Raw genomic sequence first — 49514 nt, 5'->3', positions numbered from 1 at the left:
AACCAGGGAATGATATTGGGGCAGAGTGCTTTTGTTTACAGGTTGGAAGGAGAAAATGTACTGGTTTCTAAAAACCTGGTCGGTAAGAATGAGGTTCAGCCTATTCACGTAGATGTTTCTTTAGTAAATCATTCAGATGAGCTGGATATCGAAGGCTTTAAAGAATGGCGCCCTGAATTTAAAGATGCCAAATTTTTAACCGAAAAGGACGGAGCTTATATTGTTGGTCGCGAAGTCGAAAAAATGTCGAAATCCAAATACAACGTGGTAAACCCCGATGATATTTGTGAAGACTACGGCGCTGATACTCTTAGAATGTACGAGATGTTCCTTGGTCCATTAGAGCAGGCGAAGCCCTGGAATACCGCAGGAATAACAGGGGTGCATAATTTCCTTAAAAAGCTTTGGAAATTGTACCACAACGGCGAACAGTTTGAAGTTTCCGAAGAAAAAGCTTCAGCCGAATCTTTGAAGTCTTTGCACAAAACCATTAAAAAAGTGACTGAAGATATCGAGGAATTCAGTTTTAATACTTCGGTTTCTACATTTATGATCTGTGTAAACGAACTTTCAGCACAAAAATGCAACAGCAGAGAAGTGTTGGAGCCTCTTGTTATTTTGATAGCTCCTTACGCGCCACATATCGCTGAAGAATTGTGGAACAAGTTAGGACATTCAGAATCTGTAGTGACAGCAGAATATCCGGTATATGAAGAAAAATACCTGGTAGAAAGCACCAAAAACTATCCGATTTCCTTCAATGGGAAAATGCGATTTACTATGGAATTACCGCTGGATATGCCAAAAGATGAGATTGAAAAAACGGTTTTAGCCGATGAGAGAACCCAGAAGCAATTGGACGGTCGTGCCCCGAAAAAGGTAATCGTAGTACCCGGTAAAATTGTAAATATTGTAGGCTAGAAAAATTGGAAGATTTTATAATTTGAAAATTTGAAAAATCCGTTTCCTCATCTGGGAACGGATTTTTCATTTTAGAAAGTTTCGTCACCCTGAATTTATTTCAGGGTCTAGGTTGAATTGAAGTTTATTATATTTAAAAGTGCAGAAAAGCTATATCTATATACTTTCAAATTCTACCCGGAATATGCTTTATATTGGGGTGACTTCAGATTTGCAAAAGCGAATTTCAGACCATAAAAATGGAATTGGTTCGTCATTTGCCCAGAAAAATCATCTCAAATACTTGATTTATTTTGAAGATTTTACAGCTATTACCCAAGCAATTGCAAGGGAGAAGCAATTAAAAAATTGGCATAAAGACTGGCAATGGAATTTGATTAAATCTGTAAATCCGGAGTTTAACGATCTCTATGATCAATTATGAAAAGGTTTATTACTTTACACAAGTTAGATGCTGAAACAAGTTCAGCATGACAAGTCAAGAGAAATAGTTCTCAAAGAAATAGCATCACGGCCTATCACTACCCAAGATACATCTCTACCAATCCTTCAGGAGTATTTAGATATATAGTTTTATTAGGTTTGTCTATCTTTTCGATAAACTCATCGTTCATGGGGATAAGGATCTCTTTATCGCCCTTTTGAATCTCAAATAGGGCCTGGGCAGTAGAATCGTTGATTCCTGTAATTTTACCAATATTGCCGTGCTTGGAATCGATGACCTCAAAACCAATGATCTCGTGGAAATAGAACTGATCTTCGTCGAGTTCGGGGAGCATAGTAAGAGGTAAGTAAGTGTGTGCTCCAATAAGGTCTTCCGCGTCCTGCTCGGTTTCTATGTCTTCGAATTTAACGCGAAGCAAGGTGCTTTTTTGCAGGGAACTTCTTTCAATAAAAAATGGAACCAGATTCTCATTGTATTCAATGAGAACCGATTCCATTTCTGTGTAAGCTTCAGGTTCATCGGTGTCCAGTTTGATGAGCACCTCCCCTTTAAAACTAAATTTAGCAACGATTTTTCCTAAATAGAAACATTCATCTTTAGTCATCGTCGCCTGAGAATTAGTCTTTTTTCTCTTCTGTTTTTGCTTCTTCGGCAGTTTGTGCATCTGAAGCGTCCTCAGCCTGGGCTTCTGCAGTATCTGCAGCAGCATCCGCTTCTTGTTCAGCTTCTTCGGCAGCCAGAGCTTCTTTAGCTTCAGCTTCACGTTTTGCATTGGCTTCCTTCTCAGCTTCAAGAGCCTTAGCTTTTTCAGCCTGTTGCTCTTTAGTAAGATTCTCTTTCTTGGCGTTGATCTTAGCTTCTTTTTCTTCTAACCAGGCCTGGAATTTCTTCTCAGCCTCCTCTTCAGTTAAAGCGCCTTTTTTCACTCCTCCGGCAAGGTGTCTTTTAAGCATCACCCCTTTGTAAGAAAGAATAGCACGGGCCGTATCTGTTGGTTGCGCCCCGTTTTCTAACCATTTTACCGCTCCGTCAATATCAAGTTCAATAGTTGCAGGATTGGTGTTTGGATTGTAGATTCCTAATTTATCAAGGAATTTACCATCTCTCTTTGAGCGCGCATCTGCGGCTACGATCCAGAAAAAAGGTTTCCCTTTTTTACCGTGTCTTTGTAATCTTAATTTTACTGGCATAAAAATTAATTTGTGGGGTTCCCGACCCCGATTATTAATAAGGCTGCAAAGATACTACAATTTTCTAATTTACAAGTCTTTGCAATTATATTTGTTGTTTAGGCTGAAAATCATAAATATTCTGAAGTTTTTAATGCTTTTTTTGGCGCTCTTGTTAAAAGCAGTTAATTAGTGCTAAAGCCTGTTAAACAGCTTGTTGGATATTAATAACGAATTTATATTTATAAATAAAAATCAATTTGAATTTGCTATGAAATACCCCGAAAAAATTGCCGAAAAACTCAACCGGCTTCTTGAAAAGAATATTGATGCAGAAAAGGGGTATCGTTTTGCATCTGAAAACGTTAAAGACCCTCAGTTAAAGGCTTATTTTGCCGAAAGGGCAGAAGAGCGTTACGATTTTATTCATCAGCTTAAAACTGAAATCAGGAGTTTTGGTGAAACACCTAAAGAAAAGTCCAGTCTTGCCGGGGACGCACACCGGACCTGGATGAATTTAAAAACTACTTTTTCTGCAAATAAAGCTGAGCCCAGCCTTGAGGAAGCTGTGCGAGGGGAAAAAATTGCCTTGCAGGAATATAAAGAGATCCTGGACGATCCGGAGGTGCCTGCCAGTACGGCAAATATTCTGTTGAAGCAGAAAAACGATATTGTAGCTGCCTTGAATAAAGTAAAGAGCCTGAAAATTAAGGCCTGATATCTTAAGAGCCGATATAAATCCAAATGAAAAGAATGAACCATAGCAACAAACTCAGCTTAGCTTTAAATTAAGACTGAATCGCTTGCAAGAGTATGTTTGAAAAAGTATAAATAAAGTAAAAATGTACGAGCAGATGTTTGATTGAAGTAGTAGTAGTTTTTAGTGTTCGTACAGACCTCACAGATTGCACAATGTGCTTTCTGTGAGGTTTTTTACTGAGGTGTATTATCAGGCTTTCCAAAACAGTTAATAAATCTTAAAAAGTTTCTTTTTTGCCAACATTAAATTTCCATATTTTTAGCCTTCTGATTTTTATTTGAAATTCTTATTCTGAAGGCTGTAAATCAGCTGGATGCCAAATTGTTTTCTGCCCATGTACCTGATATTTGATACCGAAACCACTGGATTACCTAAACGCTGGAATGCGCCTCTTACCGATACCGATAACTGGCCCAGGTGTATACAAATTGCCTGGCAGTTACATGACGAAATGGGGAATCTGGTTGAAAGCCAGGATTACTTGGTAAAACCAGAAGATTTCAATATTCCTTTTGATGCTGAAAAAATTCATGGGATCTCTACCGAGCTAGCCGAACAGGAGGGAATCAGCCTGGTAGAAGTACTGGAGAAATTTCAGGCGGCCCTGGATAAGACCAAATTTGTGGTGGGGCAGAATGTAGGTTTTGACCTGAATATCATGGGTGCCGAATTCTACAGAAAAAATGTAGAAAATACTTTGCAGGAGCTTCCTGTACTTGATACCTGTACCGAAATCACAGCCGATTTATGTAAAATTCCCGGAGGCCGGGGAGGAAGATTTAAACTGCCCACCCTCACCGAGCTTCATGAATATCTCTTTGACGAAGCCTTTGGAGAAGCTCATAACGCAACAGCCGATGTAGAGGCTACAACCCGCTGTTTTCTTGAGCTTATCCGTAGACGAGCCTTTACCTCCAGCCAGTTAGGAGTGCCGGCAGGATATTTCGAGCGCTTTGAAGAACATAATCCTGAGCCTTTTAAGCTTATTGGTTTAAAGCATATTAATTTAAAGAAAGCTTCAGAAAGAATAAGGAAGGAACTTCAGGAACAACAGCCTTCCGATGAAATTACCACAGAGGAGATCGAGGAGAATTTGCAAAAACTTGATGAGATTCCCTTTGCACATTTACATAATCATTCCCAGTTTTCCATCCTTCAGTCCACCATCAGCATAAAAGACCTGGTGGAAGTTGCTGCCAAAGAAAATATGCCTGCCGTAGCCCTTACCGATCATGGGAATATGATGGGCGCCTTTCATTTTGTGAAAGAGGTGGGAGATTATAATAAGTCGGTTAAAACGAAAAATGAAGAGGCGCTGGCCAATAATGAACCGCCGGTAGGCAAGGAATTAAAAGCCATTTTAGGCTGTGAATTCTTTGTTTGTGAGAATCATGCCGATAAATCCCGCAAAGACAACGGTTATCAAATTGTGATGCTTGCCAAGAATAAAAAAGGTTATCACAACCTGGCAAAAATGTCTTCAAAGGCTTATACCGATGGGTTTTATTATGTTCCGCGAATAGATAAAGAAATCATACAACAGTATAAGGAAGATATCATTGTTCTTACCGGAAACCTTTATGGGGAAGTCCCGGGCAAGGTCCTGAACGTTGGAGAAAATCAAGCTGAAGAGGCTTTGCTTTGGTGGAAAGAACAATTTGGAGATGATCTTTATATAGAGTTAATGCGTCATGGCCAGGAAGAGGAGCGCAGGGTAAATGAGGTGTTGGTTCAATTCTCGAAGAAACATCAGGTGAAGTTAGTAGCTTCAAATAATACTTATTATTGCGCTAAGGAAGATGCTAACGCCCACGATATTTTGCTCTGTGTAAAAGATGGTGAGAAACAGGCCACGCCCATTGGACGTGGTAGGGGGTACCGTTACGGTTTGCCTAATCAGGAATACTATTTCAAGAGTTCAGAAGAGATGAAGAATCTCTTCAAGGATTTGCCTGAAGCGATATCTAATATTAAGGAGGTAGTCGATAAGATCGAGCCTTTTGAGTTGGCCCGGGATGTGCTGTTGCCGGCATTTACGATTCCAGATGAATTTCTTCATTCTGAAGATAAGCTGGATGGAGGGAAACGGGGAGAAAACGCCTATCTGAAACATATTACTTACCAGGGAGCCCAAGACCGTTACGGAGAATTAACCCCGGATATTAAAGAAAGATTGGATTTTGAACTTTCGGTAATTGAAAATACAGGGTATCCCGGATATTTCCTTATCGTTGAAGACTTTATTCGCGAGGCCCGGAATATGGATGTTTCGGTTGGACCAGGCCGGGGATCGGCTGCGGGTAGTGCTGTGGCTTATTGTCTTGGAATTACCAATATAGATCCGATTAAGTACGATCTGCTTTTTGAGCGTTTCCTTAATCCGGACAGGGTGAGCATGCCCGATATCGATATTGACTTTGATGATGAAGGCCGAAGCCGGGTTATGGATTATGTGATCCAGAAATACGGAGCCAATCAGGTAGCACAGATCATCACTTACGGAACTATGGCCGCTAAATCCTCGATAAGAGACACGGCCAGGGTGCTTGATCTCCCATTAATGGATGCCGATAGAATTTCGAAGCTTATTCCTACCATGGCCAAACTGAGCAAAATTTTCGGGATGGATGAGAAAGAGCTGAAAAAGAAATTCAGAAGTGAAGAGCTTGACAAGGTAAATGAACTCCTGAATATTTCTGAAGGTGACGACCTGGAGGCGCAAACCGTTAACCAGGCGAGAATCCTTGAAGGCTCTGTGCGAAACACCGGAATTCATGCCTGCGGGGTGATTATCACTCCCAGCGATATCACCAATTATGTACCGGTTTCAGTAGCAAAGGATTCTGATCTTTATGTGACCCAGTTCGATAACTCGGTGGTGGAAAATGCCGGACTTCTAAAAATGGACTTTCTGGGTCTTAAAACCCTTACCCTGATTAAAGACACGGTGAAAATCGTGAAAGGACGCCACAATATAGATCTTAATCCAGACAACTTTCCTTTGGATGATGAGGAAACCTATAAATTGTTCCAACGCGGTGAAACGGTAGGAATATTTCAATATGAATCGCCGGGGATGCAAAAACACATGAAAGACCTGAAACCTACGGTCTTTGATGATCTTATCGCGATGAATGCCTTGTATCGTCCGGGCCCGATGGAATATATTCCAAGCTTTATCGCCCGGAAACACGGGGAGGAAGAGATTGCTTACGATTTGCCCGATATGGAGGAATACCTGCAGGAAACCTACGGAATCACCGTTTACCAGGAGCAGGTGATGTTGTTGTCACAAAAGCTTGCAGGCTTTACTAAAGGTGAAGCCGATGTACTTCGAAAAGCGATGGGGAAAAAGATCTTTGCCTTGCTGGAACAACTTAAGCCAAAGTTTCTGGATGGAGGAGAGGAAAAAGGACATCCGCGAGAAGTTTTGGAAAAGATATGGAAAGACTGGGAAGCTTTCGCGGCTTACGCTTTCAATAAATCGCATTCTACCTGCTATGCCTGGATTGCTTATCAAACAGCTTACTTAAAAGCACATTATCCGGCCGAGTATATGGCTGCGGTGCTTTCCAATAACATGAATGATATTAAGCAGGTGACCTTCTTTATGGAGGAGTGTAAGCGAATGAAACTTAAAGTACTTGGGCCCGATGTAAACGAATCTTATTACAAATTTTCGGTAAATAAAGAAAATGCGGTACGCTTTGGGATGGGAGCCATAAAAGGAGTTGGTGCCGGTGCTGTGGCTACAATAGTGGAGAACCGTAAAACTGAAGAAGGTCCCTACAAATCTATCTTTGATATGGCTAAGCGTATAGATTTGCGTGCTGCTAATAAAAAAGCTTTTGAGAACCTTGCCCTGGCAGGTGGTTTTGATGGGTTTGGGGATACTCACCGTGCTCAATATTTTCACGATGCGGGAGACGGAATAAGCTTTCTTGAGAAAGTGGTAAAATATGCGGCTAAATTCCAGGAGAATCAAAATTCTTCGCAGGTAAGTCTGTTTGGAGAAGCCAGTGAAGTGCAAATTCCCGAACCCGAAGTGCCACCTTGCGAAGAATGGGGAACCATGGAAAAACTGCGCCGGGAGAAAGAAGTGGTGGGTATTTATATTTCCGGGCATCCTCTGGATGATTTTAGGCTGGAGATGAAGTATTTCTGCAATGCTGTACTAGCCGATCTTGAAGACCTTGAGCGGTGCATTAACCGTTCTCTCAGCCTTGGGGGAGTGATTACTGATGTACAGCATCGCACCACTAAGCAGGGGCAGGGTTGGGCTATCTTTACGGTAGAAGATTATCATTCTTCTTATGAGTTCAAGTTGTTCAAGGAGGAGTACCTTAAATTCAGGCATTTTTTGGTGCCAAATTCTTTTGTGCATGTCAAGATCAATATAAAAGAAGGTTGGCATAATAAGGAAACAGGTAAGAAATTCGATCCTAAAATTCAGTTTACAGATTTTATGCTGTTACACGAAGTGATGGATACCTATGCGAAAAAACTGACGATTCAGCTTAATATTGACGATCTTAAAGAAGATAATATTCAATGGATGAAAGAAACCTTCAGAAATCATCGTGGCAACCACATCCTTAATTTTGTTGTTTATGAGATGAAAGAACAGGTAAAGTTGCATATGCCAAGCAGGAAACAGAAAATTCAGATCTCCCAGGAACTGCTTACTGCCCTGGAGGAACAACAGGTTTTATATAAGCTGAATTAGCCTATTTTACTGAAATAAAGACACCTAATATGCTCATAATGAAATACAATATTGAGTTTGTAAGGAAACCGAAAATATTTGACTAATTTTACAATTGATTTAAACGAAACACAAATACGTTATAAAAACAAATGTTATGGCAATTGAAATAACCGATGCTACTTTTGAAGAAAAAGTTTTAAAAAGTGATAAACCAGTTTTAGTAGATTTTTGGGCTGCCTGGTGTGGACCATGTAGAATGGTTGGACCTATCATTGAGGAAATAAGCCAAGAATATGATGGAAAAGCCGTGGTTGCAAAACTTGATGTTGATGCTAACCAGGAATTTGCCGCTAAGTACGGGGTGCGTAATATCCCAACCGTTCTTATTTTCCAAAATGGAGAGGTTGTTGGCCGTCAGGTTGGAGTAGCTCCAAAAAACACTTATGCTGATGCTTTAGATCAACTAGTTTAGTTTTTCTTAAGTACATATAACTTTAAAAATCCCGGTCTTTCCGGGATTTTTTTATACCTAATTCCTATCTTAGGGCAATGGACTTAAATAGGGAAATACATAGTCTTTCGGGAATTTCCAATCTGGATTTGTTGGCCCGCCAGGTGGTGGAAGGTTATATCTCTGGAATGCATAAGAGTCCGTTTCATGGTTTTTCTGCTGAGTTTGCTGAACATAAGATTTACAATGCGGGGGAAAGCACTAAGCATATAGATTGGAAGCTCTATGCAAAGACCGATAAACTTTATACCCGCCGCTATGAAGAAGAAACCAATTTGAGGTGTCACTTCATAATAGATAATTCGGCATCTATGCATTATCCCCGTGTGGAGAAATTCAGAATAGATTCTTTAAATAAGATAGGCTTTTCAGTTCTGGCGGCCGCGAGTATAATGCAAATATTAAAACGACAGCGGGACGCAATGGGATTAAGTATATATAGTGATGAATTTGAGTTTTACGCTCCGGAAAAAGGTAGCGAGAGACATTATTTTATGCTGTTGAATGCTATGGAGCAAATGCTCACTAAGCCTGCGAAAAGAAAAGCTACTGATACTTATACCTATCTCCATCAAATCGCCGAAAAACTTAAACGGCGTTCCCTGGTTTTACTGTTTACAGATATGTTTCAGGCTGATGCTGAAGAAAACGAACTGTTTGAAGCGCTAAGGCATTTAAAATATAATAGGCATGAAGTAGTACTCTTTCATGTGCTCGATAGTAAAAAAGAGCTAAGCTTTGATTTTGATAATAGCCCCCGGCGTTTTACCGACGTGGAAACAGGGGCTGAGGTAGATCTTTATTCAGAAAATATTCAGGAAAGCTACAGAAAAGCTGTGGGACAATATGTGAATGAGCTTAAATTGGAATGCGCAAAATATAAAATAAGCTATGTGCAGGCCGATATCAATAAAAATTTTGATAAAATTCTCATTGCTTATATGCTTGAGAGACAAAAGCTTGTCTGAATCTTTAAAAATAAGCTTGAAAAAAGTGAAAAAAAGGTTTGTGTAATCTAAAATGCGTGGTATATTTGCACTCGCAATAATGCAACGGTCTGGTAGTTCAGTTGGTTAGAATACCTGCCTGTCACGCAGGGGGTCGCGAGTTCGAGTCTCGTCCAGACCGCAAAGTTGCAAAGAAGCTCCTCTAATCGGGGAGCTTTTTTTGGCACTAATGATTAGTTGTGTTGTTTGTCCCGATTATTCGGGATTGTGTAGTTAGCCATTGGAATTCCTGGTTCTCTAGGATTTTATGGCCGACTGATGAGAAGCTTTTTTCCGTGTATTCGGGAAGAGGCTTTTTTGTTTTTAGGACTATTCCGTTTTAAGATTCATTTCAAGGACTTTCTGGGGATCAAGATCATTTTCTGGGTTTTAGGCAAATAATTTCTCCAACCGGTATAAAAAGAACTCCGTCTTTCTTACTCCTCTAAATTGGACTTCTGAATGCTTTTAAACGATGTGTCTATTGAGATTACCATCGAACTTTAGGGTCATTCCAGGCTTCACTATGTAAACTACGGCAAATCCTGGAAGAAAAAGTTTTGGGGGTGGAACACGAGGTCTCACTCTTAAAATTAAAGAATTTATGAACCTCCTCCTTTTAATTCTATAGGCACAGGTTTCCATTCACATTAAGATATTTCCTGTCTGAGTCTTCTATGCGCATCAATTATCGAGTTGTGTTAAAAATAAAATTTCCTCTTTAACAAAACCTTAGGAAAACCCTCTCTGGGATTATTACGTAGGTATAGATGAAAACAAATTTTATTAATTAAAACTTTTCTAATCATGAAAAAAGCTAAACACATTTTAGGAACCAGCTTACTTTTAGTTGCTGGTTTATTCTTAATCTCCGCAGATCACATTGATGCGCCAGCAGTACAAGGTGGATCAAGTGATATTACAGATTTCTATGCCTTTCAAGGAGAGAATTCAGACAACATGGTATTTGTTGCCAACCTGCAGGGTCTTTTAAGTCCTTCAGCGACTTCTGATGCTTCTTTTGATGAAAGCGTAATGATTGAGTTCAACATTGATAACGATGGTGACTTTATTGAGGACCTGGTAATCCAGGCAGTGCCCAGAAACGGTAAGATGTATATTCTGGGACCTGTAAAACCAATGGAAACCGGTTTATCCAGTACTTTAACTGGAGATGCCACTAAGGATTTTACTTCCGTAGACATTACAGCTTATGGAGAGAATGCCGAAATCATTTCTAAAAATGGAATATCTGTATTTGCAGGACCCCGTGATGATCCCTTCTTTATGGATTTTGCCCAGTATAATGCAATTATAGCAGGAGAAGCATCAGGATTTAACAACCCTGGGACCGACACTTTTGCTGGGACTAATGTTATGTCTGTGGTAGTTGAAGTACCTAAAGCCATGATAGGTGGTACAGGAACCATTAATACGTGGGTAGAATCTAAGAGAAAACAATAATATCAATTCAGAAAAAAATATAATTATGAAAATATCAATTAAGATTTTAGGAATAGCTCTAATAACAGGATTGTTAGTAAGCTGTGATAAAGAAGATATACCCAACGAGGTAATAGTAGATAATACCCCTGATTTGTCTGGAACATACATGCAGGAAGATCAAATGGGAAGGCCCGCTATAAATACAGTATTTGTATCCTCAGAGAATAAAGATCAGTTTAATGTAACAACTCCTTCCAATCAAAATGCGGCTTTTCAAACAATGTTTGAGTCTAAATTACTTGCACTAAACCCGGGATATACTACAAATGCTTTAGGGATGGATGCAGCTACCTTCACAGGTGCTTTGGCAACAGATGTTTTAAATGTATCCCTTGACGGTCCCACTACCTTTTATGACGGAACTAATGTCTTAACAGGTCGAGCTCTTACCGATGATGTTATCACCGTAGAATTACTATTGATCTTTGGAGGCCCCGATTTCTCTGAAAATCCGGAATTTTCAGATGATCATGTAGATGCTAATGACAAGGAGTTTCTAACTTCTTTTCCCTACCTGGCTTCGCCACATTAGATCACTCCAATTTAGAGCAGGTCGAAATGGCCTGCTCTAATATTTTTTCAACTAAAACTTAAAATAACAACCCATGTTCAAGAAATATTATTTAACAACTGCATTTTTAACGCTTCTTGCATTTGCAAGCTGTGATAAAGCTCCTGAACAAATAACTAATAAGAAAGATTATGAGGAATACCTTCAAAACGATACTTCCTTGACGCTGGAGCCCATTAAAAAGGATCGTAATTTCTGGAAAGAGAAACTGGAAAAAAATCCGGGACAATTTCCATATTTAGGAAAATTGGCGGCCTCTCAATCTCAATTGTTTGATGCTACCGGAGAGATTAAATATTTAATTAAGGCCGAAGAAAATTTAATAGCGGCCAATAAAAGAACCGGCTATAGTCAGGCCGGTTATCTAAGATCCCTTGCCAGGAATTATATTTCACAACATCGTTTTAGGGAATCCTTAAATCTTTTAAATGCCGCTGAGGCAATTGGTGAGAATATTAATGATACTCATAAAATGCTATTCGATGTTTATATGGAGCTTGGTAATTATGGAAAAGCCGAAACATATCTTGAAAAAATTGAAGATCGAACTGATTTTGATTTTCTTATTCGATATGCGAAATGGAGCGATCATGAAGGAGATTTGAGTACAGCCATAACTTATATGGAAAAGGCGATGGAAAAGGCCGAAGCATCTAATTTAAAGGCCTTAAAGCAATGGGCATATACCAATATCGCTGATTTTTATGGACATAATGGAGAGATTAGAAAATCATATAATCACTTTTTGAAGGCACTGGAATTAGATCCTAATAATGCCTATGCAAAAAAAGGAATTTCCTGGATCGTTTATTCCTATGAACGTAACCCTAAAGAGGCATTACGCATTTTAAACACTATTACAAAACAAAACCAGACCCCCGATTATTATTTATTAAAGGCTGAAATAGCTGAATTTATGAATACTGAATCTGCAAAAAGATTAAATCTGGCGTCTTATTGGGCTGCGGTTTCAAATGAAAATTATGGAGTCATGTATAATTCCAACAATGCCATACTTTACGCCGAAGAGTTCTCGGAACTTGAAGAAGCTATGCACCTGGCGCAAAATGAAATTGAGAACAGACCAACTCCGCAATCTTATGCGTTGTTAGCCTGGACTTACTACCACAAAGGTGAATATGAAAATGCACTGGAGATTGCAGAAAAAAATGTTGTAGATAAGACCCACGAGCCTGAAAGCCTTTTTCATATGGCGAAGATATATAAGGCCAATGGAAAAATGAGAAAAGCCAGGGTTCTTAAAGAAGAATTATTAGAAAGTGTCTATGAACTTGGACCGGTGACGGAACAGGAAATTAGAAAGATCTAATGAGATTGAAATATTTTACATACCTGTTTTTTATGTTGTATTCGGGGTCTGTCTTTTCCCAGGAGCAAATTAAAGATGTAAGTAAGGATTTCGAATTTTATCTTGAGAAGGAGATTACTCTGGGTTTTTTATATGTTTCAGAAGATTCTTATCAGTTTAATCTGATTTCTGGAAATTTCAATAACCTGGATTTTCAACTTAAAATCAGAATGGAAGAAGAACTGAGTAGTGAGGAACAATATAATTTTTTTTCAGAGGTAACATTTTTTGATATGCTCTTAACTTATCAAAAAGGTCCGGTTGGAGTGGCTTTGGGCATAATAAACATGCTAGGATTTAATAGTCCCTCCTTTGCAATTGAGGGGTCTTTCGAGAATGAAGGAGAAGTGGTTAACAATGTTCATTTTACTCATGAAGCTGACTTCATGGTGAGTACCGTGTTGATTTATAATTTTTAAATCTAATTATTAGGTCGCTGGGTAATTTTTGGTTGGTTTGTTTGTAGAGCGTTTACCGAATTTCTGGTAAGCGCTTTCTCTTATCCGAAAAGTATTTCAATAGAATCTCATATAGCGTGGAATAGCAAATCCCTCTATTTTATCTTGTTAGAGCCAAGGCTAGAAGATTTGTAATTAGGAAGCCGATTCTACTATTCCAATAGTGAAGAGCTGCTCCATAGTGGGAGTTTCACTTCCTCCGGTGGGTTCTAAAGTGATTCCAAAAGCTTCAGAATCATTTGGATTTGGTATGGTGAAGATTTTATTGTCATCTGTTTTAAAGTCATCAATAGTACCTAAACTTGTAGGAGATAATGGAGTAAGCTTTAAAGACCAAACCTGATAGACTTTGCCTCTTGGTGGCTCCGGCAGTCCCTGGGCATCTAAATAGATGTTCCCGGCTTTTTTATTCCAGTATACTTTAGCATAAGCGTCCGGTGAAACAGCCTGTCCTTCCAGGGGTACAGTGATAATATCTTTATTCCTTAAAACTGTAATTAAATTCTTTGCTTCAGCTAGATCTGAATTAGCTTTCTCTATTTGTTCTTCCATCAATTCATTGTTGGTTTCAACAACCTGTATCTGTTCTTTAAGAAGATTTATTTCATTTACAGTCCACCACAAAGTAAAGCCTATTACAAGTGCTGCAGCCCATCCCGTATAAGCTATCCAGGATGGCCGTGTTCTTTTTAGTGGAATAGTGCCGGGGTGGTTATTATCTAACCCAAGTTTTGATTTTACTGCGGAAAAAAGATGTTTAGAATCAGATGGTGAGGCGGCACTGGTGAGAGCAACTATTGAAGATTCTATTTTCAAGACTTCTTCCTGCACTTCGGGATATTGCAGCATAATTTTAAAGACCTCTTCATTTTCTTTTTCAGAAAGAGCCCCTGCAACATACAGTTCAAGTATTCCGGATTCTATGTATTTTTTTACATCCATTTATTGGACACCTAACATTTGGCGTAATTCATTTATGCAATTTCTATTCCTTGTTTTTACCGTCCCAATTGGCATATTAAGAGTTTCAGAAGTTTCTTTTTGGGTAAGCCCCTTAAAGTATAACAGCTCAATTATTTCGGTGCATTTGGTTGCAAGTTTTTTAACGAAAGATTTCACACCAATTGCATCTGTAGTACGGCTGTAATTTTCTTCGGTTTCTAATATATTTACGAAAAATTGACTGTCAAGGTTTTTCTTTGAGTTCTTAAATTCTTTGGAACGTGTCTTATCGATGGCCGCATTTCTTGCTATGTTTAATAACCAGGTGAAAAAACGTCCTTTTTTTGGAGAATAAGAATCTGCATTATGCCATGCTTTCATAAAGACGTCCTGCAAAACTTCCTGGGCAATGTCATTATCACGAACAATATTATATATAACGCCATGCATACTTTCACTGTACATCGAATACAGTGACTCAAAAGCCTTTGCATCTTTTTGTTGAAATTTTATAACGAGGGCGCTGATCTCCATAGATAGTTTTACGGAGCGTAATTTAGGAATTAAAATTAAACTTCTAACTCCCCAGCTAATCATTGGCCGGATTTTTAAATAAGGAATCTTTTATTGATACAGAAACCTCAAAATAATTCAGAATTTTTTAGACCTTGAAAATACACTTTTGTTGGCAGGTCAATAAGGTCATTTCCCATTTTGAAAAGAACTTTTTAGCTTTTAGGCTATTCTGAATTTTTCTCTTTTCCACAATATTTTTGCCAAAAACAAGGGGCTCTTTAAAAGCCCCTTTCAATTTTGATCAATAACTTAATATACTATTTCACCAATTTCTCCAATGAATCTTCAATATCTCCTGGCGTCGACATTATTTTGCTGAAGGTACCCATCGTTAAATCGGGAAAAGCAATGGCAATTCTATACCTGCCATGTAGCATGTGAACTTCATTTCCGATAACTAGTACCTCGTAAGGAAGAAAAGCGGTATGTTTAGGTTTGCCAATATCGATTATGGGAAGAAATTTAGCCTCTCCTTTTTCTCCCTTAATCCCAAAGCCATATAGGGCTATGTTTTTTCCTGGGATTTCAATTTTATAAAGCATTTCCAGGTTGATATTCTTTTCTTTGGCAGCGGTTTCAATTTTATTTGTGGCTGTTTGGTAACTATCAAAACTTTCAAGTTCTACGGTATCGTCAAAGTAAGGCATGGCAAACATATAATGATATTTCCTTAGCTCTTTTTCCGATAAACCTTCTTCAGAACCGAAGGGCAAATTTCTAAAAGACCCCGTGGCCTCCATAGCACTTTCCAGTTTGTTGGAAAGCTTTGTGTAATAAGCAGAAACCTTAGGGTAATCTTTTCTAAAGTAAGCATTTCCCCAATAAGCAGGGTTGGTATAAGATACCAGTGTTTTTCCATTTTCACGGGTGATTGCTACCCGTAAACTTGCAGCAAATCCGGTTAACTGGCCAACCTCTTTTACTGCAGATTTGAGTTCGGGTGATGTAAAAATAAGAATCCACCGGTTGGCATCATTTGCAGGTTGATATTGACCTACAATCTCAATTCCGTTTTGTTCAAGGTTTAAGGGTAATTTATCTTTTAGTTCTGATATGTTATCCGTTGTTTCTATGGCCAGCACATAAGGTTTTAAGTTTTGTGCATTTACCCAATTTAATGAGAGGGTAAGGAATAAAAGGAGATTTATTATTTTCATGTTCTTTGTGGTTTTGGGTTTGCAATTATTTGAAGCAACAGGTCAATATATTTATTTATAGTAATGAGGATTGGTGTCCTCCGATTTCTGATTCCAGTAATCCTGGGTAACCTTATGACCATCGAAAGTTTTTAGACGGCGCTCAAAGACGTAGATTGTAGGGTTAAATACCATATCTGTTACTGCTACGGTATAGAGTTGGGGTTCTTCTTCCGACTTCCGTTTTTCTTCTTCCACGATCACTTCAAAGCCGTTGTGTTCCAGTAGCTTTTTTAGGAAATCTTTTCTTTCTTCATTTATTTTTTTCTCTACGAAGCTAACCCGGGTGTCCCCAATACTGCCAAATGTATGTTTTCCTTCTAGTGCCATAACTTATTGATTAAAAGCAGCGCTTAGTTCATAAATGTAATCGTATAAGGGACTGTACATACCCAAAACAAGGATACCAATTACTGTAATACCAAGTCCTAAACGCATATATAATTTGTTGTTGAAAAATGGAATCGGGTTTTCATTCTGCCGCAGGAACATCGCCCTCACAACCAGCAAATAGTAGTATAAAGAAATAGTGACGTTCACCACTGCCAGAAATACGAGCAGGTAGTAACCTTCTCTTGCTGCTGCGGTATACAGGAAGAATTTTCCAAAGAATCCTGCCACCGGTGGAATTCCTGCGAGAGAAAATAAAGCCAGTAACATAATAAGGCTCAACTTAGGATTGGTTCGGTACAAACCATTGTAATCATCAATGTTTTCTTTACCTGTTTTTAATGAAATTGCCTGAACTACTCCAAAGGCTGCCAGATTGGAGAAGATATAGATCATCACAAAATACACAACTGAAGCTGTCCCTAGCTGTGTTCCGGTGATTAGACCCAGTAAAATAAAACCAGCCTGAGCGATAGAGGAGAATGCGAGGAAACGTTTCATATTCTGTTGCCTAAGGGCAAAAAGGTTACCCACAAACATGGTTGCTAAGGCTACCACATAGATCATATTTTCCCATACTTGCATTAAAGGCTTAAGCACTGTAAACATAAGGATCATCAGGATGAAAACCGCTGCTCCTTTAGAAATAACCGAAAGATAAGAGGCAACACTAATCGGTGCTCCTTCGTAAACATCGGCCGTCCAGAAGTGGAAAGGTACCAATGAAATTTTGAATGCTAATCCTGTAAAAAACAGTATGAATCCCAGGATAGTTAAATTGTTGGAGGTTATTACCTCAATAATGTCATTGAAATATATAGAGCCTGAAGTCGCATAAAGCAACGAAATCCCGAATAACGAAACCCCGGAAGCCAAAGCTGCCGAAAGAATAAGTTTAATCCCCGCTTCACTGGAACTTCTTTTTACCAGTTCAAAGGCTGCAAGAGCGGCCACCGGTATAGTCGATAGTTCCATCCCTATATAAAACATCAGAAAGTCGCCCGCCGAGATCATAAAATACATTCCCAAAAGAGAGAAGAAGAGTAGGATAAAGAATTCGGTACCCCGGTTTAGTTTTACGATTTTTTCCTGTATCCAGTCAGCTGATTGTAACAGAAGAATGAAAACTCCAATGTTTAGTACATTTTTAAAGAAGTGGATAAGGTTGTTGGTTCTAAACATCCCACCGAACAAACTGCTTTCTTCCAATGGGAAAAAGCCCAGCGCAGTATGTATTCCGAAGAGAAATATAGCCAGATGAACAGCACTGGATTTTTTCTGCTTCGGAATAAGTATTTCAGCAATAATAAGGATTAGGGCTATTGCCAGGAGGGCCATCTCGTGCCGCATCAGGAAAAAACTACTAAGTTCCATTTTCGTTCTTTATTTAAATTATAATACTCCCTGCAAAAAGGGTTGTAAACTTTTTAATATCATATCGCTTAACCATAATGGAGCTACGCCTATTCCCACAATAGGAAGAAGCAATAAAAGCACCCCGGTTGTTTCGTACCAGGTAGCTTTTGGAAGGCTTAAATAGCTTTCATTCTTAACAGGCCCCATCAGCATTATTCCTACTACCCGTAAGATGTATACTGCGGTAACAACAATTGCTGAAACCGAAATTATGGTGACCACCCTGTGGAACATATCTTCATTCTGAAATGCCCCTACAAAAATGTTCATTTCGGCTACAAATCCGCTGAAGCCTGGCAACCCAAGGGAAGCCAGCCCGGCGATAACATATATTACCGAAATGAATGGAATTACTTTTAAAAGTCCTCCCAGTTTTGTGATATCCCTCGTATTGGTTCTGGTATAGATCATTCCGATTAAGGCAAAGAAAAGGGCTGTCATGAAACCGTGGGATAATGATTGTAATATCGCTCCGTTCCAGGCAGTTTTATTCAGCATTAAAAGTGCAAATAACACCAGCCCCAGGTGACTAACCGAAGAGTAGGCGTTGATATATTTTAGATCGGTTTGTCTTATGGCAGCAAATGCTCCATAGATCACTCCTGTAGCCGATAAAATAATGAAGAACCAGGACCACTCCAGTGCGCCTTGAGGAAGAAGGAACATCGCCACCCTAAAGACTCCGTAGCCCCCAAGTTTCATTAAAACCCCTGCGTGTAACATGGAAACCGCAGTTGGGGCCGAGGCGTGCCCATCTGGAGACCAGGTGTGGAAAGGGAATAAAGCACCCAACACCGCAAAACCTATAAAGATTAATGGGAAGAATAGTTTCTGAGCTTCAAAAGGGATATTTACCTGTGCGATCTCAAGGATACTAAAAGTTAGTGGTCCGCCATCGGCATTTGAGTTGAAGTATATTCCCAGAATTCCCACCAGTAACAGGGCAGAAGCTCCCATTAGCATCAGGGTTAATTTCATCGCAGAATATTCTTTGGGTCCGGAACCCCAGATACCAATGAGGAGATACATAGGGATTACCGCGATTTCATAGAAAAGGAACATAGTAAACAGATCTATGGAAATAAAGAAACCGTAAACCCCTGTCGCCAAAACCAGTAATGAAACAAAGAATTCTTTAGGCAAATCGTATGTTTTCCAGGAAATAAATACCCCGGCCAAAACAATTATAGAGGTTAAAAGGATTAGTGCGACCGAGATCCCATCTACTCCAATATTATAATGAATGTTTAATTCTTCAAACCAAACGATATCCCTGGTAAACACGAATATACTATCGTTTATGCTTTGTTCCTTCAGGTAGGCGAAAAGCAGGTTTATCGCCATTCCCAGCTGAATAATACTGCCTAGCATAGCTATTTGCCGGGCCTGTTTTAATCCTTTCGTGAAAACCAATGCGATGATTACGAGTACCGGAAGAACAACAAAAAGTGATAAAATGTCCATAATGATCAATTAATTAGTCCATAGGTAAATGAAAACGATTGTCAGCACTACAATTCCGCTAATAAAGCCGAAGGCATAATCCTGAACTTTTCCAGACTGAATTCCTTTAATTTTATTGGCAACAACCAAAGTTTTATTGCCGATTCCTTCCATGGTTCCATCCACAAATTTCTTATCGAAATAGGCAATTGGAGCAGAGATCCTTTTAAAGATCAGTTTACGGGTTATGAAAAGGTATAGTTCGTCGAAATAAAATTTATTGCTGGCCCAGAGGTAGAATACTCCAAAGGCCCGGGCAAATCTTTCGGCCAGGTCGTTTTCTTTTTTATAGAATATCCACGCCAAAATGATTCCTATTAAACCTATAAGCACTGCTGTGGCCGCCAGTGGATAATTTAAATGTGCTACAAATCCCAGCTTATCGGCGGTTACGTATTCACTGAATGGAATAAATCCAACTACTACACTAAAAATCGCCAGGATGACCAACGGAATAGTCATAGAACGAGGAGATTCCTTCGGTTTATGGGCATAAGTGGTCTCTTTTCCCCAGAAGATTCCGAAGTAAAGTCGGAACATATAGAAAGCAGTTAAACCGGCTACCAAAATTCCTATAGAATAGAGAAACTGACTGTTTTCATAAGCTGCTACAAGTATCTCATCTTTACTCCAGAAACCTGCCAGAGGCGGAACTCCTGCAATTGCCAACGCAGCGATGAGAAAGGTGATATTGGTAATTGGCATATGTTTTCTAAGTCCGCCCATATCCTTAAGATAATTACTGTGAACGGCATGGATCACCGAACCTGCGCCAAGGAATAAAAGGGCCTTGAACATTGCGTGGGTAAACAGGTGGAACATAGAGGCCATATAACCGACTCCTTCGTGACCATCAAAACCTGAGACCCCAAGGGCCATCATCATATATCCTATCTGAGACATGGTTGAAAATGCCAGCACCCTTTTAATATCTGTTTGCGTTATTGCTATAATTGCAGCAAAAAGGGAGGAGAATGCTCCCACATAGGCAACTATGTTTAAGACGTAACCTTCTTCGACGAAATAATACATGGGGAAAAGCCGTGCAACGAGATAAACCCCGGCAACTACCATTGTGGCCGCATGTATCAGGGCCGAAACCGGTGTTGGTCCTTCCATCGCATCGGGAAGCCAGATGTGTAATGGGAACATAGCTGATTTCCCCGCACCTCCCATAAAGATGAGGATTAGAGCCCATGTTAATACCGATAAGCCCATAAAGGAGGTGGAAGCCCAGTTGGCTATTGCAGCACCTTCAGGGTTATTTAGAGTTTCAAAGTCCCAGGTCCCGGTGTAGAAACCTATTATCAGGATTCCGATAAGAAAGCCAAAATCGGCAAATCTGGTTACGATAAAAGCTTTTTTGGCCGCAGCCACCGCCGAGTTCTTTGTATAATAATATCCGATCAAAAGAAAAGAGGATACTCCCACCAATTCCCAGAAAATGTAAATCTGGAAAAGATTGGTAGCCAATACCAAACCGTACATAGAAAAGGTGAAAAGAGAAAGAAAAGCAAAGAATTTGGTATATCCCGGGTCTCCTTTCATATAGCCACGACTGTAGATGTGAACCATCAGGGAGATGGTAGATACTACGATGAGCATCATTATAGAAATAGGATCAATAAGGATCCCGAGATCTATATGCAGGCTATCTGTAAAGTTCAACCAGACCGTTTTTTCAGTAAATGTCTGATACGCACCATCTAATTTTCCTGTCACAAAGAAGTACTGAAAGGCACCATAAAATGAAAGTATGGTGGAGGCGGCGAGCCCTGCAACACCAATCCAGCCGGAAATTGCCGGCTTGATCTTTTTATTAAAGATTCCCAGTACCAGAAAGACAGCCAGGGGAATTAATGGAATTAAAAAGAGATAACTTATGTTCATAGCTTCCGTCTTTTAATACTTCAGAGTTTCAGTTTCTTTAACATCTACAGAACTTATTTGCTTGTAGAGATTTATGATTATTGCCACGGCCAGGGCGGTTTCTGCAGCTGCCACAGCAATTATAAATATTGAATATACCATCCCCTGTAAAAGTTCGGGATATAGGTATTTATTAATGATCACAAAATTTATCACCGTCGAATTCAGGATAATTTCGACCGAGATCAACATTGAAATAAGATTGGTTCGGGTAATGAATCCATAAATTCCAATGAAGAACAGGATAGAGGTGAGAGTGAGAATTTCCGTTATGCTAATGCCGGGTATCATGGTCTTTGTTTTTTTATTTGATTAAACAGCTACCTCGTCTTCCAGAAGTTCTTTCTTCTTTGCAACTGGTTCTTCTTGTTTTACTACAGGAGTTTCTTTAGGCTTATCCTCAGTTTCGTCTTCTCCCTTAGCGATTATAATAGCTCCTATCATTACTGCCAGCAGAAGAATACTTATCACTTCAAAAGGCAGAATAAATCCACCCGCCTCAGTACTTAAAAGAGCAAATCCAATATCGGCAGTGGTTGTGGTTGTTGCTGTAGTGGTTTCAACAAAGGGATGGGAATAAATAGTAGTTAGAAAGACTCCTAAACCAATTAGAGAGGCTAGTGCTGTGATAATTCGTTTGGATTTTTTAGCGACTTCCAGTTCCATATCGATATGATGCACCAGCAACACCGAAAAAATGATCAACACAATTATCCCTCCGGCATAGACTGTAAGTTGTATGGCGGCTAAAAAGTTATAGTCTACCATAAAATAAATTCCGGCTATACCTATTAAGACAAAAAGCAAATAAACCACCGAACGCAACATTTTGCGACTGCTCACCGATGCTATTGCCGAGACTATCATTATTAAGGCTAAAACATAAAAAATATACTTTTCCATATCTATATTATTCTACACCGGCTTTTACCTTTGATCCGGGTTTGTTTAAAACTCTGGTAAGCTGACTCCTGTCATAAACCGCATTTTCAAAATTAGGAGCCCATTTTATGGCTTCTGTAGGACAAGCATCAATACACAATCCGCACTGGGTGCACATTCCATAATGAAAAATATGTTTATCTATTAATTTTTTCTTCTTCCCGGTTTCAGGATCTACCTGGCGATCCCAGATTATTTCTATACTACCATTGGGACAGGCGATCTCACACTTCTGACAACCGGTGCAATTGTGTTCATTATTTTCATCGTGTGGCATTACTACCTCTCCCCGGAAACGTTCAAACATTTTCAGGGTGTCACGGTTGTCTGGATATTGTTGGGTGATGGCTCCTTTCCTGGAGTTCAGGAAATACTTTCCTGTTACGCCCATTCCGGTTAGCAGGGTTTTTATGCCGTTATATATGTCTGAAAAATAACTCATAATTTCTAAAATTGAATTGTGAAATTAAGCCATATTATTATTGCCATTAGCACGATGTTAAACAGGTTAATAGGCAATAGATATTTCCATTCCAGGGTGAGGAGTTGGTCTACTCTAAGTCTGGGGAAGGTCCATCTGAACCACATCATTAAAAACACCAGGGCAAAAGCTTTGAGTAGGAACCAGAATACCCCGAGCCATGGAATTGATTCTGTTATCCCAAATGGGGACAACCAGCCTCCGAAGAACACTGTAGTCCCAATAGCGGCTATGATGAACATATTGATGAATTCGGCTAAAAAGAAATAAGCGAATTTCATCCCGGAATATTCGGTATGAAAACCTGCTCCCAATTCCGATTCGGCTTCTACCATATCAAAGGGTGCCCGGTTTGTTTCTGCAGTTCCGGCGATCATATAAATCATAAAGGCAATAACTGCGGGAATATGCCCCTGGACAATGAGCCAACCGCTTTTTTGTACTTCAATTATTTCTGAAAGTTGCAGGCTACCGGTAAGCAGGATCATGGTAAGCAAAGAAAGTCCTACTGAGAGCTCATAACTTATAGTCTGAACTCCGCTACGCATAGCTCCAATTAATGCAAATTTATTGTTACTACTCCAACCGCCCAGTAATATCCCGATAACTCCAATAGAGGAGATAGCGATAAGGAAAAAGATTCCAATATTTATATCGAAGGCCTGTAGGTTTTGGGAAAATGGAAAAACAGCCAGGGCCATTAGGGAGGAAATAATCAAAAAATAGGGAGCTAAATTATATAGGAATTTATCGGCCTTATTTGTGCCGGTTAGCTCTTTAGATAATAGTTTAAGAGCATCGGCAATGGTTTGAAACATTCCGAAGAAACCAACCCGGTTTGGGCCAATCCTTAACTGGAACCAGGCGGCTACTTTTCTTTCCATTAAAACCAGAAATAAACCCAGAACTGCAAAGACCGTAAGATATGCCGTTGCAATCATTATCATTTCGGTGATATCTGTCACTGATGCCGGCATCCAGCCTAAAACCCAGCTGTGAATGTTGTTTGTTATGATAAGGGAACTATACATTGTTTCAGTTTTAACGATCAATATCTGGTACAACAATATCTATGGTCGCCATCGTGGCTACCAGATCTCCAATCTTTCCGCCCACAGTAATATGGTTTAACAGGGAAAGATTTGAAAGCCCCGGGGAACGGAATTTCATCCGGTGCGGATTCTTTCCGCCGGTACTTATTATATAAACTCCAAATTCGCCTCTTGCAGTTTCCACCTTTTGATAATACTCTCCTTTTGGAAGCTTGATCACAGCCTTGGTGGGTACCTTGAAGTCTCCTTCCGGAATGTTATCAATGAGCTGTTCGATGATGGAAATTGATTCCCACATTTCCTGGATCCTTACCAGATACCGGGCGTAAGAATCACCTTCGGTATGTAAGGCTTCGTTGAAAGTCACTTTATCCAGGGCGCTGTATGGATGATGTTTTCTCACATCGCAGGAATAGCCCGATCCTCTGGCTACAGGGCCTGAGGCTCCAAAAGCAATAGCATCTTCTTTGCTTAATACGCCTACTCCTTTAGTTCTCTTCTGAAAAATGATGTTTCCAGTAAGCAGTTTATCGTATTCCGGTAATTTGGTCTTGAAATGAGTGATGAATTCTTTCACCCTTTTAATGAAATTTGGATGGATATCCTGCATCAGCCCGCCCGGAATATTATAATTCATAGTTAGCCTGGCTCCGCAGGTTTCTTCAAAAATATCGTTGATCATTTCCCGGTCACGGAACCCATAGAAATAGGAGGTAAGTGCCCCTACATCCATTCCCATTACTCCCCACCAAAGTGTGTGAGAAGAAATACGTGTTAATTCGTCTATAATGGTCCTAATTACTTTTACCCGCTCGGGCACTTCTATTTCCAGAGCATTCTCAATGGCAAGGCAAACGGCTTCATTATTAATGTGAGAGGATAGATAATCCATCCTATCGGTAAGGTGAACGATTTGCTGATAGCTATCGCGTTCGCACATCTTTTCTATAGAACGGTGAATATATCCCAGATCTGGTTCTACCTTTTTTATGATCTCTCCATCTATGGTGAGCAATAGCCGCAATACCCCATGGGTTGCAGGGTGTTGAGGCCCCATATTGATGAAGTATTCCTCAGACTTAAAGTTGTTATTTATAGTAGCAGTTTCCATATTTCTTTATTTAACAACCATATTTACCTCATCTTCATAATCTTTTCTAAGCGGAAAGCCTTCCCAGTCTTCTGACAAAAACAAACGTTTTAAATTGGGATGACCTTTAAATTTTATTCCAAGGAGGTCAAAAGCTTCTCTTTCATGGAAGTTGGCGGTAGGCCAAATATCCTGTACTGAATCAAACCACGGATTCTCTCTATCTGAAGTCTGTACTTTTACCACCAGAATATGCCGGTGCTTTGTAGATTCCAGATGGTAAACCACTCCGAGTTCTTTTCCCCAGTCAACCCCGGTAAGGCAAAAGAGGTAATCGAAACCTGTGTGGTTATTCTCCTTTAACCTGGACATTAGTTCATGCAGGTATTCGGGATTTATGCTTACATTCAAAAACTGGGAACCTTCTTCAGTAAATTCCAGGTGGACGCTTTCAGGGCCGGAAAACCAGGTGGTGATCAATTCCTGTAATTCTTGATTTGTCATAACTACTTTTTTTAAAGACCTTCATCAAAACCTTCCACAGGATTTTTCCTGTTTTGTATACTTTCTGTACGAATTTTTTCCTGGAGCTTCAGCATTCCGTCGAGTAAAGCCTCGGGACGGGGCGGGCAGCCTGGAACATATACATCAACAGGAATTACGTGATCTGCACCTTTTACTACCGAATAGGAATTATAAAAGAATGGCCCTCCCGAAATAGCACAGGCCCCCATGGCGATCACGTATTTCGGTTCGGCCATTTGGTCGTAAAGCCTACGTAATACAGGAGCCATTTTATTCACGATAGTACCGGCAATGATAATAAGGTCGGCTTGCCTTGGGGAAGGCCTCGCTACCTCAAAGCCAAATCTCGAATAATCGTGACGGGCAGCCCCGGTTTGCATCATTTCAATGGCACAACAACTTGTTCCGAAGTATAGTGACCACAGCGAATTTGATCGTCCCCAGTTAATTATCTTATCTAATGAGGTTACAATAATATTTGCACCGTTTCCCGCAGGTAATACCTGGCCAGGAAAATCTTTTGGTACTTTTTGATTTTCTACTTCCATTTTAATGCTCCTTTTTTCCACGCATATGCCAAACCTAATCCCAGAATAGCCAGGAAGATCATGATCTCGACTAAAGCTACTGTTCCTACTTCCTCGTACACTACAGCCCAGGGAACCAGAAAGGCTATTTCTACATCAAAGATTAAGAATAGGATTGCGAATAGATAAAACCCGACTTTAAACTGAACCCAGGTGGGGCCTATAGTAGGCATCCCACTTTCGTAAGGCTCACGTTTCTGAGGGTTATCTGATTTGTGTGATATTAAATTTGAGATAAAATTCGCGCCGGCGACCAGAATGACGCCGGCGAGAAAGAAAACTATCAGTGCTTCTGAACCCATAATATAGTTCTTAATATGTTAATAAAATTAACAGTTTTCAAGGGTTTAAAAACTGATGTAAATCAGTTATGCTTTAATTTACCTGATAAGTTTCTCCTGAGAAGAATAGGTCGTCGGTTTTTCTGAAATCAGACTTTGCTTTTATCTGTTCAGTTAACTCGTCTTCCCTCTCTTCCAGGGTAACATCCTGAAAACTCCTAATAATTCCTGTAACTAATGGCTCCTCCAACCTTACCAGCATCTGGTGCATAGTAGGATCTTCGGTTTTTGCATCGTGAATAAGAATATCCTCTTCTGTAATACCGTTCTCACCTATGGTGACAGTTTCCAGTTTAAGTCCGTTTAGTACCAGCCCCTGATCTCTGTTTTTTCCGAAGATCATAGGTTTTCCATGTTCGACAAAGAGTTGTTTGTCTTCACGCACTTTCTTGTCGGTGTATTTTACGTAGCAACCATCATTGAAAATCACACAATTTTGAAGTACTTCTACTAATGAGGTGCCTTTGAATTTCTGGGCCTGAATAAAAATGTCTGTCATTTCCTTGGGCGCATTCCCTCCAATACGTGCAAAAAACCGGGCCTGAGCTCCTATTGCCAATTCCCCGGGTTGAAACGGGGGTTGGGTGTTTCCATAAGGAGAAGATTTGGTTTTCTGACCTACCAGTGAGGTTGGTGAGAACTGTCCTTTGGTTAGCCCATAGATCTCATTGTTAAACAGAATAATATTAAGGTCGATATTTCGTCTTAGCACATGTATGAAGTGGTTTCCGCCAATGGCCATGCTGTCTCCGTCTCCGGTAATAACCCAAACGCTTAGATCTGGATTTGCCAGTTTTACTCCAGATGCGATAGCGGGAGCTCTACCGTGAATGCCATGCATCCCATATGTTCCCATATAATAAGGGAAACGCGAAGAACAACCAATCCCTGAGATAAAGACTACATCTTCTTTTTTAACTCCTGTCTCAGGCAATGCTTTTTGTACCGAACGTAAAATAACATAGTCATCACAGCCCGGACACCATCTTACTTCCTGGTCATTTGCAAAATCTTTGTAAGAATATTTTTTTACAGTTGTTTCCATGATTACTCTGCTATTTGTTTAAATTTTTCGATGAGTTCGCTGTTGGCGAAAGGCAAGCCCTGAATTTTGTTAAACTGAAGGAATTTCTGTTCTTCAAAGTTCATCCTAAGCACATTTACAAACTGTCCGTTGTTAAGTTCACAAACAAGTATCTTTTTGAACTTGCTTAAAAGTTCTCCCGTATTTTTTGGAAGCGGATTGATATAATTGAAATGGGCAAAACCTATGTTCTTGTAACCTTCTTCTTCTACGATTTGCTTAACCGCTGAATGCAGTGAACCATAGGTGCCTCCCCAACCAATTACCAGCAGGTCACCCTCCTGGGCAAACTCCGGTTTGATTTCGGGAATATAATTCTCTACTTTTTTCACTTTCTCGGCCCGGGTATGGGTCATGATTTCGTGGTTCTCCGGAACGTGAGATACATCTCCTGTAATGCGGTCTTTTTCAAGTCCGCCCACGCGGTGTTCCAGACCTGGAGTTCCCGGGATCGCCCAGTTTCTTGCCAGGGTTTCTTGGTTTCTGTCATATGGATGCCAGTTTTCCTTAACCTCATTAACCAGGTTGTTTTTGATCTCCGGCATTTCTTCAAGGCTTTTTATCTTCCAGGGTGCTGAACCGTTGGCGATATACCCATCGGTGAGTAATACCACCGGGGTCATATGCTCAAGTGCAAGTCTGGAGGCTTCATAGGCGAAATTAAAGCAGTTGGCCGGGGTGCTTGCGGCGATGACAATCACCGGGCTTTCTCCGTTTCGGCCGTACATGGCCTGCATAAGATCAGATTGTTCAGTTTTGGTTGGTAAGCCTGTAGAAGGTCCACCGCGTTGAACGTTCACTACAACCAGGGGTAATTCTATCATTACTGCCAATCCCAGAGCTTCTCCTTTTAAGGCAAGTCCTGGTCCTGAGGTTGTGGTTATAGCAAGATCACCGGCGAAAGAAGCACCTATGGCAGAGCTGATCCCTGCAATCTCATCTTCAGCCTGAAAAGCTTTAACCCCAAAATGTTTATGTTTTACCAGCTCGTGTAAAATATCTGTCGCTGGAGTGATAGGGTAGGAGCCTAAAAACAACTCTCTGCCCGATTTTTCGGCTGCTGCCAGGAAGCCCCAGGCGGTAGCCGTATTTCCCATAATAATCCTGTAAGTTCCTCCCTGCATTTTTGCGGGAGAAATACTATAGGAATTTGGAATTAACTCAATGGTTTCAGCATAAAAGAAGCCGGCATTCAATACTTTGGTGTTGGCTTCAATCAGGTGAGGTTTGGTTTTGAATTTTTTCTGGAAGAATTCAATAGTATGTTCCGGATTCCGGTCATACAACCAGTAAACCATTCCCAGAGCAAACATATTCTTGCTTCGGGTAATGCTTTTGTTATCGAGACCTTCAACGTCCTTTAAAGCCTCCTTGGTTAGAGAGGTCATGGGCACCGTTACCACCCTATAGTTTTCAAGACTTCCGTCTTCCAGAGGGTTGGATTCATATTGTGCCTTTTCAAGGTTTTTCTTGGTAAAGGAGTCGCTGTCTATTATTATAGTATTACCCGGTTTTACCGCGTACAAATTGGTCTTTAGGCCTGCTGGGTTCATTGCTACCAGCAGATCCAGGTTGTCACCCGGGGTGCTAACCTCTACACTCCCAATATGCACCTGGAAACCTGAAACTCCGTATAAGCTTCCCTGGGGAGCCCGAATTTCAGAAGGATAATTAGGGAAAGTAGCCACATCATTACCAAACATGGCTGAGGTATCAGAAAACTGGGTGCCGGTTAATTGCATCCCGTCCCCTGAATCGCCAACAAAACGAATAACAACAGCATCCAGAGTTTCAGCATTGGGATTCTTTTCAAGTGTAATCATAAGCTTTAGTATTTTTTAACATCCGTTCACTTAATGATGGAACATGATCTGAACCAAATTTAAATTTACTCTTAGCTTTTAAATATGATTGACATCATAAAACTCGTATTTCATTTCTGATTTCCAATTATTTAAAAATATGATGATTGTCATAATTTGAGAGGATGATGCTCTCTAATTTTATAGAATAGTTTAACAAAATATAAATATCTATGGCACTTTTTATAACAGAGGATTGCATCAACTGTGATGCTTGTATTTCAGAATGTCCAAATCATGCAATTTATGAACCAGATCAGGAATGGTCTTATGCCGATGAAACATCTTTAAGCGGCTCCGTAACTACGCCAAGTGGCCAGGATGTAGACGCCGATGAAGAAAAAGAACCGATCTCTGATGAATTCTACTTCATCGTTTCGGATAAATGTACTGAGTGTAAGGGATTCCACGATGAGCCTCAGTGTGCATCGGTGTGTCCTGTAGATGCTTGTCTTCCGGATCCTGAGCATGAAGAAACTGATGCGCAGTTACTGGAGAAAAAGGAATGGCTACATGGGGCCTAAATTTTTAAAAAAGAGGTAAAAAATGATTGAAAAATTTCCCAAACTCATTTGTGATGCCAATGAGGCGGTTGCAAGAGTGGCGCATAAAACAAATGAAGTCTGTGCTATTTATCCTATTACCCCCGCTTCGCCTATGGGGGAGCACGTTGATATTTTTAGTTCAAAGGGCAAAAAAAATATCTGGAATAACGTTCCGCGTATCGTTGAGATGCAGAGTGAAGGAGGTGCGGCAGGTGCTGTGCATGGTTCTTTGCAGGCTGGTGCTCTCACTACCACCTTTACTGCCTCGCAGGGACTGTTACTCATGATTCCAAATATGTATAAAATAGCCGGGGAATTGCTGCCCACAGTAATTCATGTAGCAGCCAGGACGGTAGCTACCCACGCGCTATCAATTTTTGGAGATCATTCAGATGTTATGGCAGCCCGGCAAACGGGCTTTTCTATGCTCTTTGGTGGCTCGGTACAGGAAGCGATGGATTTTGCGCTTATCTCCCAGGTGGCAACTTTACGCAGTCGGGTTCCGTTTATGAATATTTTTGATGGTTTCAGGACCTCTCATGAAATATCCAAAATCGATGGAATTACCGATGATATCATTAAAAAAATGATGCCTGAAGATAAGATCATGGATCATAAAAACCGATCTCTTGATCCCGATAGCCCCGTGATACGAGGTACTTCTCAAAACCCGGATGTTTTCTTTCAGGCCAGAGAGGCTTCCAATTTACATTATGAAAAAGTACCGGGAATCGTTCAGGAGGTTATGGACGAATTTTATGCTCACACCGGTCGACGATATAATTTATATGACTATATAGGTCATCCCGAAGCTGAAAGACTCATTATTATTATGGGCTCCGGGGAAGGCGCAGTGAAGGAAACCGTGGAAACCCTTCTCAATGATGATGAAAAAGTTGGTGCTTTATTTATAAGAATGTATAGGCCTTTTTCTATCAAGGACTTTATGGATAAGATTCCTGCCAGTGTTAAAAATATTGCTGTTTTAGACAGGACCAAAGAACCTGGAAGTACTGGAGAGCCTTTATATCTTGATGTGATCACTGCTTTTGCTGAAAGCGATAGAACCATGCCAAAGATAATTGGTGGTCGTTATGGGTTGTCTTCCAAAGAATTCAATCCAGCGATGGTGAAAGGTGTTTTTGATGAGATGTTCAAAGCTGAACCTAAGAACCACTTTACTATAGGAATTAATGATGACCTTAGCTTTAAGAGCTTGCTTTATAACCCGGTTTTCAAAACCAAAAAAGCAACCTTCAACTGTATGTTCTATGGCTTAGGATCTGATGGTACGGTAGGTGCAAATAAAAACTCTATTAAGATTATAGGTGAAACTACTGATAATTACGTTCAGGGATATTTTGTTTATGACTCCAAAAAAGCCGGAGCACAAACTGTTTCCCACCTTCGTTTTGGTCCGGAACCTATCTTCTCAAGTTACCTTATTAATACTGCTGATTTCATTGCTTGCCATCAGTTTAATTTCATTGAAAAATATGATATTCTGAAAAAGGTAAAGAAAGGCGGAACTTTCCTTCTCAATGCTCCCTTCTCTAATGAAGAGATCTGGGATAAACTTCCGCAGAGAATGCAGGAGGAGATCGTGGAAAATGAGCTTCAATTCTATGTAATAGATGCTACTAAGGTGGCTCACGAAGCAAAACTGGGAAAAAGGACCAATACGGTGCTTCAAACCTGTTTTTTCGCTATTTCAGGAGTATTGCCTAAAGACGAAGCTATCCAGAAAATCAAGGATGCTATCGTTAAATCTTACTCACACAAAGGAGATAAGATCGTGAAGATGAATTTTGACGCCGTAGACAGTTCTCTCGCAAATCTTCAGAAGGTAGAATATCCGAAACAAATAACAAGTACCCGTAGCCTTAAACCTATGATGACCGGAGATGCCGATCCTTTTGTGAAAGAGGTTCTTGGCAAGATTCTGGCGGGGGAGGGAGATGGCTTACCGGTAAGTGCCTTCCCGGTAGACGGAACTTTCCCAACTGGCACCACGCAATTTGAAAAAAGTGGTATTGCCGATTTCGTTCCTGTTTGGGATGGCGAGGATCTTTGTACCCAGTGTAACAAATGTGTGGCTATCTGTCCGCACGCCGCAATAAGATCTAAGGTGGTTCCTAATGAGCAACTGGCTGATGCGCCGGGTACCTTTAAAGCAGTTCCTGCTAAGGGTCGTCCTTTTGATAGCAAAGCTGAATCCTATATTCTCCAGGTTTCTCCTGAAGACTGTACTGGCTGTGATCTTTGTGTCGCTGTTTGTCCTGCAGAAAGTAAAGAGATTGAGAATTTCAAGGCTATCAATATGCATAACAAACTCGATGTAGCTGCGGAACAGAATCAAAACTGGGATTACTTTACAGATTTACCTTACTACGAGCGTTCTGAGCTCCAGATTACAAACCTTAAAGGTTCGCAGTTCCTTGAGCCGTTGTTTGAGTTCTCGGGAGCCTGTTCAGGATGTGGTGAAACTCCATATATTAAAATGCTTACCCAGTTATATGGAGATAGTATTTTAATTGCGAATGCGACAGGATGCTCCTCAATTTATGGAGGTAACCTGCCTACCACACCTTATAAGACCAATGAGTTTGGAAGAGGTCCGGCCTGGGCTAACTCCCTTTTTGAGGATAACGCCGAATTTGGTTTAGGTATGAAGCTGGCTCTGTCCAAAAAACAGGAGATCGCAGTTGAATTGCTTAAAGAATTGGAGCCGGTAATTGGAAAAGAACTGGTAGCTTCTATTCTGGATAACACTGAAGAAGATGAAACTCAGAAGAAACAGAAACACGCTCACATAGCCGAGCTTAAATCTATCCTGGAAACAATTGATACCGATGAAGCCCGAAAACTGAACCAGCTTACTCAATACCTACGCAAAAAAGCAGTGTGGATTCTGGGTGGTGATGGTTGGGCCTATGATATTGGATATGGTGGAGTAGATCATGTCCTTGCTTCAGGAGAAGATATTAATATCCTGGTTATGGATACTGAGGTTTACTCAAATACCGGTGGACAAATGTCTAAAGCTACTCCTTTGGGAGCAAGTGCAAAATTTGCGGTTTCTGGTAAAAAATCCTCTAAGAAAAGCCTTGCCTTGCAAGCCGTATCCTATCAAAATGTGTATGTAGCGCAGGTTGCCATTGGTGCAAAAGACCTTCAGACACTGAAAGCTATTGAAGAAGCGGCAGCTTACCCTGGTCCTTCAATTATAATCGCGTACTCTCATTGTGGAGAACACGGTTATGAACTGAAACACGGGGTGACTCAACAGGAAAAAGCTGTTGAGACAGGTTACTGGCCATTGTTCAGATTTAACCCTGCACAACCAAAAGGTAAGAGGTTTAAACTGGATTCTAAGGCTCCTGCAGCTCCTTTAAGTGAGTTTATGTACAAGGAAACCCGATTTACCAGGGTTGCAAAGGAGAATGCTGAATTGGGTGCTGAACTTCTAAAACGTGCTCAGGAAGAAGTGGAAACCAAATGGGAGAAACTTCAGCTCTTTAGAGATATGTAAAAGAAAGATTGCCCTTTAGAAAGAATCAATATTTTAAAATCATATAAATGAAAGCCAATAACAACTTTTTTGATGAGGCTCAGGAAAAATTAAGTCAGGCTAACGACGAATTTTTCAGGCCAGAGGAGGATCTTGTGACCTATTCGGTATGTAAAAACGCACAATTCTCCATTGAGAACTTTCTAAAGGGTTACCTTCTTAAGCACCAGGTTGAGGTAGGGGATTGTAAAACCCTGGAGTGCCTGTATGAAAAATGCTTAGACATTAATGAGAATTTTGCACAGCTGGACTTAAGTGCTCTTGAGTGTGGTTCCCATTCTTTGAATACCCGGGATTGTAATGATGTGCCTAAAGTGAGCAACTGTTTAGCTACAGCCAATAAACTGGAAGCTCTTCTAAAAGAGGAGCAGATTATTGCTTGATCTATTGTTGCTTACCTATAAGTTTTAGTTTTTTAAGTTTAATTAATTTTATAAGGAGCTTTCTGCCTGTGCCTGGTGGGAAGCTTCTTTTTTTATATAAAAAATCCCGCCTCTAAATGAAGCGGGATTGATTATTTGCTTACAGAGGTTTAATCTGTTACATCATTCCGGGCATACCTCCGCCCATTCCACCTGGCATACCTCCGCCGCCTTTGTCATCCTCCGGGATGTCAGTAAGGGCGCACTCGGTGGTTAAGATCATTCCGGCAACTGAAGCGGCATTTTCAAGAGCTACTCTGGTTACTTTCTTAGGATCTATAATTCCGGCTTTCATCATATCTACATAGGTGTTGGTTTTGGCATCATAACCATAGTCCTTGTCACCTTCGAGTACTTTATTGATCACAACAGAACCTTCGCCTCCTGCGTTTTCTACAATTGTTCTAAGCGGAGACTCGATAGCACGTACCACGATTTGGATACCTGTGGCCTCATCGTCATTTTCAGCTTTTAGTTTTGCCAGTACTGCCTGAGCACGTACCAGGGCAACTCCACCTCCGGCAACGATTCCTTCTTCTACAGCTGCTCTGGTGGCGTGAAGGGCATCATCTACACGGTCTTTTTTCTCTTTCATTTCTACTTCTGACGCAGCACCTACATATAGTACGGCAACACCTCCGGCAAGTTTTGCCAAACGCTCCTGAAGCTTTTCCTTGTCGTAGTCTGAAGTGGTAGACTCGATCTGTGATTTGATCTGGTTCACACGGTTTTCGATAGTAGCATTGTCTCCTGCACCGTTTACGATAGTCGTATTATCTTTATCGATGGCTACTTTTTCAGCAGTACCAAGCATATCGATAGTGGTGTTCTCCAGAGTGAATCCTCTTTCTTCAGAAATTACTGTTCCACCGGTTAAGATAGCGATATCTTCCAGCATCGCTTTTCTTCGGTCTCCAAATCCTGGAGCTTTAACTGCAGCGATCTTAAGCGAACCACGCAGTTTGTTAACTACAAGAGTTGCCAGGGCTTCTCCGTCTACGTCTTCAGCAATAATCAAAAGCGGCTTACCTGATTGGGCTACCGGCTCAAGAACAGGTAGAAGATCTTTCATCGCAGATATCTTCTTGTCAAAAAGAAGGATATAGGGATTTTCAAGATCAGAAGTCATTTTCTCGCTGTTGGTAACAAAGTATGGAGAAAGATAGCCACGGTCAAACTGCATACCTTCAACCACATCTACGTGAGTCTCGGTACCTTTGGCTTCTTCTACGGTAATTACACCTTCTTTTCCAACTTTTCCGAAGGCCTCAGCGATAAGTTCCCCGATGTGTTCGTCGTTGTTGGCAGATATAGAAGCAACCTGCTTTATTTTTTCAGAAGAGTCGCCTACTTCTTTAGTTTGTTTTTTAAGATCTTTGGTTAGTGCTATAACAGCTTTGTCGATCCCGCGTTTAAGGTCCATTGGGTTTGCACCAGCAGCAACGTTCTTAAGGCCTTCTTTTACGATAGCTTGTGCAAGAACGGTGGCTGTAGTCGTACCATCACCGGCAAGATCGTTGGTTTTAGAGGCTACTTCCTTAACCATTTGAGCCCCCATATTTTCAAGAGCATCTTCCAGCTCTATTTCTTTTGCTACGGTAACACCATCTTTGGTTACGGTGGGCGCACCAAATGATTTACTGATGATTACATTACGTCCCTTTGGTCCTAGGGTTACTTTTACGGCATTCGCCAATGCATCAACACCGCGTTTGATCCCGTCCCGGGCTTCAATGTCATATTTTATATCTTTGGCCATAGTTAATTTAATTTAGTTAATTCCACGATTGCGGAATGCTATTAATATTAATGTTTTTTATTGAAAATTTCCTTAAGGGAAAGTGAAGTCTTATACTATTGCAAGTATATCGTCTTCCCGCATGATAAGGTAATCTTTACCTTCCAGTTTAAGTTCGGTACCTGCGTATTTTCCGTAAAGAACCATATCGCCTTCTTTTACCGTCATCTCGTGATCTTTGTTGCCTTTACCTACAGCTACAACTTTCCCACGCTGAGGTTTCTCTTTGGCGGTTTCAGGGATGTAAATTCCCGAAGCTGTTTTTGTTTCGGCTGCTGCCGGCTCGATAAGTACCCGGTCTGAAAGCGGTTTAATGTTTAGTCCCATTTTTATAAATTTAATTTTAAGGTTAATTAACTTTTAAAGTGAATACTGGAGTTTCTAAAATTGTGCCATCAGATAATTACTGACATATAGAAACAAAAAATGCCAGCTTGTCATAAGCTGGCATTTATTTTATTATGATGGTTTGTTAATCCCTAGTTGTTGTCAGTTTCAGGATCAACCGGCGCCTGAATAGGAGCAGGGATATTTGTTTCAATTTCTTCGTCACCTTCAAAGACACGTGATTCACTAATTCCACTTCCGTCCATGATCGTGATGTTAGAAAGCAGGATTAAAACCAATAATAAAGTAGCCAGAGTCCAGGTACTTTTATCTAAAAAGTCGCCTGTTTTTTGAACGCCCCCAACTTGTTGACCTCCGCCACCAAAGGATGAAGATAGACCGCCACCTTTAGGATTTTGTACCATAATTACTACTATCAGTAAAAAGGCTACAATAATAATTAGTGCTAAAAAAATAGTGAATGTGCTCATTCTTATGTGTTATTGTTTTCTTGTAATTTCTCTATTGCCCGAATTTGGTCTGCAAAGAAACCACTTTTTTCGGGATTTTTCAAAATTAAAATTTTATATGCCTGTATGGCTTTGATGTAATTTTTTTGCTCTAAGTAAACTTTAGCCAAAGTCTCAGTCATCAGGGCTTCGGGGGAGGTTATACTGCGCTCTGCAAGGTTGCTTTTCTTAGTGGTTTTCCCGGGTTTTATCTTAGGACTTTTGGAAATAAATTCATCTATGAGATCAAATTTTCTCGTGATTTCTTCTGAAGGCTTTACCGATTCCCTTACCGGTTTTGCTGAAGTGAGTTTTAACCACTCCGAAAACGAGTGTGATTCTGATGGATTGAATTCCAATGGGTCTCCAATTCCAAGTTGCTCTTCGGCTGGAGTTTCTTTTTCTTCCTTATTTTTTTTCTTAGGACTGGTTTCCTGGAAAAGGCCGGGATCCATCACCCGCTCCGATTCCGATTTTTTCATCTTTATGGCTTCGTCAATGGCGATGCTTCTCTTTCCAAAAACCTCCTGGGCTTCATAAACCACAATATTTTTTATGTTTTCTTCCTGCTCCTTAATCTGCCTGGCGATCTTGTTTTGGTTGAACTCTGCCGAAGTAATAAAATCAAAAAGTACACTTCTGTCTAAAGTATAAGCCGCAGTTCGTTTAAGCGCCGAATTATAGCTTAAGGCATTATGATCCTTTAGACCTTTAAGCCTTAAGGCCCGGGCGGTTTGAAAATAGGGGGATTCGGCTAAAATACTCTCCAGGGCCTTTGTTTGGGCTTCGGTTATCGAAGCAGGCTGTTCCAGTATTTTTATAAACTCCTGTTTTTTCATTACCAGTCGGTTAGTGCCGCGTTAAAGATGTCTTGTGTTAATCTGGAATATATTTGTTCTATGGCAGCGTCTAAATTGGCGCCAATAAGCTGTTGATTAGCAGGATAGTCATAATAGAAAGAAAACCTGCGTTCAAAATCTTTATCCGGTTGCAGGGTATTGTAATACCTAACATTTACCGCGATGGTAAGCCGGTTTTGTGCGGCCGTATTATCTGCAGTAGCAGTCATAGGGGCAATGTAGAAATCTATAATCTCGCCTTCAAAGATGAGGTCGGCGTTATTATTGGCGAGGTTCAGGCTGGTTTGGTTTTGAATAAGGTCCTGGAGCTGCAAAGTAAAGGTCCTGTCTATACCCGGTTCTACAAGATCGGCAGTATTCTGAAAGAAATTAACCTGAAAGGTTTCAGCTGCCCCGGTATCGGCGCCGGTAAAAGAATACATTCCGCAGGATTGCACCACGAAAATCAATAAAAAATTAAACAGAAATAGGCTTCTTTTCATAATTGTCTAAACTCCGGTTAGAGGTTATATTGTTTGATTTTGCGGTATAGAGTGCGTTCGCTAATTCCCAGTTCTTCAGCTGCTGCTTTACGCTTACCGCTATGGCGCTCCAATGATTTCTTGATGAGTTCCAGTTCCTTGTCCTGAAGGGAGAGTGTTTCTTCCTCCTCGATCTCTTCAGCGAAATAATATTTGTCATTTTCAGCTTTCTGGGCTGCTTGAGGACTCTGTTGTGGAATTTGTAATACCTCCAGTTTCTCTGCCGTTAATTCTTCAGATTCGGCATCTTCCTCGTCTTCATCGCCGTAAATTTTATTGATGAGGCTTTCGTTTTCATCGCGAACCTTGTCTGTGTTTCCATGCTCCATCAATTTTAGGGTAAGGCTTTTTAGGTCGTTTAAATCGCTCTTCATGTCGAACAATACCTTATAAAGAATTTCGCGCTCATTGCTGAAGTCACCTTCTTTTTTCTTTCCGGCAATCACCGCAGGCAGGTTACTGCCAATATCCGGAAGGTATTCTTTGAGATTTGCGGCAGTGATTACACGTTCCTGTTCCAACACCGAGATTTGTTCGGCAATATTTCTTAGCTGCCTTATATTGCCGCCCCATCTGTAATTCTCAAGAAGCTTCACTGCTTCATCGTCCAGTTTGATTGTTGGCATCTTATATTTCAACGCGAAATCTGAGGCGAATTTTCTGAATAAAAGATGGATGTCACCTTTGCGTTCTCTGAGAGGTGGTAGGTGAATGTCTACCGTACTTAGGCGATAATACAGATCTTCCCTGAATTTTTCTTTCTTTATGGATTCCTGCATGTCTATATTGGTGGCGGCCACAATACGAACATTGGTTTTTTGAAGTTTGGAGGAACCAACCTTCATAAACTCTCCGTTTTCTAATACCCTTAACAAGCGTACCTGGGTGGGAAGAGGAAGTTCTCCAACTTCATCCAAAAAAATAGTACCGCCATCAGCAACTTCAAAATAACCACTTCGGGTTTGAGTGGCTCCGGTGAAGGCGCCTTTTTCGTGCCCGAAAAGCTCACTGTCTATTGTACCCTCCGGGATAGCACCGCAGTTAACAGCGATATATTTACCGTGCTTGCGGTGGGAAAGCGAATGTATGATCTTGGGAATGCTTTCTTTTCCAACCCCGCTTTCTCCCGTTACCAGTACCGAAATATCGGTAGGGGCAACCTGTATGGCCTTCTCGATGGCACGGTTCAGTTTGGGATCGTCCCCAATGAGTCCAAACCTTTGTTTTGTTGCTTGTATAGATTCCATAATTCTAATCTCTGTCATTTCCGCGAAGGCGGAAATCTAATCCAATCCTTGTTATTCCTACCAGCCTGTTCATACTTAATTTCAGTAAAGGCGGAAACTTCTTTTAATCTTCGTCATTTCCGTGAAGATGGAAATTTAATTATTCTCACTAAATTCTACTGGCTCCCCAATAAGGGTGGCGCTGGTGCAGTCGTTTATCTTAACATTCACGAAGTCTCCAATGCTGTAGTTTTCTTTTGGAAATACTACAACCGTATTTTGAGTATTGCGGCCACTCCAGTGCTCGCTGGATTTCTTCGATTCTTTTTCAATAAGAACTTCTACAGTTTTTCCTATGAATTGCTGAGTCTGGTATAAGCTGTGTTCCTGCTGTAAACTTACGATCTCGGAGAGCCTTCGTTTTTTTGTTTTTTCTGGCACATCATCCTCTAATTTTCTTGCAGCCATAGTTCCCGGTCTTTCAGAATAAGCGAACATAAATCCGAAATGATACTTCACATACTTCATTAATGAAAGAGTATCCTGGTGATCTTCTTCGGTTTCGGTTGGAAAGCCGGTAATGATATCATGGGAGATTCCACAATCAGGAATTAACTCTTTAATATTATCGATAAGACTGAAATATTCTTCCCGGGTATGCAAACGATTCATTTTCTGTAGGATTCTATCGCTCCCGCTTTGAACCGGTAAGTGAATATATTTACAGATGTTTGGATATTTGGCCATCACCTCAATTACATCCAGAGTCATATCCTGTGGATTGGAGGTTGAGAACCTGATGCGCATTTTTGGTTGAGCTTCAGCAACAAGTTTCAGAAGCCCGGCAAAATTAGTTGCCGTAGCTTTTTGAATCTCAGAAGCATTTTTGAAATCCTTCTTTAGCCCCCCGCCATACCATAAATAACTATCTACGTTCTGTCCCAGAAGAGTGATTTCTTTGTAGCCTTTTGCAGCGAGGTCATTCACCTCTTCTACGATGCTTTGTGGGTCACGGCTGCGTTCCCGTCCACGGGTGAAAGGTACTACACAAAACGTGCACATATTGTCACAACCCCTGGTGATTGAAACAAAAGCAGAAACTCCGTTGCTCTGTAAACGCACCGGTGAGACATCAGCGTAGGTCTCTTCCTTAGAAAGAATCACATTTACCGCATTTCTTCCTGCTTCCACCTCGTTGATAAGGTTTGGCAGGTCTTTATAAGCATCTGGCCCTACTACAAGGTCCACAATTTTTTCTTCTTCGAGGAATTTGTCTTTTAACCGCTCGGCCATACAACCAAGTACGCCCACTTTCATTCCCGGATTTATGCGTTTTACAGCATTATATTTTTCAAGGCGCTTTCTAACAGTTTGCTCAGCCTTTTCCCGAATTGAACAGGTGTTTACCAATACAAGGTCAGCTTCCTCAAGGTTCTGGGTGGTGTTGAAACCCTCCCTGGAAAGAATAGATGCTACGATCTCAGAGTCACTGAAATTCATCTGGCAACCATAACTTTCTATAAAGAGCTTTCGGCTATTTTCCTTCTTTGGCTCCATTACCAGGCTGTTGCCTTGTTGTTTTTCGTCAATTATCTTCTCCATAATACTTTTCTGGCCTTTTAAAGCTTTAAGATTTGCAAAGATAGGACTTAAGCTGTTTCTGACAAAGTGACAGAATTTTTTTTATCACTCCTGCGCAACCTTTTTAGAATTTATGCATCTAATAGGAAACTAATCTTCATTATTATGAGAATTTTCTACTCTATTATCACTTTGCTTCTAATGGCTTTAATGGCCTTGTTCACTTCTTGTGAAAAAGATGAAGAGGCCGGAAATGTTGAACTGGTTGCCGTTCCGGTAACAATGTCGGTAGCCGAATTCAGATCTTCGGTATATATCCAGGAGCCAAAAGAAATTGAACAGGCCGGAAAGATGTATGTCTATAAGAATTTTGTCTTTATTAATGATGTTAATCGCGGAGTGCATATTATAGATAATTCCAATCCTGAAAATCCCCGAAAAATAAAATATCTGAAGATTCCTCAAAATACCGATGTTGCCATAAAAGGAGATATGCTTTTTGCAAACAGTGGGATGGACCTCGTGGTTTTCGATATTAGCGATATTAATAATATAAGACAAGAGCAAAGGCTGGAAAATGTTTTTGATGATTATCAACCTTCAGCCCCTGGTGGTGCCGCTTTTGTTGACACCGAGAATCTGGACTTTCAGAAAGAAGTAATTATTGGTTATGTATTAGAGCGTAGAAAGATTGAAATGGTTCTGGACGAAAGAATATTGATAGCAGCTGAATCTTTTAATTCCGGTGCTTCAGGACCTGCAGGTACCGGTACCGGCGGTTCTATGGCTCGTTTCAATATTAAAGACAAGTTTCTATATGTAGTAGGCAATCAGTCGTTGTCGGTTTTTGATATCTCAAGCCTTTCTTCACCGGAAAAAATTTCCACCGATTATGTAGGCTGGCAGATAGAAACCATCTTTAATCAGGATGATTATCTCTACCTGGGTAGTTCTGCAGGAATGTATATTTATAGCATTGAAGAGCCTTCAACCCCTTTATTTATTTCCAGGCTTCAACATGTGCTGGGCTGCGATCCGGTAGTGGTAGATGGAGATATGGCTTATGTGACTATCCGGGGCGGGAATGAATGTGGGCAATCCTGGAGCCAATTACAGGTGATAGATGTAGCCGATAAACAAAACCCTGAACTCCTGGCGACCTATGAAATGGATAGCCCTTATGGTCTTGGCGTTAAAGACGATTTGTTATTTGTTTGTGATGGAGACTCCGGACTTAAAATCTATGATAAAACACAATCCCCCGGTTTAACCTTAACAGACCACTTTGAGGACATTAACACCTATGATGTAATTCCGCTGGAGGAGGTGCTGTTAATGGTTGGGGATGATATTCTGCATCAGTATTCCTATGAAGATAACAATATCAGGCTTCTGAGTTCTTTTAGTCTGAAATGATCCTTTTTGTTTGGTTTTTTAAAGGTGGGGCCGCGGAGTTATCTTCGCGGTCTCTTAATTTAATGAAGCCCCACTTCGCAAAGCCGAAGGCGCATGCGAAGTGCTTGGCTGAATTAATCCCGCCATCGATTCAGCGTCTTAAAATAGATATTTAGTGCAGGGTTTAATTTTCGATTAATTCGGGAACTTTTTCTCTCTGATCTGTAAAAGCAAAAGATTAGATTGCCGGATTATATCTCGAGTTTTAGCTGCTCTTCCGGTAATAGTCTAAAACTTTGCCGGTGATATTTTGTGCTGCCGTATTTCATAATCGCAGCCCGGTGCTCGGAGGTAGGATAGCCTTTGTTTTGTTTCCAGTTATACATTGGGAATTCCTCGTGGATTTTTTCCATATAGGCGTCGCGGTATGTTTTTGCCAGGATTGATGCGGCGGCGATACTCAAATATTTCCCGTCTCCTTTAATAATGCAGGAATGAGCTATGCTGGCATAAGGCTTAAATTTATTGCCGTCAACCAGGATGTGATCGGGATCGCATTTGAGTTGGTCTATTGCCCTGTGCATACCCAGAATAGAAGCGTTAAGAATATTTATTTCATCTATTTCTTCCATGAATACATGAGAAACCCCAAAAGAAATGCACTCCTTTTCAATGACTTGCCTTAACAGATTCCGGGTTTGGAGTTTTGTTTTTTTTGAATCGTTTAAAAGTTTATTTCTGAAATCTTTGGGGAGTATTACTGCTGCGGCAGTTACAGGTCCAGCAAGGCACCCCCGTCCGGCTTCATCTGTGCCACATTCATTTAGATTGGAATCGTTATAATAGGGCAGGAGCATATTTAATTTGCTTTGGGGTTCAAAGGTAAAAAAATGAGAATAATAACTTTAGCTTGGTTTAAGTTAACGAGTATTCTTTAGAAGCTTTTTCTAAAGCTTGTAAAGTAAATATCTTTTGATGTTTGAACGCTGTTGCGCCTCCTTATTCCCTGGCAGCTCTTGGTGCTGCTGGGATTCCTTCCTACACCCATGGATATTACCGTTACTCCCGGTGAAGATTATTCCATGGAACCCCGGAGATGAATTTAACTAAATATTTGTATATGAGAGGCTCACCTGAAAGGGCAGGTTTTTATTCAATCGCGATTAACTTATTTCTTGAAGGTGTTAAAATTTTGCATCAATTTAAATAGATTTTAAGGAAATTTTACTATTTAATTACGTTTAATTATAAATTCATTTGTTTTATTAAGATTTTATTAAGAATTTAGTTGTAAGCTAATTCAAATAGATAAATATGAAAAAACAATTACATGTAATACTAACATTATTGTTGGTATTTGTTGTGCAAATTTCTTTTGCACAGGAAAAAACCGTAACCGGTACGGTTGTGGACGAAGAAGGTTTGCCACTTCCGGGGGTGAACGTAATTGAACAGGGCACTAATAATGGTGCTCAAACTGATTTTGATGGTGCCTATTCGATTTCAGTTGAAGAAGGAGATGTTTTAGAGTTCAGCTATTTAGGTTATGTGACTAGCCAGGTACGTGTTGGTGCTGCTGATGAATACGATGTCCAGCTTTCTGTAGATGCAGAAGCTCTGGGAGAGGTTGTTGTGGTTGCCTATGGTAATACCAGTTTAGAAGCTTTTACCGGGTCTGCCTCAGTTATTGGATCAGAAGAACTCTCCAATAGAAATGTTACGTCTCCTATTGCTGCTATAGAAGGAAAAGCAACGGGGGTTCAATTTACTTCGGCTTCAGGTCAACCAGGGTCTTCCCCAGGAATTGTAATTCGTGGTGTAGGGACTTTAAGTGGTGGCGCAGAACCTCTTTACATAGTAGATGGGATGCAGTATGAAGGCGCGATAAATACAATTAACCAAGAAGACATTGCATCTTTCACCATATTAAAAGATGCCGCTTCAACATCTTTATATGGATCCAGGGCGGCAAACGGAGTTGTTTTAATAACCACAAAAAGTGGATCAAAAGGACCTGTTAGAACTACTGTTTCAAGTCAGTTTGGTTTGGTTATGCAGGGTATTCCTAATTATGATGAGGTGAGCCCGGGAGAATATTACGAAACTATGTGGGAGGCATTAAAAAATTCAAGTTCTGCTGGTGGAGATCCTGCATATGCTTCGGCTAACATTTATAGCCAGTTAGGTTATAATCCATTTAACGTTCCAAATGATCAGATTGTTGGAACTGACGGGCGATTGAATACTAATGCAGAGGTTATCTATAAAAGCCTGGATTGGTATGATGTTATGCAGCAAACAGGTGTTAGACAAAACTATAATGTTAATGTGTCTGGGGGAGGAGAAAATAACAAAGTTTTCTTCTCAACTTCTTATTTAGATGAAGAAGGTTATGTTGTTACTTCAGAATTCGAACGGTTAACTACGCGTTTAAACGGAGATTTTGAAATTAATGACTGGATAACAACCGGAGGTAGTGCCAACATCACTATTACAGAATCCAGAGGTCCGGCATCGGCTGGTACCACAAGTATTGTTAACCCCTTTGGTTTTGCTAAAAATATAGGCTCGATTTATCCGGTTTATGTTAATGATTTAGATGGTAATATTGTTCTTGATGCCGGAGGAAATCCTGTATTTGATTCTGGAGAGGGATTTCCTGAGTATAACATTGGTTCAAGGCCGGTAAGTCAGGGACGTCATGCCCTACAAGAATTGTTGCTAAATGATGAGTTGAATAGGGATAATACCTATGGGTTTAGATACTATGCCGACTTCAAAATAATTGAAGGTCTTAATTTTAGAGTAAATTACGGTAGAGATATCAATGAAGGTATTAATAAGAGTTACGAGAACAATATTATAGGTGATGCCCAGCCTACAGGTAGGTATGGTGAAACAAGATTTAGAAGAGAAGTAGAGAATTTCAACCAAATCTTAACTTATTCTAAAACCCTATATGATTTTCATAATATAGATATTACAGCTGGTCATGAAAGTTTTGACAGACAGTTTTCTTCAAATTTTGGAACAGCTATAGATCAAACCGCTGAAGGTATTTATGAATTTGCAAACTTTGCAACACCTGTAACTTTGGGTGGGGCTACTACCAACAAAACAATTGAAGGATATTTTTTAAGAGCTAATTATAACTTCGACGATAAATATTACTTAAGCGCTTCTGCAAGAAGAGATGGGTCGTCTGTGTTTGGTAGTGATTCCAGATGGGGTAATTTCTATTCTATAGGTGCTTCCTGGAGAATGGATAAAGAGGAGTTTATTCAGGATTTATCTTTTATAAATAAACTGAAATTAAGAGGATCATTTGGTCAGGTAGGGAATGATGATTTAGGTGACTTCTTCTTATCACAGCCGAGATATAGCTTAACTTCCAATGCTGGTAATCCCGCAATAATTTGGACTGATATAGGAAATACTGACTTACAATGGGAAACGGTAGACAGCTGGGATGTGGCCCTGGAGTTTAGTTTATTTGACAATTTTGTAGGTGGGACTATAGAATATTACAAAAGAAATTCTACAGATCTGTTATATAATTTACCAATAGCACTAAGTAATGGCTTGAATTCATATCCGGCAAACATTGCTGATATGTACAATTCTGGTTGGGAGCTTGGTTTAAATTTTGATCTTGTTAATGCAAATGACTTTAATTGGGATTTAACATTACAGGCATCAACCTTTAAAAATGAAATCACCAGCATTCCAGATCCTTTTGTAAACGGATCCAAGAGATGGGAAGAAGGAAGATCGAGATATGACTATTATATTCTCCATTCAGCTGGGGTGGATCCCGAAAATGGGGATCAGTTATTCTATAAATTTGAATTGGATGAAGACGGCAACAGTGTGCCTGTTTTAGGAGCAAATGGGGAGCAGGAAACTACCAATGACTGGCAGGATACTGAAAGAGCTTATACTGGAAGCAGTTCAATTCCAGATTTATTAGGTTCTGTGGCAAATAGCTTTAGTTACAAAGGTTTTACTTTAGATGTATTGATCACTTACGGTATAGGAGGTAAGTTTTTAGATTACGGATATGCAGCAATGATGCATAGCGGAAACTTTGGGAGCTCTTATCATCCAGATATTTTAAACGCATGGCGTGAACCGGGTGATATCACCAGCGTGCCAAGATTAGAGAGCGGTAACCCAAATTTAGTGCGATCTCAGTCAACAAGATTCCTAACTGATGCTTCTTTCTGGTCACTTAGAAATGTTAATCTGGGCTACACATTTAATAGCTCCTTTACAAACAATCTTGGGATTGATAACCTTAGACTTTCCGTTATTGGTGAGAACTTATATCTTAAGAGCGAAAGAGATGGGTTAGATCCACAATATAGTTTATCTGGAACTCCTGCTGGTAACGATTACAACCCTGCGAGACTTGTGTCTTTAGGATTGAATATCGGATTTTAATAAGAAAACAATAAATTAAAACATTTCATTATGTTAAGAAAAATAAACTTAATGCTATTGTCTATAGCATTCCTCACCCTAACGTCCTGTGAAGAAGAATTTCTTGAAACAGCACCTACAGACGCTATCTCAGAGACTGATGCCTTTGCAACAGCAGAGAACATGGCCTTGATACTTAATGGCATGCATAGATTCTTGTATGCTCAAGCTCAAATTATTCCTGGCGGAACTTCCTATAGATCGGGAAATCAATACTGGGTTCCACTTGGTGATAATATACCTGGTGGGGTTATACATACTGCAAGAGCCAATAATTTAGGATGGCAGGATGAGACCCAATGGATTTCTCATACACAAGAGACCTCCACAACATCTGAACAATTATGGTATCAGCGCTATCACATCATAGCTAGTGCGAATGCCATAATCGAAAAAGCAACAGATGGTAGCTTAGTTGAAGATGCTAGATTGAAAGAAATAATTGGGCAAGCATATGCGTACAGAGCATGGGCTTATCATTCTTTAGTTTCACATTATGCAAAAGGCTATTTAATAGGAAATCCATCTTCTGATCCAGGAGTGCCTTTACTATTCAAATCTGAAACTCCTTTTACGAGTGCACCAAGATCCACAGTTGAGGAGGTTTACAATCAAATTCAAGACGATATTGATACGGCTATAACCTATTTTGAGGATGCTACGCAAAGACCAACGGGTAGTGCAGCTGGAAAATCCCAACTAAATATTGATGTTGCTTACGGTATTAAAGCGCGTGTAGCATTAAATAAAGGAGACTGGCGAACTGCTGCAGACGCCGCTAAAATGGCAAGGGCAGATTATCCACTTATGAGCGAAAGTGATTATAAGTCAGGTTTCAATTCAAATCTCCTCCCTGAAGTTATTTGGGGTAGTAATGTTATAACTACAGAAACTACATTTTTCCGTTCTTATTTTTATTTAATTGCTAATACATTCAATGGAAGTCAAAATAGGAATAATCCAAAAATTATCGATAAAAGATTATACAATCAAATCCCTGATACAGATTATAGGAAAGATTTGTTCCTGGCTGATGCTCCAAATACCAACAGCTCAGCTGCAAATGGAGAAGGTGGTTTTGAAAATGATCCTAACTATACTGATCGGGAGCTTTTTGAGGCCAAGATACAAGAGTATACAGATAAATATGGATGGACTTCTCGTCATAATTTGCATCCCTATATGCATGTAAAATTTTTACAACAAAACCCAGGATCTATTGATCCAGATGATATCATCTATATGCGTACTTCAGAAATGTACTTGATAGAGGCTGAAGCTGAAGCGATGTTAGGTAATATTGATGCTGCACAAGATGCTTTAAGACCTTTGGGCGAAATGCGTGACAGTGCTTATGATGTATCGGTTTATGATACAAAAGAGGCATTAATAGAACATATAAAGTTTCAAAGGAGTATAGAGTTATGGGGAGAAGGTTTTTTATATACAGATAAAATACGATGGGACGAGGGAATTGACCATGCTGCAGACGGCGGTTCTGGAGCTTCGGCCATACTTTACCAGGATGGATTTTTTCAGGAAAGACCCTCAATTAATGATGATTGGATTTTTAAAATTCCTCAAGCCGAAATTGATGCCAATCCAAATATTGGACCTGCCGATCAAAATTAATAAACTGTTTTGTATGGAATAATCGATACAGATTCTTAATTAAAAAGTAACAGGGGCTGAGGCCCCTGTTTTTTTAAACCTAATTCTTTAGGACTATCCTGGTTATAAAATATTTGAAACTACACAAAAGCTTTTGTACTCTTTAATTCATGAATCTCTACACGACTTTATAGGCGTCGGATCTCGCACTGTGGGGCAAGATTGTTGGAACCTGTAGTGGCCTGGCTATATTGGCTATTCAATTTACCCGGAATGGGTTTTGGTTACTAGGAGATGAGAGGGAAAGACCTTCTGGACCATGGAACACCATTGCATTCCCCAATTCCCTGGGCAGCTCTTGGTGCTGCTGGGATTCCTTCCTACACCCATGGATATTACCGTTACTCCCGGTGAAGATTATTCCATGGAACCCCGAAGATGAATTTAACTAAATATTTGTATATGAGAGGCTCACCTGAAAGGGCAGGTTTTTTTTATGCATAAGGGTGATACAGTTATTAATAGACCCTACGGATAGTTGTAAAACTTCACTATTAATGCAAATTCTTTTACGGAGATTTTACTTTTTAAATACTCTTAAACATAATTTTACTTGTGTAATTAAGAATTTATTGTGATTTTTGGCGTAGGCTAATTCAAATTAACTTAATAATGAAAAACAAATTACATGGTTTTCTAACGCTGTTGTTAGCGTTTGTAGTGCAATTTACCTTTGCACAGGAAAAGACGATAACCGGTACGGTTATCGACGAAGACGGTTTGCCTCTTCCGGGGGTTAACATTATTGTTAAAGGTACCATGAAAGGTGCCCAAACAGATTTTGACGGAAATTACAACATCAGTGCTCAAAGTACAGATGTGCTTGTATTTTCTTATGTAGGTTTTAAAACCCAGGAAATTCCTGTAGGTGATAAAACCAGAATTGATGCTACCCTTGGGGTAGATGCAGCTGCTCTTGAAGAAGTGGTGGTTATGGGTTATGTTTCTAAACGTAAAGATGATATGACCGGTTCTACTGTTCAGATATCATCAGATGAGTTACAACAAACTCCTATGGCGACTGTAGATCAGGCCTTACAAGGTAAGGTTTCAGGTCTTCAGATATCTACTTCGTCTGGTACTCCAGGTGCAGTGCAGGATATTCGTATTCGTGGTATAAGCTCTATTAATGCAGGGAATGAGCCCTTGTATGTAATTGATGGAGTGCCAATTATCAATGATAATGTTGGTGGAAGTACAGCTACTTCTTCACTTTCGCCTCTTGCGAGTATTAACTCCAATGATATTGAAAGTATTACAGTGTTAAAAGATGCTTCTACAACTGC

At 40.2% G+C, this 49514-nt stretch carries 44 protein-coding genes and 1 tRNA gene; 18 read left to right on the top strand and 27 right to left on the bottom strand.

Annotated features, from left to right (window positions below):
• Window positions 1-921 (top strand): class I tRNA ligase family protein (locus VIM94_RS12190; RefSeq protein ID WP_332039574.1); only part of this gene is annotated, 921 nt, incomplete at its 5' end.
• A gap of 139 nt (window positions 922-1060) precedes the next feature.
• Window positions 1061-1345, top strand: coding sequence for a GIY-YIG nuclease family protein (locus VIM94_RS12185; protein ID WP_332039573.1), 285 nt, complete (start codon window positions 1061-1063; stop codon window positions 1343-1345).
• 97 nt (window positions 1346-1442) lie between these two features.
• On the opposite strand, the gene rimM is transcribed toward VIM94_RS12185, so the two are convergent.
• Window positions 1443-1970 (bottom strand): ribosome maturation factor RimM, encoded by a 528-nt coding sequence (gene rimM, locus VIM94_RS12180; protein WP_332039572.1) that lies wholly within the window; start codon window positions 1968-1970, stop codon window positions 1443-1445.
• A gap of 13 nt (window positions 1971-1983) precedes the next feature.
• Window positions 1984-2556, bottom strand: coding sequence for a 30S ribosomal protein S16 (locus tag VIM94_RS12175; protein WP_332039571.1), 573 nt, complete (start codon window positions 2554-2556; stop codon window positions 1984-1986).
• Window positions 2557-2806: 250 nt separating this feature from the next.
• On the opposite strand from VIM94_RS12175, the gene VIM94_RS12170 reads away from it, so the two are divergent.
• The 9 genes from VIM94_RS12170 (at window position 2807) to VIM94_RS12130 (ending at window position 13365) form a co-directional block, all read left to right on the top strand.
• A complete protein-coding gene (locus tag VIM94_RS12170) occupies window positions 2807-3253 on the top strand; it encodes a PA2169 family four-helix-bundle protein (RefSeq protein WP_332039570.1) in 447 nt (148 codons plus the stop codon).
• 376 nt (window positions 3254-3629) lie between these two features.
• On the top strand, window positions 3630-8021 hold the full coding sequence (gene dnaE, locus VIM94_RS12165; RefSeq protein ID WP_332039575.1) for a DNA polymerase III subunit alpha: 4392 nt from the start codon (window positions 3630-3632) through the stop codon (window positions 8019-8021).
• A gap of 136 nt (window positions 8022-8157) precedes the next feature.
• Window positions 8158-8475 carry a thioredoxin gene (trxA, locus tag VIM94_RS12160; RefSeq protein ID WP_332039569.1) on the top strand — a complete coding sequence of 106 codons (318 nt, stop codon included), beginning with the start codon at window positions 8158-8160 and terminating at the stop codon, window positions 8473-8475.
• 77 nt (window positions 8476-8552) lie between these two features.
• On the top strand, window positions 8553-9482 hold the full coding sequence (locus VIM94_RS12155) for a DUF58 domain-containing protein (protein ID WP_332039568.1): 930 nt from the start codon (window positions 8553-8555) through the stop codon (window positions 9480-9482).
• A gap of 86 nt (window positions 9483-9568) precedes the next feature.
• A tRNA-Asp gene (locus tag VIM94_RS12150) sits at window positions 9569-9642 on the top strand.
• A 665-nt stretch (window positions 9643-10307) separates the two neighbouring features.
• Window positions 10308-10964 (top strand): DUF4331 family protein, encoded by a 657-nt coding sequence (locus VIM94_RS12145; RefSeq protein WP_332039567.1) that lies wholly within the window; start codon window positions 10308-10310, stop codon window positions 10962-10964.
• Between the two features lie 25 nt (window positions 10965-10989).
• Entirely contained in the window at window positions 10990-11538 is a 549-nt protein-coding gene (locus VIM94_RS12140) for a DUF4331 family protein (RefSeq protein WP_332039566.1), read from the top strand.
• A gap of 73 nt (window positions 11539-11611) precedes the next feature.
• The gene (locus tag VIM94_RS12135; protein ID WP_332039565.1) at window positions 11612-12907 is read left to right on the top strand and encodes a cell surface protein; all 1296 of its coding nucleotides are present in this window, start codon (window positions 11612-11614) and stop codon (window positions 12905-12907) included.
• Window positions 12907-13365: a hypothetical protein gene (locus VIM94_RS12130; protein ID WP_332039564.1), complete on the top strand. Its 459-nt coding sequence runs from the start codon at window positions 12907-12909 to the stop codon at window positions 13363-13365. Before VIM94_RS12135 ends, VIM94_RS12130 begins: the two co-directional genes overlap by 1 nt.
• Window positions 13366-13539: 174 nt before the next feature.
• On the opposite strand, the gene VIM94_RS12125 is transcribed toward VIM94_RS12130, so the two are convergent.
• The 17 genes from VIM94_RS12125 to VIM94_RS12045 form a co-directional block, all read right to left on the bottom strand.
• Window positions 13540-14346, bottom strand: a complete 807-nt coding sequence (locus tag VIM94_RS12125) for an anti-sigma factor (protein WP_332039563.1) — start codon at window positions 14344-14346, stop codon at window positions 13540-13542.
• Window positions 14347-14880, bottom strand: coding sequence for an RNA polymerase sigma factor (locus VIM94_RS12120; protein ID WP_332039562.1), 534 nt, complete (start codon window positions 14878-14880; stop codon window positions 14347-14349).
• Window positions 14881-15179: 299 nt separating this feature from the next.
• Window positions 15180-16079: a hypothetical protein gene (locus VIM94_RS12115; protein ID WP_332039561.1), complete on the bottom strand. Its 900-nt coding sequence runs from the start codon at window positions 16077-16079 to the stop codon at window positions 15180-15182.
• A 51-nt stretch (window positions 16080-16130) separates the two neighbouring features.
• Window positions 16131-16448: a hypothetical protein gene (locus tag VIM94_RS12110; RefSeq protein ID WP_332039560.1), complete on the bottom strand. Its 318-nt coding sequence runs from the start codon at window positions 16446-16448 to the stop codon at window positions 16131-16133.
• Window positions 16449-16451: 3 nt separating this feature from the next.
• Complete coding sequence (locus VIM94_RS12105; protein ID WP_332039559.1) at window positions 16452-17882, bottom strand: NADH-quinone oxidoreductase subunit N; 1431 nt, start codon at window positions 17880-17882, stop codon at window positions 16452-16454.
• A gap of 18 nt (window positions 17883-17900) precedes the next feature.
• Window positions 17901-19388 carry an NADH-quinone oxidoreductase subunit M gene (locus VIM94_RS12100; RefSeq protein ID WP_332039558.1) on the bottom strand — a complete coding sequence of 496 codons (1488 nt, stop codon included), beginning with the start codon at window positions 19386-19388 and terminating at the stop codon, window positions 17901-17903.
• Between the two features lie 9 nt (window positions 19389-19397).
• Window positions 19398-21317, bottom strand: a complete 1920-nt coding sequence (gene nuoL / locus VIM94_RS12095; protein ID WP_332039557.1) for an NADH-quinone oxidoreductase subunit L — start codon at window positions 21315-21317, stop codon at window positions 19398-19400.
• A 12-nt stretch (window positions 21318-21329) separates the two neighbouring features.
• Window positions 21330-21647, bottom strand: coding sequence for an NADH-quinone oxidoreductase subunit NuoK (nuoK, locus tag VIM94_RS12090; protein WP_332039556.1), 318 nt, complete (start codon window positions 21645-21647; stop codon window positions 21330-21332).
• A 21-nt stretch (window positions 21648-21668) separates the two neighbouring features.
• Entirely contained in the window at window positions 21669-22259 is a 591-nt protein-coding gene (locus tag VIM94_RS12085) for an NADH-quinone oxidoreductase subunit J (protein ID WP_332039555.1), read from the bottom strand.
• 7 nt (window positions 22260-22266) lie between these two features.
• Window positions 22267-22740: a 4Fe-4S dicluster domain-containing protein gene (locus tag VIM94_RS12080; protein WP_332039554.1), complete on the bottom strand. Its 474-nt coding sequence runs from the start codon at window positions 22738-22740 to the stop codon at window positions 22267-22269.
• 5 nt (window positions 22741-22745) lie between these two features.
• Window positions 22746-23810, bottom strand: coding sequence for an NADH-quinone oxidoreductase subunit NuoH (gene nuoH / locus VIM94_RS12075; protein ID WP_332039553.1), 1065 nt, complete (start codon window positions 23808-23810; stop codon window positions 22746-22748).
• A gap of 10 nt (window positions 23811-23820) precedes the next feature.
• Window positions 23821-24942: an NADH-quinone oxidoreductase subunit D gene (locus tag VIM94_RS12070; protein WP_332039552.1), complete on the bottom strand. Its 1122-nt coding sequence runs from the start codon at window positions 24940-24942 to the stop codon at window positions 23821-23823.
• 6 nt (window positions 24943-24948) lie between these two features.
• Entirely contained in the window at window positions 24949-25425 is a 477-nt protein-coding gene (locus VIM94_RS12065) for an NADH-quinone oxidoreductase subunit C (RefSeq protein ID WP_332039551.1), read from the bottom strand.
• 11 nt (window positions 25426-25436) lie between these two features.
• Window positions 25437-25994, bottom strand: a complete 558-nt coding sequence (locus VIM94_RS12060) for an NADH-quinone oxidoreductase subunit B family protein (protein WP_332039550.1) — start codon at window positions 25992-25994, stop codon at window positions 25437-25439.
• On the bottom strand, window positions 25985-26335 hold the full coding sequence (locus tag VIM94_RS12055; protein ID WP_332039549.1) for an NADH-quinone oxidoreductase subunit A: 351 nt from the start codon (window positions 26333-26335) through the stop codon (window positions 25985-25987). Before VIM94_RS12055 ends, VIM94_RS12060 begins: the two co-directional genes overlap by 10 nt.
• Before the next feature lie 73 nt (window positions 26336-26408).
• Window positions 26409-27419, bottom strand: a complete 1011-nt coding sequence (locus VIM94_RS12050; RefSeq protein WP_332039548.1) for a 2-oxoacid:ferredoxin oxidoreductase subunit beta — start codon at window positions 27417-27419, stop codon at window positions 26409-26411.
• 2 nt (window positions 27420-27421) lie between these two features.
• Window positions 27422-29281, bottom strand: a complete 1860-nt coding sequence (locus VIM94_RS12045; protein ID WP_332039547.1) for a 2-oxoacid:acceptor oxidoreductase subunit alpha — start codon at window positions 29279-29281, stop codon at window positions 27422-27424.
• Window positions 29282-29493: 212 nt separating this feature from the next.
• Between VIM94_RS12045 and VIM94_RS12040 the strand changes: the two genes are divergently transcribed.
• The 3 genes from VIM94_RS12040 to VIM94_RS12030 are packed head-to-tail and all read left to right on the top strand — an operon-like array spanning window position 29494 to window position 33819.
• A complete protein-coding gene (locus VIM94_RS12040) occupies window positions 29494-29844 on the top strand; it encodes a 4Fe-4S binding protein (protein ID WP_332039546.1) in 351 nt (116 codons plus the stop codon).
• Window positions 29845-29866: 22 nt separating this feature from the next.
• Window positions 29867-33397 carry a pyruvate:ferredoxin (flavodoxin) oxidoreductase gene (gene nifJ, locus VIM94_RS12035; RefSeq protein WP_332039545.1) on the top strand — a complete coding sequence of 1177 codons (3531 nt, stop codon included), beginning with the start codon at window positions 29867-29869 and terminating at the stop codon, window positions 33395-33397.
• A 47-nt stretch (window positions 33398-33444) separates the two neighbouring features.
• Window positions 33445-33819, top strand: coding sequence for a hypothetical protein (locus tag VIM94_RS12030; RefSeq protein WP_332039544.1), 375 nt, complete (start codon window positions 33445-33447; stop codon window positions 33817-33819).
• Between the two features lie 157 nt (window positions 33820-33976).
• On the opposite strand, the gene groL is transcribed toward VIM94_RS12030, so the two are convergent.
• The 7 genes from groL to miaB all read right to left on the bottom strand — a co-directional run bounded on the left by groL (window position 33977) and on the right by miaB (window position 40701).
• The gene (gene groL / locus VIM94_RS12025) at window positions 33977-35617 is read right to left on the bottom strand and encodes a chaperonin GroEL (RefSeq protein ID WP_332039543.1); all 1641 of its coding nucleotides are present in this window, start codon (window positions 35615-35617) and stop codon (window positions 33977-33979) included.
• A gap of 90 nt (window positions 35618-35707) precedes the next feature.
• Entirely contained in the window at window positions 35708-35983 is a 276-nt protein-coding gene (locus VIM94_RS12020; RefSeq protein WP_332039542.1) for a co-chaperone GroES, read from the bottom strand.
• A gap of 152 nt (window positions 35984-36135) precedes the next feature.
• Entirely contained in the window at window positions 36136-36474 is a 339-nt protein-coding gene (secG, locus tag VIM94_RS12015; RefSeq protein WP_332039541.1) for a preprotein translocase subunit SecG, read from the bottom strand.
• A 2-nt stretch (window positions 36475-36476) separates the two neighbouring features.
• Window positions 36477-37331, bottom strand: a complete 855-nt coding sequence (locus tag VIM94_RS12010; RefSeq protein ID WP_332039540.1) for a hypothetical protein — start codon at window positions 37329-37331, stop codon at window positions 36477-36479.
• Window positions 37331-37834, bottom strand: coding sequence for an LptE family protein (locus VIM94_RS12005; RefSeq protein ID WP_332039539.1), 504 nt, complete (start codon window positions 37832-37834; stop codon window positions 37331-37333). Before VIM94_RS12005 ends, VIM94_RS12010 begins: the two co-directional genes overlap by 1 nt.
• A 17-nt stretch (window positions 37835-37851) precedes the next feature.
• Complete coding sequence (locus VIM94_RS12000; protein WP_332039538.1) at window positions 37852-39120, bottom strand: sigma-54 dependent transcriptional regulator; 1269 nt, start codon at window positions 39118-39120, stop codon at window positions 37852-37854.
• A 135-nt stretch (window positions 39121-39255) separates the two neighbouring features.
• The gene (miaB, locus tag VIM94_RS11995; protein WP_332039537.1) at window positions 39256-40701 is read right to left on the bottom strand and encodes a tRNA (N6-isopentenyl adenosine(37)-C2)-methylthiotransferase MiaB; all 1446 of its coding nucleotides are present in this window, start codon (window positions 40699-40701) and stop codon (window positions 39256-39258) included.
• A 144-nt stretch (window positions 40702-40845) separates the two neighbouring features.
• Here miaB and VIM94_RS11990 point away from each other — a divergent pair, with 144 nt between their 5' ends.
• Window positions 40846-42096, top strand: a complete 1251-nt coding sequence (locus VIM94_RS11990; RefSeq protein ID WP_332039536.1) for a hypothetical protein — start codon at window positions 40846-40848, stop codon at window positions 42094-42096.
• 230 nt (window positions 42097-42326) lie between these two features.
• Here the strand turns inward: VIM94_RS11990 and VIM94_RS11985 are convergent, their stop codons facing one another.
• The gene (locus tag VIM94_RS11985) at window positions 42327-42932 is read right to left on the bottom strand and encodes a ribonuclease HII (protein WP_332039535.1); all 606 of its coding nucleotides are present in this window, start codon (window positions 42930-42932) and stop codon (window positions 42327-42329) included.
• Between the two features lie 457 nt (window positions 42933-43389).
• On the opposite strand from VIM94_RS11985, the gene VIM94_RS11980 reads away from it, so the two are divergent.
• From VIM94_RS11980 to VIM94_RS11970, 3 genes are all read left to right on the top strand, one after another.
• Window positions 43390-46518, top strand: coding sequence for a SusC/RagA family TonB-linked outer membrane protein (locus VIM94_RS11980; RefSeq protein ID WP_332039534.1), 3129 nt, complete (start codon window positions 43390-43392; stop codon window positions 46516-46518).
• A 30-nt stretch (window positions 46519-46548) separates the two neighbouring features.
• Window positions 46549-48189, top strand: coding sequence for a RagB/SusD family nutrient uptake outer membrane protein (locus VIM94_RS11975; RefSeq protein ID WP_332039533.1), 1641 nt, complete (start codon window positions 46549-46551; stop codon window positions 48187-48189).
• A gap of 651 nt (window positions 48190-48840) precedes the next feature.
• A partial coding sequence (locus VIM94_RS11970; protein WP_332039532.1) for a carboxypeptidase-like regulatory domain-containing protein occupies window positions 48841-49514 on the top strand: 674 nt, incomplete at its 3' end.

It is taken from the genome of Salegentibacter sp. (genome assembly GCF_036568425.1).
In the GTDB taxonomy this organism is placed as follows: domain Bacteria; phylum Bacteroidota; class Bacteroidia; order Flavobacteriales; family Flavobacteriaceae; genus Salegentibacter.
The sequence above is the reverse complement of the archived record's forward strand: the minus strand, read 5'-3'. Positions and strand labels throughout refer to the sequence as shown.

Coding starts and splice junctions, on each gene's coding strand:
- rimM (WP_332039572.1), bottom strand. CDS start 1,970: ATGACTAAAGATGAATGTTTCTATTTAGGAAAAATCGTTGCTAAATTT.
- VIM94_RS12175 (WP_332039571.1), bottom strand. CDS start 2,556: ATGCCAGTAAAATTAAGATTACAAAGACACGGTAAAAAAGGGAAACCT.
- VIM94_RS12170 (WP_332039570.1), top strand. CDS start 2,807: ATGAAATACCCCGAAAAAATTGCCGAAAAACTCAACCGGCTTCTTGAA.
- dnaE (WP_332039575.1), top strand. CDS start 3,630: ATGTACCTGATATTTGATACCGAAACCACTGGATTACCTAAACGCTGG.
- trxA (WP_332039569.1), top strand. CDS start 8,158: ATGGCAATTGAAATAACCGATGCTACTTTTGAAGAAAAAGTTTTAAAA.
- VIM94_RS12155 (WP_332039568.1), top strand. CDS start 8,553: ATGGACTTAAATAGGGAAATACATAGTCTTTCGGGAATTTCCAATCTG.
- VIM94_RS12145 (WP_332039567.1), top strand. CDS start 10,308: ATGAAAAAAGCTAAACACATTTTAGGAACCAGCTTACTTTTAGTTGCT.
- VIM94_RS12140 (WP_332039566.1), top strand. CDS start 10,990: ATGAAAATATCAATTAAGATTTTAGGAATAGCTCTAATAACAGGATTG.
- VIM94_RS12135 (WP_332039565.1), top strand. CDS start 11,612: ATGTTCAAGAAATATTATTTAACAACTGCATTTTTAACGCTTCTTGCA.
- VIM94_RS12130 (WP_332039564.1), top strand. CDS start 12,907: ATGAGATTGAAATATTTTACATACCTGTTTTTTATGTTGTATTCGGGG.
- VIM94_RS12125 (WP_332039563.1), bottom strand. CDS start 14,346: ATGGATGTAAAAAAATACATAGAATCCGGAATACTTGAACTGTATGTT.
- VIM94_RS12120 (WP_332039562.1), bottom strand. CDS start 14,880: ATGGAGATCAGCGCCCTCGTTATAAAATTTCAACAAAAAGATGCAAAG.
- VIM94_RS12115 (WP_332039561.1), bottom strand. CDS start 16,079: ATGAAAATAATAAATCTCCTTTTATTCCTTACCCTCTCATTAAATTGG.
- VIM94_RS12110 (WP_332039560.1), bottom strand. CDS start 16,448: ATGGCACTAGAAGGAAAACATACATTTGGCAGTATTGGGGACACCCGG.
- VIM94_RS12105 (WP_332039559.1), bottom strand. CDS start 17,882: ATGGAACTTAGTAGTTTTTTCCTGATGCGGCACGAGATGGCCCTCCTG.
- VIM94_RS12100 (WP_332039558.1), bottom strand. CDS start 19,388: ATGGACATTTTATCACTTTTTGTTGTTCTTCCGGTACTCGTAATCATC.
- nuoL (WP_332039557.1), bottom strand. CDS start 21,317: ATGAACATAAGTTATCTCTTTTTAATTCCATTAATTCCCCTGGCTGTC.
- nuoK (WP_332039556.1), bottom strand. CDS start 21,647: ATGATACCCGGCATTAGCATAACGGAAATTCTCACTCTCACCTCTATC.
- VIM94_RS12085 (WP_332039555.1), bottom strand. CDS start 22,259: ATGGAAAAGTATATTTTTTATGTTTTAGCCTTAATAATGATAGTCTCG.
- VIM94_RS12080 (WP_332039554.1), bottom strand. CDS start 22,740: ATGAGTTATTTTTCAGACATATATAACGGCATAAAAACCCTGCTAACC.
- nuoH (WP_332039553.1), bottom strand. CDS start 23,810: ATGTATAGTTCCCTTATCATAACAAACAACATTCACAGCTGGGTTTTA.
- VIM94_RS12070 (WP_332039552.1), bottom strand. CDS start 24,942: ATGGAAACTGCTACTATAAATAACAACTTTAAGTCTGAGGAATACTTC.
- VIM94_RS12065 (WP_332039551.1), bottom strand. CDS start 25,425: ATGACAAATCAAGAATTACAGGAATTGATCACCACCTGGTTTTCCGGC.
- VIM94_RS12060 (WP_332039550.1), bottom strand. CDS start 25,994: ATGGAAGTAGAAAATCAAAAAGTACCAAAAGATTTTCCTGGCCAGGTA.
- VIM94_RS12055 (WP_332039549.1), bottom strand. CDS start 26,335: ATGGGTTCAGAAGCACTGATAGTTTTCTTTCTCGCCGGCGTCATTCTG.
- VIM94_RS12050 (WP_332039548.1), bottom strand. CDS start 27,419: ATGGAAACAACTGTAAAAAAATATTCTTACAAAGATTTTGCAAATGAC.
- VIM94_RS12045 (WP_332039547.1), bottom strand. CDS start 29,281: ATGATTACACTTGAAAAGAATCCCAATGCTGAAACTCTGGATGCTGTT.
- VIM94_RS12040 (WP_332039546.1), top strand. CDS start 29,494: ATGGCACTTTTTATAACAGAGGATTGCATCAACTGTGATGCTTGTATT.
- nifJ (WP_332039545.1), top strand. CDS start 29,867: ATGATTGAAAAATTTCCCAAACTCATTTGTGATGCCAATGAGGCGGTT.
- VIM94_RS12030 (WP_332039544.1), top strand. CDS start 33,445: ATGAAAGCCAATAACAACTTTTTTGATGAGGCTCAGGAAAAATTAAGT.
- groL (WP_332039543.1), bottom strand. CDS start 35,617: ATGGCCAAAGATATAAAATATGACATTGAAGCCCGGGACGGGATCAAA.
- VIM94_RS12020 (WP_332039542.1), bottom strand. CDS start 35,983: ATGGGACTAAACATTAAACCGCTTTCAGACCGGGTACTTATCGAGCCG.
- secG (WP_332039541.1), bottom strand. CDS start 36,474: ATGAGCACATTCACTATTTTTTTAGCACTAATTATTATTGTAGCCTTT.
- VIM94_RS12010 (WP_332039540.1), bottom strand. CDS start 37,331: ATGAAAAAACAGGAGTTTATAAAAATACTGGAACAGCCTGCTTCGATA.
- VIM94_RS12005 (WP_332039539.1), bottom strand. CDS start 37,834: ATGAAAAGAAGCCTATTTCTGTTTAATTTTTTATTGATTTTCGTGGTG.
- VIM94_RS12000 (WP_332039538.1), bottom strand. CDS start 39,120: ATGGAATCTATACAAGCAACAAAACAAAGGTTTGGACTCATTGGGGAC.
- miaB (WP_332039537.1), bottom strand. CDS start 40,701: ATGGAGAAGATAATTGACGAAAAACAACAAGGCAACAGCCTGGTAATG.
- VIM94_RS11990 (WP_332039536.1), top strand. CDS start 40,846: ATGAGAATTTTCTACTCTATTATCACTTTGCTTCTAATGGCTTTAATG.
- VIM94_RS11985 (WP_332039535.1), bottom strand. CDS start 42,932: ATGCTCCTGCCCTATTATAACGATTCCAATCTAAATGAATGTGGCACA.
- VIM94_RS11980 (WP_332039534.1), top strand. CDS start 43,390: ATGAAAAAACAATTACATGTAATACTAACATTATTGTTGGTATTTGTT.
- VIM94_RS11975 (WP_332039533.1), top strand. CDS start 46,549: ATGTTAAGAAAAATAAACTTAATGCTATTGTCTATAGCATTCCTCACC.